We start from the raw sequence: 57,671 nt of genomic DNA, 5'->3' as shown, positions 1-57,671 counted from the left end.
CCAACCGGGCGGTACCGCAACTGATCCGCAGCCCATCACCCGATGGCAAATCCCGCAACCAGGTGGCGCCCCCCGCGTCCCGCCCCTCGACCTTCGCACCAGCCCCGGACAATAGAAGCGCCATCGCCTCCTTTGCCTGTTGCGGATTGACCAATGACCAGCCAGCGGGCGGCGCGTCCAGCGCCACACCAAGCGCCACATCCCCCGCAGTGGTCACGGCCGCGACAGCGTCCAACGCCTCCGCGATCTCTGCCGCCAGCCGGTTCGCCCCGCGATGCCCGCCCAGGAGGGGCACCACGACCGATCCGTCATCCGCCACCGACACCACCGGCGGCTCAGCCGTCTTGTCCGCCAGCAAAGGCGCCATGGCGCGGATCAGGATGCCTGATGCACAGACCCCCACAATCGGCACACCGGCGGCAAAGAGATCACGCGCATGATCCAGCGCATTGGGAAAGAACGCATCCGCCTGATCCACCCGACCCTCCCGGCCGTGGACCCGCGCATCCAAGGCCTCGGCCACACGATGGGCCGTGACCTCCCCCGACCGCGAAAGCGCGAGAACAACCGGTTTCACAGCCATGGGTCAGCCCCTTTCGCAAGCAGGATCATTGAAAAATAGGGGGCGCATTCCGGCGCATCGGCAAGTGGCAAAACCACCTCCTCTGGCAGGCTCGCCCGTTCCACATAGACCGCCGCATCCGTCAGCCCCAGTTCAGAAATTACCCTTCGGATCTTCGGCAAATGCCGCCCCACTTTCATAATCACAACGCTTTCCGCCCCATCAATCCGGGCACGCAGTTCTTCCTCTGGCAGCGGCCCCGGCAAGATCGTCAAACGCTCATTGCGCGCAGCCAGCGGCATCCCCGCACGCGCCGCACAGGCCGTGACCGAGGTCACCCCCGGCACAACCTCAACCCGATAACGCGCTGACAGGCGCGCAAAAAGATACATGAACGAGCCGTAGAAAAATGGGTCTCCTTCGCAGAGACACACGACATCGCAGCCCTGCTCCAAAGCCTCGGCGATCCGTGCTGCACCATCGTCATAGGCCGCCTGCGCCGGGGCGCGCTCTACGGTCATCGGCACATCCATAACGATCTCTTGTGCGTCCTCGGCAATCAAATCCGCCGCAATCGCCCGCGCAAAACTCGCCGCCCCCGCAAGGGTCGGATAGGCCACAACGCCCGCTCCTTCGATCAACCGCGCCGCGCGCAAGGTGATCAGATCCGGTGCACCGGGACCGACGCCCACGCCAAAGAGCGTCCCACGGGATGGTGGGAGGGGCGAATTGGCATCGCCAAGAGCGTCTCCCGTCATCGCTTCACCAGGCTCCATTGGGTGACCGGCATCAAAGGCCGCCACCCAGTCAACCCGCCCACCGGCTCCGCGCGATGCACGGACAGTTTCGCCAGATCGCCGCCATACTCCTTATGCAGCGCAATAAGCTCCGTCTCACTCTCCAGCGTCACAGCGTTCGCCACCAAGCGTCCCAGTGGACGCAGCGCAGACCAGGCCGCTGAAAACGTTTCTTGGCTCAGCCCACCCCCGATGAAAATCGCGTCTGGTGCGTCCATGCCCTGCAGAGCGTGAGGCACCTCACCATCCACCAGTTCCAGCTTCGGCGCGCCCAGCGCCAGCGCGTTGGCCGCCGCCATCGCGCGCCTATCCGCGCGGGGTTCGATCCCTATCGCACGCGCATAGCGGGCCGCGCGCATCCATTCGATGGCAACAGAGCCACTGCCACAACCGACATCCCACAAAAGCGCGCCACGCATCGGCATCAGCTTGGCCAATGTGGCCGCCCGCACCTCGCGCTTGGTCATCGTTCCGTCGGATTGAAAAAGATCGTCAGCCAAGCCCGGTACACGCGGCAGCAGGGCCGCATCCTGTGCCGCGGCACATTCGACAGCAAGCGTGTTGAAGGCTGGCACAACATGGTCCCAGCTTTCGGCCAGCCCATCAAACCGCGCCTCATCCTTGCCACCCATCGCCGCGAGCACCGTCATCCGCGACCCGCCAAATCCCCGTTCTGTCAGAAAACGGGCGATCTGCCCCGGCGTCTCTTCCCCGGTTGTCAGGATCAGTAACCGCGCGTCAGGCTGGATAAAGGCGATCATCTGCTCGACCGGGCGGCCATGCACGGTCAGCGTCTCCACATCCGCAAGTGACCAGCCCATCCGCGCCGCCGCCAATTGAAAAGCGGAGAGTTGCGGGTGATAGATAATCTCGACAGGATCAATTTCCCGACCGATCCGGGCGCCGACGGAATACCAAAGCGGATCACCTGTGGCGAGCACGACAACACGGCGGCCACGCAAGTCCTCAATGGCACCGATCAAGGCATTAAACGGATGCGGCCAAGACAGGCGCTCGGCTGTCAGATTGTCCGCCAACGTATGATGACGTTCCCCGCCAATAACGATCTCCGCCGCTTCAACAACGGCACGGGTCGCAGGCAAAAGACCCGCCATACCGTCCTCGCCGATACCAACAATATGTAGCCAAGGCTCAGACATCTTCCGGCAACCCCGCCGCCAGCGCATTGACTGCCGCTGAGGCTATTGCTGATCCGCCGCGCCGCCCGCGTAAGGCTATGAAGTCGCAGCCGCGCGGGTCGCGGGCGAGTTCCGCCTTGCTCTCTGCTGCGCCCACAAAGCCCACAGGAAACCCCAAAATCACTGCGGGCTTGGGCCATCCCTTTTCCAAGAGCTCCAGCAAATGGAATAGCGCCGTTGGCGCATTGCCAATTGCTACGACAGCGCCTGCAACATGGTCTTTCCACAGTTCCACCGCCGCTGCAGACCGCGTGTTGCCAATCTCGGCGGCGTGTCCCGGCACCGCCGGATCGTTCAGCGTCACGATCACCTCATTGCCTGCGGGGAGATATCGCCGAATGATGCCCGCCCCCACCATCTCGCAATCGCAAAGGATCGGTGCACCGGCCTGCAAAGCGGCTTGGCCAACAGCGGCTGCGTTTGATGAAAAAGCAAGGCGGTCCGCAATTTCAACCATGCCGCAGGCATGGATGAGCCGCGTCATCAGGGGGCGCATCTCGGCAGGGAACCGGTCCAGCCGCGCCTCATGCCGGACAATGGCAAAGCTCTCTGCATAGATCGCATGTGGGTCCGTTTGATAGGGTCGCATCTCACCACCTGCCGCATGCGGCGGGAGAGAATTTTTCGTCGAAAAATTTTGCGAACGAATTATGCAAAAATTCGTTCCTCATGGTTTCGCCCTGCGCGCACTTTCCGGCCCGTGCGGATGATCTGCATGAGGGTAGGGCGCGTGATGGTGGTGATGATGATCATGATCGTGACCATGGTGATGGTGGTGGTGATCAGCCATCTCCAACCGGCAGCGCCCCGTGCAGAAGGTGTCACAGAAGGTGCAATCGGCCACGTTTGAGCCCGGCGCGTTCGCCCCCTGCCCTTCCACATGATGGTGATGACTTTCCTGCACCGCGCCGACCTCGGCCTCGAAACCCAGCACCTGCACGCGGTATTTGCACAGCACACATGTCGGCGGCGGGATGGCGCCAAAGGCTGGATGTTTGCGGTCCGCCGCACTGATATGGCGATGCCCGCCATCCTGCAGCGCAAGAACCTGTTCGCGATATCCGCAGGCCCCACAATTGGGGGGCGGGCTGTCACTATCCTGTTCCAGAATGCGTTCAGCGAAGGTTTCAAGCACCTTCGGGTGATCGCCCAGATAACCCGCCTTCACGAACTGAATGTCCGGATTTTCCGCCGCCACCTGATCGGTGAAGCCATAGATCCGGTCAATCAGAATGCCGGAGAAGAGGAAATAGGGGAAGACAATGACCCGCCTATAGGGCAGCCGCGCCACGTGGCTCAAGCATGGTTCCACCAGCGGGAAGGTCACACCGGAATAGCCGACCTCGCACCAGCCGAATCCCATCCCTTCCTGCAGCATCCGCGCGATCTTGGAGACATTGCCATTCGCGTCGGGGTCAGAGGCGCCGCGACCAATTACCACCAGACAGGTCTCAACCAAAGACATTTCGCCCAGTTCTGCATTCGCACGCGCCACGGCCTCCTGGATACGGCCCGCCGCGGCGGCGATCATCTTGGGGTCCACGCCTAATTCGCGCCCATAGGACACTTCGATACTGTGTTCCGCCGCGTAGGAATTCAGGACCGTAGGAATATCGTTCTTGGCATGCATCGCTGCAAAAAGCATGCCGGGCACGGCCAAAATCCGTTCGCAGCCCGCGGTGCGCAAATTGTCGAGCCCGTCGCGGATCACCGGATTGGCGAATTCCAGATAGCCGTAATCGGTGACCCAATCCGGCGGCAGGTAGTCCGGCAGCTTCTCGGCCAGCACCGCAAATTCATCCACCGCTGACTGGCTGCGCGAGCCATGGCCGCAGATCATCACTCCGGTTTTCATGCGGCCTCCTCTTCCAGCTCTTCTTCGGGCTCAGGCTCTTTCTTCTTGCCCTTCAGCGCCCCCCAAATCGCGGCCAGCCCGGCCAAAGCAATCGCGGCCCCCGCCACCCAATGATCATGGCCTGCCAATTCACCCCAATGGCCCGGATCGGCAACGGCGGCTGACCCGGCAAAAACAAGCAGCACTATGGCAAAAAGGGGCATCTCTTCCTCCGATTTATTGCACGACCAGAGGCCCGGTTTTCCGGGGATGACGATATGGCGCTTTGGCCCCCTGCTTGGGTCGACCGCCGCACCAACAACCGTTCTGGCCACATTGGGCTTCGTCTTTCAGCCTTATACGAGGCGGCCAAGGCGACAGCAAACCCATAAACGACAATTTGCCGACCAATGTCGGCCAGAGCGCGGCGTCGTTACTGTGCATCCACGCACCCTCCCTGCGCCCTGATCGCCCTTGGTTCGCTGGCACGCTTGCTTTAGCTCCTCGTCAAGCGAAGGAGTAAGACAATGGGCCAGCTTGTTGACGGCGTCTGGCAGGACGTCTGGTATGATACAAAATCGACCGGTGGCGCCTTCAAGCGCAGTACCGCAAAGTTCCGAAACTGGATCACCGCAGATGGGTCGGCTGGCCCGTCCGGCGAGGGTGGCTTCAAAGCCGAAAGTGGTCGCTACCACCTTTACGTCTCCTATGCGTGTCCCTGGGCGCATCGCACGCTGATCTTTCGGCAGCTCAAAGGGCTGAAAGACCATATCAGCATTTCGGCGGTGCATCCCGATATGCTCTCTGACGGGTGGACGTTTGAGACTGACGATAAGGGTGCGACGGGCGATATGCTTTTCGGCCTTCCATTCACACGCGACATCTACCTGAAGGCCGATCCGAAAATCTCCGGTCGGGTAACCGTTCCGATCCTGTGGGACAAAGCGCGTGAAACCATCGTCTCAAACGAATCCTCTGAGATCATTCGCATGTTCAACAGCGCCTTTGACACCATCACAGGCAATACGGATGATTACTGGCCCGAAGCACTGCGCGACGCCATTGCGCCCGTGAATGATCGGATTTACGACACGCTCAACAATGGTGTTTACAAATCCGGCTTTGCTACGACGCAAGAGGCTTATGACGCCGCCGTGCATCCGCTGTTTGACACGCTTGACTGGTTGGAAGACCGGTTGAGCCAGAACCGCTACCTGATGGGCGACACACTGACCGAAGCGGACTGGCGGCTATGGACGACCCTTGTCCGGTTCGACCCGGTTTATCACCTGCATTTCAAATGTAACCGCAAGCGTATCGCGGATTACCCCAACCTTTCAGGCTATTTACGCGAGCTTTACCAGATGCCGGGCATTGCTGAGACGGTGAACATGGAGCACATCGTGCGCCACTATCACTACAGCCACGAAAGCATCAATCCGCACCGGATCATCCCGATCAACCCGATACAGGATCTCTGGGCACCTCATGGCCGGAGCTAGGGCTGCCGTAGTAATGCACGATCTCGGCCAGATCGCGCGGTGGCGTCGCGGTCTGGATGAAAGCCCGGGCATTGGCGCTGTGATGAAAGATTGACCCGTCCGAAAAGAAGGTCGTATTCGTCACAAAGACCACATTGGCCTGCGGCTGGCGGAACTGCGCGAAATCAGCCACGGTCAGCGCGCTTCCCTCGGTCAGAACCAGATCCAACACGATCACATCGAACAATGTCGCCTCGATCTGCGTCAGCGCCTGTTCGCCGGTATTGACCAGTGTGACGTCAGCGTCCAAGCGTTCCAGATGCTGCTGCCAGAGCAGACCCAGGTTCTTGTTGCTTTGGACAATCAAAACGCGCATGTCTTCCTCGCTGGTCCACACTTTATTAACTAGGCGTGAACAAATGGTAAATTAACCTCTTGGAAACACAAATCTGTCCAATTTACTAACGAAGTGTTAACGCGCGCGTCAGCCTGTACCAAAAGACACTCACAGCGCCTAAAGTTGACGTGAACGGCAAGAATCCGCCTGCCAAAAATGAAGAAAAGAGCAGAAATTGAACGTATGACAACCTGGATAACTACATGTGACACGTGCAAGCGCGATGGCTGGGACGAGGGCGAGATGACCCAAACAGATGGTGAGTCGCTTGCGGATTTGATTGAAGCGGCGGCAACCGGACTTTCGGGCGTCAAAACCAGACGTGTCTCCTGTCTGATGGGCTGCAAAAACGCCTGCAATGTGACGATTCAGGGACATGGTAAACTCAGTTACACGCTGGGCGCATTCACGCCTGACCCCGAAAGCGCCTCTGGCATCGTGGCCTATGCGATGGCGCATGCGGGGTCGGAAACCGGCCAGGTACCCTATCGTGAATGGCCACAGGCGATCAAAGGGCATTTCGTGACACGTCATCCGCCATTGCCGGAGGATGAGTGACCGCTCCGCGTGATCATGGCGGCGGCATTGACGCGGCCATCGCCACCTTTGGCGGCACGCGGGAGGGGTGGTTGGACCTGTCGACCGGGATCAACCCGGTGCCCTATCCGATGCCGACACTGCCGCGGGATGCGTGGCGGGCTCTACCCGATCAGGCCGCTTTCGCCCAGCTTTATGCTCGAGCGCGCAGTTTCTGGAACGTTCCAGACGGCGCAGCCATTGTCGCGGCACCGGGCGCTTCTGCAATCATTGCTGCGCTGCCAAGGGTGTTGTCGCAGGGCAAGGTCTGCATTCCCGGCCCCACATATAACGAACACGGCGCGGCGTTTCGTGCTGCGGGCTGGACATTGACCCCTGACGCAAGCGATGTGCTTGTTGCGGTCCATCCCAACAACCCCGATGGGCGACATTGGACGGCGACGGAACTGGACGCACCAACAACAATCATCGACGAAAGCTTTTGCGATATCGCACCCGAAGCCTCGTTGATCGGCCTTGCGGCACAACCGGGTAGGGTCATCCTCAAGAGTTTCGGCAAGTTCTGGGGTCTTGCGGGCATGCGGCTGGGCTTTGCGATTGGTGATCCTGATATCATTGCAAATCTCGGCGAAGTGTTGGGCCCCTGGCAGGTCTCTGGCCCCGCCCTGGCCATCGGGGCCGAAGCTTTGGCCGATCCGCAATGGGCGGACGAAACGCGCGAGCGCCTGAAAGATGATGCGACCCGGTTGGATACGTTGCTAACCGGGACTGGCGCGGAACTGGTTGGCGGCACGCCACTATTCCGCCTTTACAAGGTGCAAAACGCAAAAGCCGCGCAAACCCATCTGGCCCGCAGGCACATCTGGTCACGCGTCTTCCCTTATGCCGACGACTGGCTGCGCCTTGGCTTGCCCGCGCCAGAGCGCTGGCCAGAACTCGAAGCCGCGTTTTGACCCTGATTTTAGGCATGGTGCTTGATGCGCTGATAGGAGAGCCGCGGTGGCTCTGGTCACGTCTCCCGCATCCCGCTGTGATCATGGGGCGACTGATCGGCTGGTGCGACAGATCGTTCAACAACGGGCCTCGGAGGCGGCTGATGGGGACACTGACGCTGATGGAGCTTTGTATCTTCGCAGGGGTCGTCGGGTGGTTGCTGCAACGCGTACCCGGAACTGTGATCGACGTTGTAATCCTTGCGGTGCTGCTCGCCCAGAAATCTCTTGTCGACCACGTACAGGCCGTGGGTGACGCACTGCGCCTTTCACTGGGCGACGGGCGACGGGCCGTTGCGATGATCGTAGGGCGCGACACAAAAGAGATGGACCGCCCCGCCGTTGCGCGATCGGCCATCGAAAGCGCTGCCGAAAACCTCTCTGACGGGGTGATCGCGCCCATCTTCTGGTTTGCGGTCGCAGGCCTGCCGGGCCTGTTAATCTACAAGATCACAAACACTGCCGACAGCATGATCGGCTACCGCACGCCCCGCCACGCCGATTTCGGCTGGGCCGCCGCGCGATTTGACGACCTTCTGAACCTCATCCCCGCCCGCCTGACCGCAGTGCTGATCTGGACGGTCACAACGCGCCCTGACCCCAGGCACATCATCAAAGAGGCGCCTCTGCACCGCTCCCCTAATGCTGGCTGGCCAGAGGCCGCAATGGCCCACGGCCTGAGCATCGCGCTGAGCGGCCCGCGCAGCTACGACGGTGCGCTGCGCGACTATCCGTTTGTCAACGGGGCGGGCCGCCATGATCTTGGGCCAGAAGACATAGATCAAACCGTTGGTGTGCTTTGGCGCTGCTGGGGCTTGGCCTTGGTGCTGGCCATGCTGGGATATGCGTTCTTCTGACAACTCAGATCACAGCACAATCGGCATCTATGTCGCCCCGACAGAGCTTGGGCACCTCGAACCCGGTAATACTAACCAATCATCCGGGCTATCGATGTATGACAGGGTACGTCAGACTCCATTACCGTCAGGTTCGCCGGTCAGTCCGCGACGACCCGCCCATTGAACCAGCACTCACACCTTGCACTGCGGCAAACCCTTGCTACGGTCCTCCCGACAACTTGCCGGAGCCCTCTGATGCGTCTTGCCCTTGCCTTCACACTTCTTGCCAGCACCGCAACCGCCCAGACCTGCGGCGGTGACGTCAGTGCCTTCATCGCGGGCGTCAAGTCCGAGGCGCAAAGCGCAGGTCTGCCCGCTGCAACAATTGACCAGTTCTTTCAGGGTGCCCGCATCGATCAATCCGTCTTGCGCGCAGACCGAGCCCAGGGCGTGTTTCAGAAAGATTTCATCAGCTTCTCACGCGCGCTCATCTCACAAAACCGGATCAACAATGGCCGGGTTTTTGGCGACCGTTACGACCAGACCTTCAATGCGATTGAGCAGCGTTTCGGTATTCCGCGCGGCGTGCTACTGGCCTTCTGGGCGTTCGAGACCGATTACGGCCAAGTCCAGGGGTCATTCAACACACGCGACGCGCTTTTGACCTTGGCGCATGATTGTCGTCGGCCAGAGCTTTTCCGCCCGCAACTGATTGCCGCGATTGAGCTTTACCGCCGCGGTGGTATGGACCCAGCACGCACAACGGGCGCCTGGGCGGGCGAGATCGGGCAGTTGCAGAAACTGCCGCGCGAGATCGTGCGCCAAGGGATGGACGGCGACGGCGACGGAATTGTAGATCTGAAAAATTCTGCCCCTGATGCGCTGATGACAGGTGCCAATGTTCTGTCTTCACTGGGATGGCGCGCGAACGAGCCCTGGCTGCAGGAAGTCATCGTGCCATCCAATCTCGACTGGTCTCAGACGGGTCTGAACAACAAGCTGAGCGTGCAGGACTGGGCCGCGCGCGGGGTGACGGCAAGACAGGGGCGTCTTGGCCCCGCCAACCTGCCCGCATCGATCCTCTTGCCAATGGGGCGCGACGGGCCTGCCTTTATCACGTATCCGAATTTCGAGGTCTATTTCGACTGGAACAAAAGCTTTGTCTACGTAACGACAGCAGCCTACTTCGCCACCCGGCTGGGCGGAGCGGCGGTCTATGACGCTGGCAATCCGAGTGCGCCACTCAGCGGGCCGCAAATGCAGCAATTGCAGCAAAAGCTCGTGGCGCGCGGGCATGATGTCGGCGGGATTGACGGGATTCTTGGTGCAAAGACACGTGCAGCTGTCCAGTCAGAACAGGTGCGACTTGGCCTGCCTGCCGATGCCTGGCCCACGATTGATCTGCTGAACCGTCTCTAGGGTCAGGCCTGATTGATTTCCGCTTAGTGGGGTTCTTCACCGCTGTAAAAATGGCGGTGAATATGTCTGATCTTTTCTGGCTGACTGATGCGCAGATGGCGCGTCTTCAGCCCTTCTTTCCCAATTCACACGGCAAACCACGCGTCGATGGTCGGCGTATGTTGAGTGGGACTATCTTCATTAATCGCAATGGCTTAAGGTGGCGGGACGCGCCTGCTGCCTATTGCCCGCACAAGACGCTCTACAATCGTTGGAAGCGGTGGAGCGACAAGGGCATCTTCGCGCAGATGATGATCGGTTTGGCTGCCGAGCATGGTGAAAAAAGACCGTTATGATCGACGCCACCTATCTGAACGCCCACCGAACAGCGACCAGCATGGGCGTCAAAAAAGGGGGCGTGGACGCCTGATCGGTCGCACCAAAGGTGGGATGAACACCAAGCTGCATGCGATCTGTGATAGTCAAGAGCGACCTCTCTACATGTTCGTCACCGCGGGTCAGGTCAGCGACTACATCGGGACACGGGCGTTGCTCAGCAGTCTGCCCGATGTTGACTGGCTCCTCGGGGACCGTGGCTATGATGCCGATTGGTTCAGAGAAGCGTTGAAAGACAAAGGGATACGTCCCTGCATCCCCGGCAGAAAGCAACGCAAGAGGCAAGTGCAATACGACAAGCGCCGATACAAACGGCGCAACCGGATCTAGATCATGTTCGGCAGGCTCAAGGATTGGCGACGTGTGGCAACACGATACGACAGATGCACGAAGGTCTTCCTCTCAGCCATCGCTCTCGCGGCAACCGCCATCTATTGGCAATGAGTCCTGACCCTAGCAGACTAGCGAATTTCACGCACCGGAAAACGCTGACCATCTTCGGTCAGCAGGATCAGCCTGTCACCCGCCTGTACGAACTTGTCACAGCGACCGCGCAAGGTGCGAAAGTCGATGCAAACCGTACCGTCCGCGTCGATGAAATGGGTGCCAAACCAACTTCCCCCACCATTTTCAGCGGAATAGGTCCAGCTATAACTGCCGCCAGGTGAATAGCGCGATTTGCCGCCGTCATAAAACTCCAACTCGCGCCCCAAAATCAGGGCAGAGAGCGCTTTCGCGTCAAGGACGGTATCAGAGGCACGGGTTTCAAAAGGTTGCGAAACGCCGGAACTGGCGGCGACGAGACAAACAAACAGAGAACATAGAAACTTCATAACAATAGCCTAAACGAATTATCGCCTCCGCCAACTCACGAATTGGTGTCGTTAATGCAGTGGGTCAGATCTGTGCTTCGACGGTCGCGTGCCGTCGCACGCCGGTCTTGGCTTCGTGGACGATCAGTAAGCATCATGAATTGGAAGACTGCCCACGGGATGGCGGGCGGGGCGCGTTGCGTCAGCAACAGCGTCGCCCGACATCATGCCACCAGCGCTTCCGCCCGCTTCAGATCCACGGACACCAGCTGCGACACGCCCTGTTCGCCCATCGTCACACCAAAAAGCCGGTCCATCCGGCTCATCGTCACCGCATGGTGCGTGATGATCAAAAACCGCGTATCTGTCCGCCGCGTCATCTCATCCAGAAGGTCACAGAAACGCGTCACATTGGCATCATCAAGCGGCGCGTCGACCTCGTCCAGCACACAGATCGGCGCCGGGTTCGCCAGGAACACCGCGAAAATCAGCGCCAGCGCCGTCAGCGTCTGCTCCCCCCCTGACAAAAGCGACAGGGTGCTCAGCTTCTTGCCGGGCGGCTGGCACATGATCTCTAGCCCTGCCTCAAGCGGATCGTCGGATTCCACCAACACCAGCTTGGCTTCACCGCCACCGAAGAGATGCGTGAAGAGCAATCCGAAATTATCATTCACCTGCTCGAACGCCGTCAAAAGCCGCTCACGCCCTTCCTTGTTCAGGCTCGCGATGCCGGACCGCAGCGCCGCAATCGCCGCCTCCAGATCCGTCTTCTCAGACACCAAAGCGTCATGCTCGACCCGCACCTCCTTGGCGTCTTCCTCGGCCCGCAAGTTGACCGCGCCCAGACTGTCGCGCTGCCGCTTCAGCGCATTGACGTCACCTTCGATCTTCTCTGCTGCAGGCATCTGCTCCACATCGACGGCCAGGCTTTCGAGCAGTTTCTCTGGCGTGACCTCCTGCGCCTCCATGATCCGCTCGGCGGCGTAGGCGACCGTTTCGCGGGCCGCATCGCTGCGGGCTTCGGCACGGGCGCGCGCCTCACGCGCTTCCGAGGCAATGCGCTCTGCCTCACGCTCGGCATGGCCCGCATCCCGCAGCACAGTCTCGGCTTCAGCCAGCTTGTCGGCAGAGGCTTTCCGCCGCCCTTCCGCCTCATCAATCGCATCGGCAAGCTCGGCACGCTTGGCAGCAATCACTTCTGGTGCCGCTGTGGCCTCGGCCAATTCCGCCTCGGACTTTTCCTTGCGTTCGACGAGTTCCGCCGTACGTTTACTCGCCGTTTCCAACCGGTGCTTCCAGCCCGAGATCTCCTTGGTGATCTCCTGAGAGCGTTTCAGCCGCTGCTCACCTTCGCGGCGCACCTCATCAAAGGCCGTGCGGCGGGACATCATTGTGATCCGGGCAGCCTCAACCGTCATTTTGACATCCTCAACCGCCGCCCGCGCTGCATCAAGATCACCCAAATCGGATGCCGCCTTTTCAGCGCTCGCCAACGCCTTGCGCGCTGCCATCGCCTCCTCTTCATGGCGTTTCACCGCGAGGCCCAGACTCTCCAGCTTACCTTCGCTCAGATTGCGTTCTGCCTCGGCGCGGCTTGCGGCACGGTTCGCATCGGTGACCGCCTGATCAGCGTCCCGGCGCGCTTTCCGCGCGGTATGGTCCGCCTCGGTCTGCTCTTTCAGCAAGACCGTCAGCGCCTCATGGGCTTGAGCCGCACCCTGTGCCGTCGCGTTGGCGTCTTCAAGATCGCGCTTGAGCTCAGTCAGCCGGTTCAGCTGCTGCAAGCGTAATGCGGCCGTTGATGGCGCGTCTTCTGCGCCCGCGCGGAAACCGTCCCAGCGCCACAGATCTCCCTCAACCGAGACCAGCCGCTGCCCCGGCTTCAGATCCGCTTGTAAGCGAGGCCCATCGGCCTGATCCACCAGCCCGACCTGCGACATCCGCCGCACCAAGACTTCCGGCACGGCCACATAGTTGGTCAGCGCCTTCACGCCATCGGGCAATGTCTGCGGTGCTGCATAGCCCGGCAACAAAGCCCAGCCCGACTTGGCCTCAGCGCCGACAGCGGGTGCGCGCAAATCGTCGGCCAATGCTGCGCCCAGCGCCTTTTCATAGCCGCCTTCGACGCGCAAAAGGTCAAGGACCTGCCCGCCCTCGGCGGTGTCGCGTTCCACCAGCTTGGCCAATGCGGCCACCTCGGCGCGCAGCGCATTTGCCTCGCCTTCCGCCTCCGATCGCAAAGCGCGCGCTTCGCTTTCGCGTGATTGGGTTTCGGCGCGCGCTGCTTCGGTGGCCACGAGCGCTGTATCGGCGGCCTCAGCGGCCGCGATCGCCGCCTTTTCGGCCTCACCGGCACTTGCAAAATCGGCCTCGGCCTTTGTCAGGTTCGCGCGCGCCTCATCCATGGCTGCCTTGGCACGCGCGGCCTCAGCCTCGCTTTTTTCCAACGTCGTGCGACTATCATCCAGCAAGCGCTGTGCGGATTGATGCCGCGCCGCCAGACGCGCCACATCCTCTGTCATCCGCGCCGTATCAGCCTCGCGTTCCTGCAACACACCCGCCGCCTCGCGTGCTGCCACCTGTGCTGCATCCAGCCGCTTGTCATGGCCCTCTCCGGCCTTCGTGATTTCCCGCGCTTCCCATTCAAGCCGTTCAATCGTCTCGCCCGCATCCTTGTTCAGTCCAGCCTCACGCTCCATATCGCGACCGAGCTGGTCGATGCGGGCGCGCAGCGTCTCGATCATATCAAGCGCACGCTGTTCCTGATCCTTTAGCGTATCCCGTTGCACCTGCAGGCGCTGCAGAACCGCTGCCGCAATCGCCTCTTCCTCACGCAAGGGGGGCAGCGCATCTTCCGCCCCCTGACGCGCTTTGCCGGCCTCGCGCGCCGCTTTTTCAGCCTGCGCTGCCGCGGTTGTCCGCTCGCGCAACTGCTCGGACGCGGCCAAAAGCGCCTCGTCGGCCTCTTTCCAGCGGCGGTAAAGCAACATGCCCTCCGCCTTGCGCAGCTTCTCCCCGATCTCGCGATAGCGCGCGGCCTGTTTGGCCTGCCGGGCCAGTTGCGCAAGCTGTGAGGCCAGTTGTTCGATCACGTCATCAACGCGCGTGAGGTTCGTCTCGGCCCCTTTCAACTTCAGTTCCGCCTCATGACGCCGCTGATAAAGGCCCGAAATCCCGGCTGCCTCTTCCAGAATACGGCGGCGCGCCTTGGGTTTCGCGTTGATCAGTTCCGCGATCTGCCCCTGCCGGACCAAGGCGGGCGAATGCGCCCCGGTGGAGGCATCGGCAAACAGCATCTGCACATCCCGTGCGCGCACGTCCTTTGCTCCAACCTTATAGGCCGAGCCCGCATCGCGCGTGATCCGACGAATGATCTCCAGATTATCGCTGTCGTTGAACGCCGCCGGGGCCAGCCGTTCTCCATTATCGATGATCAGCGACACTTCGGCAAAGTTCCGGGCAGGCCGGGTGGAGGCACCGGCAAAGATCACATCTTCCATGCCCCCGCCGCGCATGGCCTTGGGGCGGTTTTCACCCATGACCCAGCGCAAGGCTTCCAAGAGGTTCGACTTTCCACAACCATTGGGGCCGACCACGCCCGTCAGACCATCCGCGATGATCAGATCGGTTGGATCAACAAAGCTTTTAAAGCCATTCAGTCGGAGCTTGCTAAACCGCACGCGATGTCCTGCTCTTGATTCCCTCAAGTTGACAAATTCTGTCCCTTCGCGATGGCGCGAGTCAACGCGGGTACGCTAGATAAGGCCAAAACCGGCCACTTATCCACAAGATATTGAACCTCACCCCTTCATCATGGTCCAAAAAACCCCCGCCGGAGGCATCCGACCTGTCAAGCAAAGCCGCCCGCTGCCCTGTAAGCGTCGCTTTCCACCTTGACCCTTCTGCCTCCAAAGGCGCACACATAACGCGTATGGTTCCCCGCCGATGCCCAGCATCAGGGGATGAAATGGGAATGTGGACGGGTCGATCTACCTCAGAGACCTCAAGCCACAGCCGCCCCCGCGACTGTATGCGGAGAGCGTTTGCGACAATGCCACTGGGGCAATCCCGGGAAGGCCGCAAAATGCCGAGACCCGCAAGCCAGGAGACCAGCCATGCAAAGTAACGCAACCTGCCGTCGGGGATGACGGTAAAGGAGGATCAACATGTCTATCGCATCAGGTGCCGTTCATCGCACCACGCTTAATCCAGCAAGCCCGGCAGCTCACCGCGCACAGGCGGTGTCTTCATTGGATATCAGGCGGACCACGACCGCTTAGTCCCCAAAGCATGCGGCGTGACTGCATGACATCTGACCAAACGCGATAGGACACAACATGCCCGCAAAGATCCCTGCCACCGTTGTCACCGGCTTTCTTGGCGCCGGAAAGACGACCCTCATCCGCCACATGCTGCAAAACGCCGAAGGCAAGAAGATCGCGCTCATCATCAATGAATTCGGCGATCTCGGCGTCGATGGCGATATCCTGAAAGGCTGCGGTGAGGAAACCTGCACCGAAGACGATATCGTAGAGCTTTCCAATGGCTGCATCTGCTGCACCGTGGCCGATGACTTCATCCCGACCATGGAGCAGCTTCTCAGCCGCGAGGACAAGCCCGATCACATCGTCATCGAAACCTCCGGTCTCGCCCTGCCGCAACCGCTGATCCGCGCGTTCAACTGGCCTGGCATCTCTACCAAAGTGACCGTTGATGGGGTCGTGACAGTTGTGGATGGCCGCGCCGTCCATGATGGCCAGTTCGCACATAATGTGGCTGCGGTCGATGCCCAGCGCGCGCAGGACGACAATCTAGATCACGAAACGCCGCTGTCAGAGCTCTTCGAGGATCAGGTCGCCTGCGCTGACATGATCGTCGTAAACAAGGCCGACCTTCTGAACGAAGATGAGGCTGGTGTCTTGACCGACCGCCTCAAAACCGAGTCCCGTGACGGCGTGCAGGTGGTCAAAGCCGCCATGGGCGCGCTTCCGGTCGACGTACTGCTCGGTCAGGGCATCGGGGCCGAAGCTGACCTCGAAAGCCGCCACGAAATCCACCACCATCATCATCACCACGATGACGATGATCACGATCATGAACACGAGCACGGCCATGATGAATTCGAAAGCTTCATCATCACGCGCGGCGAAGTCGCGGATGCAAACGCCTTCGCCGAACAGGTGGCCGACACAATCCGCGCGCATGGTATTCTGCGCCTGAAAGGCTTCGTCGCGGTCGCCGGCAAACCGATGCGGCTGACGCTGCAGGCCGTAGGTCCGCGCGTCGACACCTATTTCGATCAGCCGTTCGGCGATGCCGCGCGCGACACAAGGTTGGTTGTGATCGGTGAGGCCGGGCTTGATCATGCGGCCATCACAGCAGCGCTCGCCGCATGATTATCGTCGAACGGAATGACCCGCACCATCCCGGCGCCAAGGCTTTGCTCGAGCAAAGCCATGCGCTGATGCGCTCACTCTTTCCACCGGAAGAGAACTTCTTCCTCGATTTCGACGCGCTGGTCGCCCCGGATATCCACTTCTTCACCGCCCTTGAAGACGATGAGATCGTTGGCACGGGCGCGCTCAAGACCTGCGAAGGCTACGGCGAAATCAAATCCATGTTCGTCGCCGAAGAGGCGCGCGGCAAAGGCGTGGCCGACGCCATCCTGCGCCAGATCGAGGACCAGGCCCGCGAAGAAAACCTGCCCGTCCTGAAGCTGGAAACCGGTGATGCGTTGGTCGCTGCCCTGAAGCTCTATGTGCGCAATGGATATAAAACCTGCGAAGCCTTCGGCCCCTACATGACGGCAACCCGGTCAGTCTTCATGGAGAAGACGCTGTGAACTGGACGCAAGGCCGTCCCAGACCCCGATCCGGGGCCTCAACCTGAAATGCACCTGCTCGCCGCCACCCCTGGCGCCATCGCTGACGGCACCGAACCGGTTGATCTGAACCAGACACCCGCAGACGTCGTCATCATTTCGGCAGCGGATACAGAACTCGCCGCCCTCTCGGATGCGCGGGCCGAGATGGAGAAGCCGCCCACCCTGCGGCTGGCCAATATGATGCATCTGACCCATCCAATGTCGGTCGATCTGCACCTCGACAATTGCGCCACGAAATCCCGTCTCGTGATTGCCCGTATTCTGGGTGGCGCGGGCTACTGGAAATACGGATTGACCCAATATGCTGCTCGGCTGCACGAGGCTGGCGTCCCCTTCGTGGCCCTGCCCGGTGACGACAAACCGGACCCGGAATTGCGCGAACTCTCCACAGTCGCGCCGGAGGATTACGATACGCTCTGGTCCTACCTGATCGAAGGTGGCCCGCAAAACAGCAACAACCTCCTGCGCTATGCCCAGGCCCTACTGGATGACGGGGACAAACCCAGCGCACCCGCACCGCTCTTACGCGCGGGCATCTACTGGCCCGGCGCGGGCATCGCCGATCTGGATGCGGCCAAGGCAGGCTGGACCGATGGTGCACCGATCATCCCCATCATCTTCTACCGCGCCCTTGTTCAGGGCGGCGGCCTCAACCCGATCAACAAGCTCACCCGCAGCCTCAGCCGCGCAGGTCTCAATCCACTCCCCATCTTCGTGGCCAGCCTCAAGGACCCCGTCAGCACCGCAACGCTCAAAACCCTGTTTGAGGCCGCCCCGCCTGACGTCATCCTCAACTGCACCTCCTTCGCCACCGGTTCGCCGCATGAGGGCGATGACAGCCCTGAAAACCCGCTCATCACTAACAACGCGCCTATCTTTCAAGTGATCCTATCCGGCGCCGCTGAGGCCACATGGGCAGATGGACAGCAGGGCCTGACCGCCCGCGACATCGCAATGAACGTGGCGCTGCCGGAGGTCGACGGGCGCATCCTCTCCCGCGCAGTAAGCTTCAAGGGTGAGGCATTCTTTGATGAGGCCACCGAATGCCCCATCGCCACCTATCAAGCGCGCGGGGACCGGATCGATTTCGTGAGCCAGCTGACGAAAAACTGGGCCGAGCTGCGACGGACCGCTCCAAGCGACAAGAAAGTAGCCCTGATCCTCGCCAACTACCCGAACAAGGACGGGCGACTCGCCAACGGCGTCGGCCTGGACACGCCTGCAGCCACCGTCCTTGTACTGAACCTGCTACAATCCGAAGGCTACACCGTCAGCCCGCCACCCGACAGCGCCGCGCTGATGCAGCAGATTTTGAACGGCCCGACCAATTGGCTCACCGACCGGGCCGCGAAGGAAGGCGGCGAGGTCTTGCCTCTCGACATCTACAAAGCGCATTTCGAGGAACTGCCCTGGGACGTCAAGGAACAGATCACCAACCGTTGGTGCCAGCCGGACGCCGATCCTTTCCTGACTGAGGACGGCTTCGCCCTCTCGATCCACCGTTTCGGCAATGCGGTCGTCGGCCTGCAACCGGCACGCGGCTACAATATCGACCCGACGGACACTTACCACTCGCCCGACCTAGTCCCGCCACACAACTACCTCGCCTTCTATTTCTGGCTGCGACACCATTGGGGCGCGGACGCCATCGTCCATATGGGCAAGCACGGCAATCTGGAATGGCTGCCCGGCAAGGCCGTCGCCCTGTCCGAGACCTGCTGGCCCGAAGCCGTGTTCGGTCCAACACCCCATATCTACCCGTTCATCGTCAACGATCCCGGTGAGGGTACGCAGGCCAAAAGGCGGACGAGCGCGGTGATCATCGACCACCTGACCCCGCCGCTCACGCGCGCTGAAAGCTACGGGCCGCTACGCGATCTCGAAGCGCTGGTCGACGAATACTACGAGGCCGCCGGGGTCGATCCGCGCCGGATCAACCATCTGCGTCGCGAAATCCTATCCCTGTCTGAGGTCACGGGCCTCTCGAAGGACGCAGGCTTCTCCGGCGATGACGACAGCGACCTCGGCAAACTCGACGCCTATCTCTGCGAATTGAAAGAAGCACAAATCCGTGACGGGCTGCACATATTCGGAAAATCCCCAGCAGGCCAACAAGAGCGAGACCTCGCCATCGCCCTCGCACGTGTTCCACGCGGCGACGGCAAGGGGGCGAACGCTTCGCTGCTCCGGGCGCTCGCTGAGGACTTGGACCTCTCCATCGACCCGCTCGATTGCGACATGGCGGCGCCCGCGCCAGAGCAACCAGACTCTCTGGCTGATGGCACAGTCTGGCGCACAAACGGCGACACTGTGGAGCGTCTCGAAAATCTCAGCCAACGGTTACTGCGGGACGGCGGGTGGGGCGATGTAGGGTTCACCCCACGAGCGTCACAGGCCGTCCTGACCGAAATCCAGGAGCGTATCCTGCCCACGATCAAAGCGTGCGGCGAGTCCGAGGGGTCGGCCCTACTCTCCGCCCTTTCAGGGCACTTCGTCGGCCCGGGCCCGTCCGGCGCCCCGACGCGTGGACGGCTGGACGTCTTACCAACGGGCCGCAACTTCTACTCCGTCGACAGCCGGGCCGTCCCCACACCAACCGCCTGGGCACTGGGCTGGAAATCGGCCAACCTCCTGCTCGACAAGCACCTCCAGGACCACGGCGACTGGCCGCGCACGATGCTGATCACTGCATGGGGTACCGCCAATATGCGCACCGGCGGCGATGACATCGCGCAAGCGTTGGCCCTGATGGGCGTGAAACCCACATGGGACAGCGCAAATCGGCGTGTCACAGGTTTCGACATCCTGCCACAATCAGTGCTTGGACGGCCCCGCGTTGACGTGACATTGCGCATCTCCGGCTTCTTCCGCGACGCCTTCCCGCAACTCATCACACTGGTGGACAGCGCCGCCCGCGCTGTTCAGGCCCTTGATGAACCCGCCGACCTCAACCCTGCCGCCGCCCGCACCAGAGCAGGAGAAGACCAGACCCGCGTCTTCGGCTCCAAGCCTGGCGCTTATGGTGCCGGCCTTCAGGCCCTGATTGATGAGCGCATCTGGTCGGACAAAGCGGATTTTGCCGAAGCCTATCTGGAATGGGGCAGCTACGCCTATGGTGCTGGCGCCGAGGGCCGCAAGGCCCGGAAAGCCATGGAGCAGCGCCTATCACAAACTGAAGCCATCGTGCAAAACCAGGACAACCGCGAACACGACATCCTCGACAGCGACGACTACTACCAATTCGAAGGCGGTGCCGCCGCCGCCATCAGCACGCTACAGGGCCAAGACCGCCCCATCTATCACAACGACCATTCCCGCCCCGAACGGCCCGTCATCCGGACATTGGATGACGAAATCGGGCGCGTCGTCCGCTCCCGCGCCGTGAATCCTAAATGGATCGACGGGGTCAAACGCCACGGCTACAAGGGCGCCTTTGAGATCGCGGCCACGGTCGACTACCTCTTCGCCTTCGCGGCCACTACGGGCGCCGTCCGCAACCATCATTTTGATCTGGTCGAAGAAGCATTCATCAAGGACGAGGACATCCGCGATTTCATCGCTGACGCCAATGCCCCAGCCCTGAAAGAGATTGCAGAACGTCTGCAAGAGGCCATCGACCGCAACCTCTGGACCCCTAAATCCAACTCCGCCCGCGCACGCATTGCGGGGCTATTGACCTAAGATGAAAAATAGCACTGAAACCAACCATCTGCGGTTTGCCGATCAGCCGGGCACGCATCAACGGACCGCGCTGACCGAGATCGTTCGATCTTGCGCCCCGCTTATGACCGCCTTCGAACAGGCTCGCGCGCTTAACCTGCCCGATTGGTGGATCGTTTCGGGCGCGATCTACAACCAAGTCTGGAACAACTTGACAGGCAAGCCCGACCTTTACGGCGTGAAGGACATTGATCTCTTTTACTTTGACCCCGATACCATCTATGCCGCCGAAGATCGGATCATCCGGAAAGGTGCGACGCATTTTGATACTGCCATTCCAGTCGAAATCCGTAATCAGGCCCGCGTGCATCTTTGGTACAAGGACCATTTCGGAGAGGACTACGCACCGCTTTCACAAAGCACCGACGGGATCTACAATTTTGCCTGCAAAACGCACGCGATCGGGATGCGACTGAAACCGGATGATAGCTTCGACATCTATGCACCGTTCGGATTGAATGACATCTTTGGCTTTCGACTAGTGCCCCACACCAAACGCGATAACCGCGCGACCCACGAGGCCAAAGGACACCGACAGATGACGCTGTGGCCGGAACTCAGCTTTGTCCCCTGGCCCGAAAACCCCGATGCCGATGCGAAAGGAGTGCCCAATGACCGAAGAGGATGACCGCCACGCCGCGAAGATGGCGAAGAAAAAAGCCGCGCGCGACAAGATCATGGCGACGAAAACCGACAAAAAGGGGCTCATCATCGTCCATACCGGCAAGGGCAAGGGCAAGTCCTCGGCCGCTTTTGGCATGATCTTCCGCTGCATCGCGCATGACATGAAATGCGCCGTGGTGCAGTTCATCAAGGGGGGCATGTCAACGGGCGAACGGGACCTGATATTGTCGAAATTCAGCGATACCTGCGCGTTCCACACGATGGGTGAAGGCTTTACCTGGGAAACCCAGGACAAATCCCGCGACACCGAAATGGCCCAGGCGGCCTGGGCCAAGGCCAAGGAACTGATCCTAGACGAGACCAACAGGATGGTCTTGCTTGATGAGATCAACATCGCCATCCGTTATGACTATGTCAGTGCCGCCGAAGTCGTAGCCTTCCTGCGTGACCATAAGCCCGACATGACTCATGTTGTTCTCACCGGGCGCAACGCCCACGAAAACCTGATCGAACTGGCCGATCTGGTCACCGAAATGGAGTTGGTTAAGCATCCATTCCGCTCCGGCATCAAGGCCCAGATCGGTGTAGAGTTCTGAGGACGGCATATTTATCGAGACCAATCCGCAACGCTGCATAAATTACCACAAGATCGGCCTACCAAAAAATTGCATTGCTGCAGATGTTGGCTATGAGACGCCTTCATGACACAAGTTCTGATCTTGGAAGAGGTTGACCTCGTCGCCCGCGGAATGCAGCGCGATATCTATCTGCATCCGACGGATACAACCAAACTCGTCAAGGTCTTGCGTAAAAACCCAGATACAGTCGGCCGCTCCGGTTTTGGCAATTTCATGGAAAAGCACTTTCCCATGACCCGGGCCCGCCATATCCGAAAAGAGTACACAGAATACCTGCGGGTGATGCTTTCCAACCGGGAAGCGTCATTTCATATCCCGATCACGCATATGTTCGGCTTTGCCCATACTCAGTTCGGGCTTGGTTGCGTGACAGAGCGCGTAACGACAAGAAGTGGCGCGTTGGCCAAGACACTGGAGACTTTGATACGCCACGAAGGTATCACACCGCGAAATCTGGACCTGCTCAACGATACGACCAAACGCCTTTACCAACTTGACATCCGGGCCAGTGACCTTACCGCAAAAAACCTTGTGTTCGGTCGGCGCAATGGCGGGCCGAAGGAATGCGTTCTCGTTGATGGATTTGGCGACATTCATGCAGTACCGGTACGATCAATGGCAGGTTGGTCTAACCGGATTGGTCTTGATGACAGTTTCAAGCGCCTCGCCCAGCGTACCCATCTTTCATGGAACGGCAAAACACGGCAATTTGCAAAGGCCGCCTGATCGCTGAGAACGATGCCACGGTATCGTCACATGTCCAGAAACCTCGTTACCCTATCGTCATTTTCGTTGACCGTCCACCAGAGGCATTCGCGGTCGTGTCAAAAGATGTGATCGGAACCTGACTTTGCTGTGAACAGATGGCGTTTTTCCGCGTAGCGGGTTGGACAGACATTGAACTACACGGTTCAGTCCACACTTAATGAGGCAATGGCTGTCGCGCTAAACCTTTCTGTCTCAAATCTCGTCGCCAGCGGCGTGCAGCGGGCTGTCTATCTGCATCCAAATGATCGCACGAAACTGATCAAGGTGCTCAAGCCCGACGGACAAATGCCAAATCGCTGGAACTTCAACGGCGTCATGGACAGGGTGATGCCCAGTACGCGGATACGCCAAATCCGCAAGGAATACACCGAATATCTGCGCGTCATGCTGCAACACCCGGAGCCCGATTTTCGCGCGCCGATGTCGCATATGTTTGGCTTTGTCTCGACCAATGTCGGGCTCGGATGCCTTACAGAAAACGTCATGGGACCGGATGGCAGCGTGGGCGAGACGTTGGGGCAAAAGATGAAGCGTGGAACGCTCACCGACTCACAACTCACTCTGCTCAACGATACGATCGACGCACTTTTCGTTCATAGCGTCCGAGCAAGCGATTTGAACCCGAATAACTTTGTGTTTGGGCATCGCAGCTACGGCAATGTATTGGGTCCCGAAGAATGCGTACTTGTCGATGGTTTTGGTGATATTCATGCAATCCCGGTAAGATCCATGGGCCGCTGGCTGAACCGCATCGGGCTGGCCGATAGTTGCAAGCGGTTGGCGCGAAATACAAAACTTCTGTGGGATCCAAAGACGCGTCGGTTCTCGCACTTTTGAAAGCGTTCCGATAGGTTGCGGCAAATCACCCTTGCAAAGGATTTGCCGATGCCAAAGCACCGTGTTCTGACCGAATTTGGGATGGGGACAAGCCTGCGCCGACAGGATTATACCGAAGCTGCGCGGCGGGGCCTGCAGGACGCGCTCTGGCATAACTCGATCAATATGGCGGAGCTTTTCGGATTTCCGAAAGAGGCGATGCTAATCGATGTAGAAATTGGCGTGCAGCAGCCCGATCAGGTCGATACCGAAGACCTGCTGAGCATCTTTCCTTACGGGCAGCCCTCGATCACCGTGCACCACGGCGGCCTTGACGTGCCGCGCCCCGACGGCAAACCGACGGTGATCGCCAATGTGGCGATCAATGTCGCTTTCATGATGGAGAAAGCCTGATGGAGCAGCGTGTTATCATCGAAATGGGCATGGGCAACGACTTGCACGGGATGGATTATCAAAAGGCGGCAGCCCGTGCGATTGAAGATGCGATCCGGCATTCGACATTGCCAATCTTTGAAGGCATCGGGCTGCCACACAAGGAGATGCGCGTGCAGGTTACGGTCGGCGTACAAGAGCCGGACAAGATCGATACGGACGCATTGACGTCGGGCCTGCCGCGTGGCCGCGCCGCGGTAACGGCTGTGAAGGGCGGGCTGAATATCGCAAATCCCGAAACGGGTGAGACAGCGGTGGTTGCAACCGCGGCGGTCGAGGCCTTTCTGCCCACCCAAAAAGGCAAATGGAAAATGCAATAGATGGAAATGACGGCAGCGCACCGCGCCGCCCTTCAGGATATCCTGAAATGGCGGCGAGATGTCCGGCACTTTCGGCCTGACCCGATATCAGACGCCGCGCTGCAACGCCTACGCAATGCGATGGACATGGCGCCATCGGTTGGCAATGCCCGGCCATGGCGGGTTTTGCAGGTAACAACACCTGCCTTGCGCGATGCCGTCATTGCCAACTTTGAGGCTGCCAACAGGACGGCATCCGCAATCTATACGGATGAAAAACGTCAGGATTACAATGAGCTGAAGCTTGCGGGCCTGACCGACGCGCCGGTGCATCTGGCCGTTTTTACCGAGCAAGAACCACAGGAGGGCCACGGGCTCGGCCGACAAAGCATGCCAGAGATGCTGACCTATTCGACCGTGGCCGCTGTACACACATTGTGGCTAGCCGCACGGGCCGAGAATATCGGGGTTGGATGGGTGTCGATCCTTGATCCCGAGGCCGTTACACGTCTCTTGAAAGTGCCGCCGACATGGACTTTGACAGCATATCTCTGCCTTGGCCTGCCCGCATTTGACGATGACACGCCGCTTTTGGATCGCAAGGACTGGCAGGCGAACACGCCAACCCAATGGCGTGAGATCTAGGCGCACCAGATTTTTCGAAAAATCTGGGCAATTTCCTTTGAAGGAAATTGTCAGCGCTGCAAGGCCGCCTCGCGCACTGCGGAGAGGGTGGCACCGGTGGCCAGCGCCTCTTCGTCCACCTTGCATTCAATCACAGCCACTGTCCCGGCCTCCTGCGCCTGGGCAAAAGCATCCGGAAAATCGGCAGTTTTTGTGACCGCCTCCCCGTGCCCACCATAGGCCCGCACAAGCGCTGCAAAGTCCGGATTGATCAGCGCGGTGCCAGATACCCGCCCCGGATAGGTCTTCTCCTGGTGCATGCGGATCGTGCCGTAACGTTGGTTATTCATCACAACGACAATGGGCTTGGCGCCGTGCTGGATCGCCGTTCCCAACTCATTGCAGGTCATCTGAAAGCAGCCATCGCCGGCAAGACAGACCACCGCGCGGTCGGGGTGTTCCAACGAAGCCGAAACCGCGGCGGGTAGCCCATATCCCATTGAACCGGATGTCGGCGCCAATTGGGTACCGTATTGCTTATAAACAAAGTACCGATGCAACCAGGCGGCATAGTTCCCGGCCCCGTTGGTAATAATCGCATCATCCGGCAGATGATCAGAGAGCCATCTGATCACCTCTTCCTGCTTCAATGCACCGGGGCTCTCCTGCGGGTGAATCCATGCCTCGTAATCCGCGCGGGCGGCGGCGGTCCAATCGGGCCACACGCCTGCTGGGGCCGCATCCGCCAATTGGCGCAGCATCGCGGGAGCAGCGGTCACAACACCAATATCAGGTGTGTAGACTCGGCCAATCTCATCCGCATCGCTATGAACATGCACAATGGTTTTTTGCGGATCGGCGGGATCGACCAGCGTGTAGCCTTGCGTTTCTATATCGCCAAACCGGGTACCGAGCAGGATCAGCGTATCCGCCTCCCGCACACGCGCAGCGAGCCTAGGATTGATCCCCACATTCAGATCACCGGCGTAACTGGCGTGGTGATTGTCCATGTAATCCTGCCTGCGAAACCCAACGGCGACAGGTACTTGCTGTCTTTCTGCAAAGGCATGTAGATCGGCTTGGGCCTGCACGCTCCAATGCGGGCCGCCGACGACGATCAGTGGTTTTTCCGCCTGCCCCAGAACATGCATGATCGCCTGCACAGCATCGCCGGGAACGGGCTGCATCATCGCCTGCGGGATACGCTGGTCCGGCACATCCGCCGAGGCGCTGAGCATGTTTTCCGGCAATGCGAGCACCACCGGACCGGGCCGGCCCGACATCGCTATATGGAAGGCACGCGCGATGTATTCAGGCAATCGATCAGTGTGATCCACCTGCGCGACCCACTTCGCCAAGCGACCAAAGAGCGATTTGTAATCGACCTCCTGAAACGTCTCGCGATCCGTATGCCGGTTGTCGATCTGACCGACAAACATGACCATCGGCGTGCTGTCCTGCCGCGCGATGTGGATGCCCGCGCTCGCATTTGTGGCGCCGGGACCGCGCGTGACAAAGCAAACGCCCGGCCGGCCGGTCATCTTGCCATAGGCGTCGGCCATCATGGCCGCCCCGCCCTCTTGCCTGCAAACCACGTTCTGGATGCCACTGTCGTAAAGTCCATCAAGTGCGGCTAGAAAGCTTTCGCCCGGCACCGAAAAAACGCGCCGCACGCCCAGCTTAACCAGTTGATCACTCAGTATTTTTCCGCCGTGTCGCAGCATCGCTGACCTCCCCCGTCGCTTTGGCCCAGATCATGTGCCAAAGCGCCGGGTTGCGCAATCTGCCAATCGCATTAGCTGTCTTGCGACAGGTGAAAAGGACAAGATCATGACAACACTTCTTGGCATTTCGGGATCGTTGCGTAAGGCTTCAACCAACACGATGCTGATGCGCAACGCCGCGGAGATTTTTGGCCCCGACGAATTCATCGAGGCTGATATCAACCTGCCGCTTTACAATGGCGATCTGGAAGCGGCGGAAGGGATCCCGGCAAGTGTCCAGAAGCTCGCCGATGAGATTGCTGCGGCTGACGCTGTGATCATCGCAACGCCAGAATATAACAAGGCAATTTCGGGCTCGCTGAAGAATGCGTTGGATTGGGTCAGCCGCACGAAAGGCGGCCCCTGGAAGGGCAAACCTGTTGCGATCATGTCCGCCACAGCAGGTCGCGCAGGTGGTGAGCGCAGCCAGTTTTCCCTGCGTCTTGCGATGATGGCGTTTCGTCCGCGCATCCTGCAGGGGCCGGAGGTGCTGGTCGCCAATTCCAGCAAGGAATTTGATAAGAACGGCAAGCTGACGGGTGAGCTTTACGTCAAACTTCTGACCGAACTGATGGACGAACTGCGCGGCATGACCTGAGCCATAACCTTTGCTGGCAATCGCTGCCTGCTGGCCATAGATATGAACGGCAACACAAGACGGAGACAACAATGGCACGCGGCGCAGGCGGCAGTGACGGTGGAACGGGCAGCTTTCTGATCGGGCTGATTATGATGATCGGGGGTGGATATCTGCTCCTGAACAATATCGTCGTACGGCCGAATTTTGGATTTGGTGCCGTCGCATTCCGTTTCGGCGGCTTCCCGATCACCAGCGGCATGATACTGATCCCGTTCATGTTTGGCGTGGGGATGATCTTTTACAACTCCAGAAACTGGATCGGATGGCTCTTGGCGGGCGGGTCGATGGTCGGCCTGATCTTCGGCGTGATCGCGAATATGGAACTGCAACTCACGCGGATGAGCGCGTTTGACCTGATCGTAATCCTGGTGCTGCTTGTGGGTGGGATCGGGCTGTTTCTGCGATCATTAAGAGCCGGGTAAGCGCCCCAGACACTACTTATGCCCCGTTGGCATGCGGCTTTTCCACAGGGCGCGCATATCCTCTTGTGACATGCGGTTTTCCATCTGCTCTTGGTCGCGATCATCTACCAGCATCTTTTCCAAATGCCGATATGCCATAACACCGCCAGCGGCCTGCAGGCTGAAAACCCACAGCGTGAAGGTGATAAAGACGCCGACCAGAATCGCAACTTGGGTGCCGGTGACAGGCGGCTGCCCCGCGGCGGAATTGGATAATGTTTCCGGATCAAGACCCATCAATGTCGCCACCTGCCCAATGGCGGGCCATGCGGCGGCGCTCAGCAGGTAGGACAGGACCACAACGACAAAAAGAGAGCCAAAACAGGTACCGAAGCCCATGAAAGGCGTATGACCTTTGTTGCCAGGATCCTTTGAAATCCCGGCTCCGGTCAATGGCACGAGCATTGCGGCGCGGAAGGCCGTCAGCAGCACCGCGACGAGACCAATTATGATCAACGCCAGGAGCTGGTTTTCTTCAATCGCACGAGCAATCAGAACATCGGACCCGTCTTCCGCCAATGCACTGAAATCTGCGAAGCTTAGCGGCGAAATTGCCATGAAAACCAAAAACGCAATTGAAAATGTGAAAATCCCGGTCAACGCCTCAAAAAGCCCATAGCCCAGCCCCGGGAGAACCAGTTTGCCGTAGCCAGTTTTCAGAATGGTTCCTTGGGATTGAATGCCCAGCCGCGCCCCGATCATCAGCGGTACAACCGATGTGGTTGCTACGACGACTGCCATCGTGCCAAAAAAGGCGATCTGCGGAAACTGATACAGAATTGCACCCGCCAATATCAAAAGCGATGGCAGAAACAATGCGGCAGAGGCTAGCCAAACAACCAACATTGCAGAAAAGAGCGCAAGCGCGATGCTGACAAACGGCATAACGATCATCAATCGCCACAAAATGCCAATGGACAAGAAAAGAGATCGCAATATCAACATAACAAGAAATATAAGAGGCCAATATGACTAAAGGTTAACGCACTGATAGCATCATATCGGCGGTGTGTAAGAGCTATTGGCGGCGCAGATGTATCGCCAGCAAAGCTGTGGCGATACTGCAATAGTGCAGCTTGGAAGTGTCTTTCTGCGCTAGTATCCGATCGCACATCCGTCCTTGCGCGGATCGCTTCCACCTTCCAGAACACCGTTCTCATGCAACAGGATCGCCTGTGATCCGCCGATCGCTGTGCCGGGTGTTTGAACATCGTGGCCGAGGTCGCTGAGCTCCGCCTTCACCGCGTCGGAATATCCGTTCTCCACATTCAGGACGTCGCCTTCGGCGAAGCTGCGGGGGGCGTCCATTGCGGCCTGCGGCGATAGGCCGAAATCGGTCACGTTTGTCACGAACCGTGCATGGCCAGTGGACTGGTATTGCCCGCCCATTACGCCGAATGGCATCAGTACTTTGCCCTCTTTCTTCAGCATCGCGGGGATGATCGTGTGCATGGGGCGTTTGCCGGGGCCGACCTCGTTCGGGTGGCCCTTTTCCAGCGTGAAGCCCGCGCCACGGTTCTGGAAAAGGACGCCGAATTTGTCGGACGCGATGCCCGAGCCGAATGAATGGAAGACCGAATAGATCAGCGAGACGCACATGCGGTCCTTGTCGACCACGGTGATATAGATCGTGTCTTTATGCACAGCCTCGGCCCCCGGCACATTGCCCGGCATCGCCTTTTTCGGGTCGATCAGGGCGGCGAGCTTTTCCGCAGTTTCCGGTGCGGTCATATGGTCAAGCCGCGTCATGTGATCAGGATCGGCGAGGAAGCGGTTGCGGGCGTCGTAGGCGAGCTTCGTTGCCTCGGCCTCGATATGCGCGCGCTCCGCGCCCCATGGGTCCATGCCCGCGATGTTGAAATGCTTGAGCATGTTCAAAAGCAGGATCGCCGTCGCCCCCTGCCCGTTAGGTGGATGCTCGTAAAGGTCGAGGCCGCCATAGCTGCCCATGATCGGATCGGTATAGTCGCAGGCGGTGTTCGCGAAATCATCCAGCGTGTGTGTGCCGCCCAGCGCGCGGAGGGAGTTCACCATGTCCTCAGCAATCTCGCCTTCGTAGAAGGCCGCCCGGCCCTCCATGGCGATCTCGCGCAGCACTTTTGCCTGACCCGGCGCGCGGAAAATCTGGCCGGGCGCGGGCGCCGCGCCACCCATCAGGAACAAGTCACGCGCATGGCCAGAGAGGTTGTCCACCGCCTTGCTCCAGTCATCGGCAACGCGTTCGGCGACCGGCACCCCTGCTTCCGCGTAATGGATCGCAGGTGCGAGGATAGATTTCAGCCCGATCTGCCCCCAATCCTTGGAGAGCTTGCAGAAGGCGTCAACCGCGCCGGGGACACTGACCGCATCTGCCGAATAAGGCGCGATTACATCGCCCTTGGCGCGCAACGCCTCCGCATCGATCCCGGCAGGCGCGCGGCCCGATCCGTTCAGCGCCTTGACCTCATCCGATCCAGGCGGCGTGAACAGGACAAAGCAATCGCCGCCAATCCCGGTCATCTGCGGTTCGCAAAAGCCCAACAGGACCGCCCCCGCAATTGCCGCATCCATCGCGTTCCCGCCTGCCTCGAGGATTTGCACCGCTGTCTTAGCGGCAAGCGGGTGCGAGGTCGCGCACATGCCGTTTGTGGCGTAAACGGCAGAGCGACCGGGTTTGTGGAAATCACGCATATTGTGGGCCTTTCATGTTCTTGCCCAGACCCTAGGGCGAAGTGCGGGCTGTGCAACGGGAAATCCTTGCCTTTGCCGGTGGGCGGCGTAGCCTGAGGGCCAGACGAATGGGAGGACATGATGCGAGACGTCTATATCACCGGTGCCGCGCGCACGCCGATGGGTGGGTTTCAGGGTGTGTTTGCCGATGTCGATGCGCCTCACCTAGGCGGCGCGGCGATCAAGGCGGCAATGGATGGCGCGGGCGTCTCGACGGTTGATGAAGTTCTGATGGGATGCGTTCTGCCCGCTGGTCAGGGGCAAGCTCCGGCACGGCAGGCCGGGTTCTTGGCAGGTTTGGGCGAGGAGGTGCCCGCGACAACGCTCAACAAGATGTGCGGGTCGGGGATGAAGACGACGATGATGGCTTTTGATCAGATCGCACTAGGTGGCACCGAAGTGATGGTCGCGGGCGGGATGGAGAGCATGACAAATGCGCCGTATTTGATGCCCAAAATGCGCTCCGGCGCGCGGATCGGGCACCAAGAGGTGCAGGATTCGATGTTTCTCGACGGGTTGGAGGATGCCTATGACAAAGGCCGCCTGATGGGTACCTTTGCTGAGGATTGCGCCGAACAGTTCCAGTTCACCCGCGAGGCGCAGGATCAATATGCGATTGCGTCGCTATCGAATGCTTTGGATTCGGAACGGTCGGGGGCGTTCGATGCAGAGATCACGCCGGTGACCGTGCATGCCCGCACGGGTGAAGAGGTGATCACCCGCGATGAACAACCCAGCAAGGCGCGGCCCGAAAAGATACCCATGCTCAAGCCCGCCTTTCGCAAGGATGGGACGGTGACTGCCGCGAATGCGTCGAGCATTTCGGACGGCGCTGCGGCGCTTGTCTTGTCCTCAGAAGGTGGCCGCGCCCGGATTTTGGGCCACGCAAGCCACGCGCAAGCACCCGGATGGTTCACAACGGCACCCGTGCCTGCAGCGCAAAAGCTACTCGCTAAGGTCGGATGGTCCGTTGAAGACGTCGATCTGTGGGAAGTGAACGAGGCCTTTGCCGTTGTCCCAATGGCCTTCATGCACGAAATGGGCATCCCACGCGACATCGTGAACGTGAATGGCGGGGCCTGTGCCCTAGGCCATCCGATTGGTGCATCGGGCACCCGGATTATCGTGACCTTGCTGCATGCGCTGGAAACGCGCGACCTCAAACGCGGGGTGGCGGCGATTTGCATCGGCGGCGGCGAAGGCACGGCCATTGCGATTGAACGGGTCTGAACGCGCTGCTACTGTTCGCCAAGGGCTGTGGGCCTCGTCGACACGCAGCCACACCATTTAAAGGAACATAACCATGCAAATCGTAAGCGTCCTCGTCGTGGTATCCGAAAGGTGCATGGTCCGATAGGTTTCACCATATCCGCGACCATGTGCCCCCGAACCTTGTTCGGGGGCTTTTTTGTTTGAGCGCCAAAAAGGCTGAAAAAGATGAAACGAAGCACACCGCCGATGCTTATCACGCTGATCCTGCTGACAGGCGTCTCGACCCTGTCGCTGAACATGTTCCTGCCGTCGCTTGCAAACATCGCGCAGGACCTCACCGCGCCTTACGCGGTCGTCAGTCTGTCGGTCGCAGGTTATCTTGGTCTCACGGCGGCAATTCAGTTGATCATCGGCCCGCTGTCAGATCGGATTGGACGAAGCCCGGTGTTGCTAGTGTCACTGGCCGTCTTCACCTTGGCGTCGATCGCCTGTGCGCTGGCAACTCAGATCTGGGTGTTTCTGGCATGTCGCATGCTGCAAGGGGGGATTGTTGCGGGCTATGCACTGTCCCTTGCCATCGTGCGCGACACAAGGCCAGAGCGGGAAGCCGCTGGGCTGATCGGATATATCAGCATGACAATGGCCATTGCCCCGATGCTGGGGCCGATGCTGGGCGGCGTGCTGGATAGCTGGTTTGGGTGGCGGGCCGCGTTCTGGGTCTACGCCATCGCGGGAATGGGACTTTTTGCGCTGTGCTGGATTGATCTGGGTGAGACCAGATCACTCGCATCGCAGCGGATTGACACGGATCGCCCTCGCCTGTGCGCGCTTCTGCGCGAACGATTGTTCTGGCTATACGCCCTCTGCAGCGCCTTTTCGACGGGCGCCTTCTATGTCTTCCTGACCGGAGCGCCGCTGGTCGCCCAGGTTCAGTTTGGTGTGAGCACTGCCGAAATCGGGTTCTGGCTTGGCAGCATTACCGCAGGTTTCGTCTTTGGCAGTTTCCTCTCCAGCCGCTTTGCGCCCCGCAATGCGCCTCTGACGATGATGATCACCGGGCGCATCGTGGCCTGCCTTGGGCTGCTGGCCGGTATTGCTGTGATGCTCTTTGGCACAATCACACCCGCGCTTTTCTTTGGCAGCACAGTTTTTGTCGGAATCGGCAACGGGATCACGATGCCGAGCAGCAATACTGCCGCAATGTCGGTGCGGCCTAACATGGCGGGGAGTGCAGCAGGACTGAACGGCGCATTGGTGGTCGCGACAGGTGCGCTTTTGACAACTTTCGCGGGCATCGCCTTACCCGCCGAAGCCCCAGGTTTGACCCTGCTATGGCTGATGTTCGGTTCATCAGCGGCGGGGCTTTTCGCGGTGCTCATCGCTATGAAATTGCGGCGAAAACGGCCTGACATGACGGAACGTCACTAGGCTTCTTGCCGCCCGGCATAACCCTGAGCGCCTTGCATCCCGAAGAAGAACAGGATGACATACACCTGTTGCATAGCGTCACTAGTGCCTCGTTTCATCAAAATCTGCGTTTTGTCGCGCCTCCAAATGGGGTGCGTTTTTCAACTGGGAAGGGGACTTTATGTCTGATCTTATGATTACGGGCGTCATTGATGGCGGCCTGAGTGGCGGGCTGCCGAAAGCCATTCAACTTTTTGCTGTGAACGATATTGCTGATTTGTCAGTTTACGGCGTCGGCTCGGCCAATAACGGCAATGGCGGCGGAGCGGTGGAGTTCGACTTTCCCGCCGTATCTCTTGCCGCTGGTGAGACGATTTATATCGCCAGTGAAACAGATGCTTTCACCGCCTTCTTTGGATTTGCCCCCGATTACACCGGCGGCGTGGCCAGCATCAACGGCGACGACGCGATTGAGCTTTTTGAGAACGGCGTGCCGGTCGATGTCTTTGGCGACATCAATGTAGATGGCACCGGCGAGGTGTGGGAATACATGGATGGCTGGGCCTCGCGTGATCCTTCCGTAGGCCCCAACCCCGTTTTCGACCCCGCGACATGGACATTTAGCGGGCCCAACGCACTGGACGGTGTGACGTCAAATGGGACCGCGCCCAATCCGTTCCCTGTGCCAGATGGCAGCACGGCTGATCCGCAGATTGCGATCAACGAATATCGCATCTCGTCATCCGGCGCCTCGGACGACACGTCGAACTTTGTCGAACTCTTCACCGAACCGGGCACGTCGCTTGACGGGAAAACCCTGCTGGTTCTGTCGGGTGAGTTTGCGCCGGGCCAAGTGGATTTCGCCATTGATCTGACCGGTGCTGTCGCTGACGAGAATGGCTTTGTTCTGATCGCCAATGACCAGAACCCGAACCTTGGCGCGGGTGATGTTGGTGTTGCGGGCCTTGATTTCTTTGGCTCACCGCAGACTTTCCTGCTGGTGGACAACTTCACGGGTGCTGTTGGCGATGATCTGGATGCCAATGATGATGGCACGTTTGATGTCACCCCTTGGGACAGCATCATCGATGGGGTTAGCGGTGTGGATGGCGACGGCACGCCTGATCTGAGCTATGCCGACACTGTTGTCCCCGCCGATGGCAATTTCTCCGCTGCCGGTGCCGCGCGTACCGACGATGGCACTGGCGATTTTGTCGGCCTTGCCTTTGGCGACACTTCTGGTGACACGCCCGGTTCGACCAATGACCCTGAAGTGCCGGTCGAGCGTGTCACCATCATGGAAATCCAAGGCGCGGGGCATGTCTCTGGCCTTATCAGTGACAACCCGCTTGATCCGACGACAGGCGACGGCAGCGGTCCGCGCGTGATCACCACCGGCATCGTGACGGCGGTCGATTCCAATGGTTTTTACATGCAGGATGCGGAAGGTGATGGCGACATTGCCACGTCTGACGCGATCTTTGTCTTCACCGGCAGCGTTCCCGGCGTGACCATTGGTGACGAGGTCGATGTGACCGGCAATGTCAGCGAGTTCTATCCCGGCGGCCAGGATACCGACAATCTGAGCACTACGCAGCTTGGTAGCAATCCTGAAATCACCGTCCTGTCGTCAGGTAACGACCTGCCAGAGGCCGTTATCCTCGGTGCAAATGGCCGCCCCCTGCCATCTGAGAACATCGAAGACGACAACTTCACCTCATTCGATCCTGAAACCGATGGGATCGATTTCTGGGAAAGCCTGGAAGGAATGCTGGTCACCGCGCCACAACCTGTCGCGATTTCGGGCACGAGCCGGTTTGGTGAGATCTTTGTCGCCGTCGATGGCGGTGCGGATGCGACCGGCATCTCGGATCGCGGCACGCTGAATATCTCGCCAGACGACTTCAACCCTGAGAAGGTGCAGATCGATTGGGATTTCGGGCTTGATGCGATTGAAGCGAATGTGGGTACCACGTTTGAGGATATCACCGGCGTCGTGTCTTATGATTTCGGAAACTTCCAGATCAATCCGATCGAGCAGCTTGTCGTGGTCGAAGATTCCATGCTCGAACCGGAGGTGACCGAACTCACCGGATCTGAAAACCAGCTGACGATCGCCACCTACAACGTCCTGAACCTTGATCCGGTGGTCGAGCGTCAGGAACTGACCAACAACGGTGAGGCGCGCAATGTTGATGACGATGTCGGCGACGGCCGCTTTGACGCGATTGCAGAGCAGATCGTGAACAATCTCGGCAGCCCTGACATCATCGGCCTGCAGGAAATCCAGGACAACACCGGCGGTGAAACGGGCGACGGTGTTGTGTCAGCGTCCGAGACGTTTGAGACCCTGATCGATGCAATTGATATGGCTGATGACGGGCTGATGAATGACAGCTCTGGCTATACCTATATCGACAATACGTTCATCACCGATCTGTCCAGCGGCGGTCAGCCGGGCGGCAATATCCGTACAGGGTTCCTGTATAAAGAGGATCGGGTGTCGCTGGTTGAAGGCTCGGTCCAGACCATCGGCACGCAAGACGCCGGCGGCGCATTCGAAGGCGCGCGCCTGCCGCTGGTCGCCACGTTTGAGTTCAACGGTGAAGAGGTGACAGTCGTTAACAACCACTTCTCATCCAAGGGCGGCAGCGCCCCGATCCTAGGCGTGGAGCAGGACTTTGCCGACCGCCAGGAAGACGTGAACGTGAACGGCTCGCTTGATGAACGTCAGGCGCAATCGGCGGCTGTCAGCGAGTTTGTCGCCGACGCGTTGGCCGAAGACCCTGACGCCAATGTCGTCGTTGTGGGTGATTTCAACGAGTTCGAATTCGTCTCGCCCCTCACCCAGTTGGAAGATGCGGGACTGACCAATCTGACGAACACGCTGCCAGAGGACGAACGCTATACGTTCAACTTCCAGGGCAACTCACAGGCGCTGGATCATATCCTTGTGTCAGACGCACTGGTCGACGATGCCGTTTACGATGTCGTGCATGTCAATTCGGAGTTTGCGGAGACCGAAAACCGCGCCAGCGACCACGATCCGGGCCTCGTGCAACTGACCATCGGTGATGTCGCGCCAGAGACGGTAGATGTAGCCGTGGCCTTTGACCCGCGCGGCTTCTTTGGCAGCAAAGCGACGGAGTTCATTGATGGCGAAGCGGTCGATGTCGACCGATTGCCGTTCATCAAGAACGCAGCGAACTTCAACGATATCGACGTGAAGATCAAAGCCGAGGCACCGGGCCGCGAAAAGATCACATTCGTTGATGGTGAGCTGGGTATCTGGTCGCGTGGCGACAACTTCTTCAGAGGCGAAACCAACCTCGTCAACGATGACGAGCAATTGGCGCTGACCTTGAAAGATGGTGATTTCGGCGACGCAGTTGAGGTGGAGTTCGAATTTGCCGACCTGCGTGGGAGCGGCGAGGTTGAGGTCGAATTCTTCGATGACGGCGTATTGATCGGCTCCGAGATTTACGATGCTACCAGCGGCGCGATCACCGCCGATTTGGATGGCGAAAGCTTTGATCAGGTGAAGATCGGCGCGGTTGGTGATACCGCATTTGCACTCGATGGCTTTGGGTTCGAGCGGCTGGTCGGCAGCGACAGCTTCGACTTCGTCTAAGACAGTTCGCCCGGCACAGCTAGCCTGTGCCGGGCGATCAGATCGCAAGAAAACTCATACTTGTGCGGCACATACTTCGGTTGCACTGCGCCGACCCGCCAGCAGGAGGTGTTCGTCTTTCTTATCCGGTTTCGGATCGTCCATCGAAATGCACCGAAAAATCGACCTTGTTAACCAAATGTTAAGCTGGAAGTGTAAGCTGCCTACGACGATTTAGCACCTGCAGCATCCAGAACAGACTTCGGTGCCAGTTTCTGCAGCAATTGGGACGAAGCGGCGCGCATAGCGCCACTTTTTTTGGCAAACCGGTCAAGAGGCGCGGGATTTGGTCGGAATTGTTTGCATTTGCAGCAATATCTTTTGCGTAACGTCACCCAGTGTTGAGTGGCCAAATAACAACATTCTATGCTAAAGCCAGTTGTAAAACGTGATGCGAGCCTTCACAGGTCACGTCTTCACTCCAACTCGAAGCAAAGAATCCGGGTCCTCTGTCATGAACCTTTTCCGAAACCTCCCATTCGCCGGCACAGCATATGCCGCGGCTGCAATTTGCATCGCAGCATCCTCTGTTGACGCGCAAGCCGTTGACATTGCGGCTCCTGAACGCACCGTGACTATTCGTTTCGAATATGGCGGCGATGGAATCACGGGGCAGCTTATCAGCTTTGAGGAGAATAGGCTACGCATCGAAACAACCGTAGGCACAATTACCATTCCTGCTGAGGATGTGTCGTGTATCGGGTCCGCATGCCCCGAATCGCTTCGCCTAGCCGTTGATGCATCGCCCATCGTTCTCACCTCACTTGATGGGCAGATCACATTGTCCGGTGACCTGATCGAAATTGCTGGCAATGAATATGTGGTTGCGACTGCTGCCGGCGAATTGCGTATCGAGACCGACAAGGTCACATGTCAGGGTGAGGGTTGCGTGGTTGAAGTTTCTGCACCTGTCTTCGGTGGTCCGGTTGTACTGACAAACGGCGCGACGGAAATCTCGGGTAATCTGGTTGGTGTCGATGAGACCTCTTACCTGGTCGAAGTTGAAAACCTGGGCGCGATCCGCGTGCAACTTGACACCTTCACCTGCACCGGCGAAGGCTGCCCCGCCGGATAAGGGTCCGGGCAAACCTGCCCGATCCGCGCTGCAACTGATTGACCAAACTCAGTTTCGGTGATCCAGATGCCTCAGTTGCACACAAGCCTGAGGATAACTGAAATGCGCGTGGATTACGAAAGCCTCGCAAAAACAATCGCGTCGCTGACAGAGGGCGAAACGGATCAGATCGCCCTGATGGCGACTATCGCGTGCGAAGTTCATCACAGTGATGACCGCTTTGACTGGACCGGTTTCTACCGCGTCGTGGCACCTGAACTTCTCAAGATCGGTCCTTACCAAGGTGGGCATGGCTGCCTTGTGATTCCCTTCAGTAGGGGTGTTTGCGGGGCCGCTGCCCGCACCGGGCAAGTACAGCTTGTCCCGGATGTTGATGCATTTGATGGCCACATAGCCTGCGCAAGCTCGACCAGGTCAGAGCTCGTCCTGCCCGTTTTCGACCAATCAGATCAACTGATTGCCGTTTTCGATATCGATAGCGATCAGCCTGATGCCTTCGACGAGGATGACGCGACCGCATTGTCTCAACTCTTGGATCAGGTCTTTGTAAAATAGACCAAAACTATGGGTTTCCTGAAGCCTAGTGAAAGAATAACGTTGATCTTCAGAATTGAAATGAGCAGTATGAAATTTGACGGGATTTTTTCATGGCTGAGACGATGCTCGACGCAGTCGCCAAACAACGCACGCTGGGGGCCGATATACGCGCGCTCCGCAAAGCACGGGGGATGACCCTGACCGACCTGGCCTCCGCAATGGGCCGGTCGGTTGGATGGCTTAGCCAAGTTGAACGCGACTTATCCAATCCGGCAATTGTCGATCTCGGAAAGATGGCCGAGATCCTGGATGTCTCGGTGTCCAGCCTGGTGCAGACCGGGGCGGAACCCGGAGAGGAAGGCATTGTCGTCCGTGCCGATGCGCGGCGGCCAATGGGCAGCCGCACGGCAGGTCTGACCGAAGGATTGCTGTCACCGGATCTGACCGACGACTTTGAGATGGTGCATTCGCATTATGCACCGGGCGCAAGCCTGGCCTCGCCCCTAAGCCGTCCAACCCAAGAGGTGGGATATGTGATCAAGGGGCGCATCGATTTCATGATGAATGGCCAAACCTTCCGCCTCCGGGCGGGCGACAGCATACGCCTGCGCGGTCAGGAATTCCTGTGGGCGAACAACTCTGGCAAGGAATGTGAGATGATCTGGGCCATCTCACCTCCGGTATATTAAATGACATGCATGGCAGCCGATCACGACGACGCTTTCGCTGACGATGCATGTCCGGCACGAGGATAGGTGAAACGTGATGGCTGACTTTCCAACAACGGCAAGAGTTGTAATCATTGGTGGTGGAGTTGTGGGGGTGTCGACCCTCTATCATCTGGCCAAGAAAGGCTGGACCGACTGTGTTCTTCTGGAAAAGAACGAATTGACAGCGGGCTCTACATGGCATGCTGCAGGCAACTGCCCGAACTTTGCGCCCAACTGGGCGGTCATGAACATGCAGCGTTACTCGCTCGATATGTATCGGACGCTCGCTGACGATGTGGATTACCCGATGAACTACCACGTCACCGGCGCGCTGCGATTGGGACATAGCAAGGAACGCAGGCAAGAGTTTCAGCGTGTCACAGGACAGGCGCAGGCCATGGGTTTGCCGCTTGAGATGATCAGCCCGAGCGAGGTGAAAAACTACAACCCGTTTGTCGAAACTCACGACCTTGAAGGCGTGCTTTGGGACCCGCTTGATGGCGATATCGACCCCGCGCAGTTGACCCAGGCCCTTGCAAAGGGCGCGCGCGATCTTGGCGCGCGGATCGAACGGTTCTGTCCCGCCACCGGCGTGTCGCAAAGCGATACTGGGGAGTGGATCGTTCACACCGACAAGGGCGATATCAAATGTGAAAAAGTGGTCAATGCCGCTGGTTACTATGCCGCGCGCGTCGGTGAATGGTTCAAACCCTATGGCGGCCGCGATGTCCCGATGGTGGTCATGTCACACCAGTATTTCCTGACCGAGGAAATCCCGGAGATCGAAGCCTGGACCAAGGAAAACGGCAAGAAGACACCGATGATCCGGGATGTCGACAGCAGCTATTACCTGCGGCAAGACAAGAACGGTCTGAACCTTGGCCCGTATGAACGGAACTGCAAGGCGCATTGGGTCACCGCCGACGACCCGATGCCGGAGGATTTCAGCTTCCAGCTTTATCCGGACGATCTGGACCGATTGGAATGGTATATTGAAGATGCGATGGCACGGGTCCCCATCCTGGCCACAGGTGGCGTTGGACGCAACATCAACGGCCCGATCCCCTACGCCCCGGATGGGCTGCCCATGATCGGCCCCATGCCGGGTGTGCGCAACGCCTACGAGGCGCATTCCTTTACCTTTGGCATTGTCCAGGGCGGTGGCGCCGGCAAGGTAATGGCCGAGTGGCTGATCGAAGGCGAAACGGAACTCGACATGTGGTCTGTCGATCCGCGTCGCTACACCGATTACGTCGACCATGATTACTGCCAACAGAAGGCGCTTGAGACCTACGGCCATGAATACGGGATGCACTTCCCGCACAAGTCGTGGCCTGCTGGTCGGAACAAGAAACTCTCACCCAATCACGACAGGCTGATCGCGGACGGGGCTGAAATGGACGCTTTCAACGGGTGGGAGCGGGCAACATGGTTCGCCCAACAAGGTGAGGATACCTCGGTTGAAAGCACCGAAACGTGGGAGCGTGATGGCCCATGGAAGGCTGGCATCGCACGCGAGGTTGAGGCCGCGACAAACGATGTTGCCGTTCTCGATATGCCGGGCTTTTCCCGTTACAAGCTGACCGGCGATGGAGCTGCGGAATGGTTGCGCGGCCAGATCGCCGGTGCACTGCCCAAGGCGGGCCGCATGAACCTTGGCTATTTCACGGATAATCGCGGAAGGATCATCACTGAAGTCACCATTATCCGCTGGGGTGAGGATGATTTCTGGCTGATGACCGCAGCCGTCGCGCAGTGGCACGATTTCGAACACCTGCGGGATCGTCTGGCGGATGGGCTGGAACTGACCGACATCACGACGGAATGGTCCACGCAGCTGGTCAGCGGTGCCAAATCCCGTGATCTTCTGGCAGGCCTGACAGATGCTGATCTGACCACCGGCTGGCTGACCATTCAGGAGGCCACTTTTGCAGGCAAACCGGCCAAGCTTTTCCGCATCAACTTCTGCGGTGAGTTGGGGTGGGAGGTGCATACATCCATGGACGACAGCGCCGCGGCTTATACAGCGATCCGCGATGCGGGCGCCAAACCTTTCGGCATGTTTGCCCTCAACGCGATGCGTATCGAAAAAGGCTACCGCACGTGGAAAGGTGATCTGTCCTCAGACTACACCTTGCTGGAAGGCGGGCTGGAGCGCTTTGTCCGGTTCAACAAGCCGCAGGAATTCCCCGGCAAGACGGCACTGCTGAACGAAAAGCAACAAGGGCGCAAAAAGGGTTTTGCTACGATGACGCTCGACAATCCGGGCCCTGCGGACGCGCCTTACATGTCGCCCATCTGGTCAAACGGAGAGGTTGTGGGCGAGACGACGTCGGGCGATTGGGGCTTCCGTGTGAACAAGTCGGTCGCCCTTGGCATGGTGCGGTCGGATGCAAATATTGTCGGCGGGAAGGTCGAGATCGAGATCTATGGCGAGAAATACGCGGCGACGATCCACGAAGATCAACCGCTTTGGGACCCTGATAATGCCCGTATCCGCGCCTAAGAGGGGCCGGGAATGACCGCGATAACGCTGCTTGACGGCGGCATGGGGCAAGAACTGATCCACCGGGCAGGCGACAAGCCAACGCCGCTTTGGTCGACGCAAGTCATGGTGGATCACCCCGGTCTTGTCGCCGAAGTGCATGCCGCCTATCGCGCGGCGGGTGCCACGGTTCACACCACCAATACCTATGCCATTCACCGGGATCGGCTGGTGGACACACCGCTGGCCGACAAGTTTGCGGACTTACATGAGGCAGCCTTGGTCGAGGCGCAGGGCAGCGGGCGGATCGCAGGAGCCATCGGACCGCTCGTGGCGTCTTATCGGCCCGACATCCACCCCGATCACGAGGTGGCTGTGCCGCTCTATGCCGAAGTGGCGCAGACGTTGGCCCCGGGCGTTGATCTCATCATCTGCGAAACCGTTGCATCGGTCGCGCATGCTCGCGCAATCCTCGAAGGCGCAAAGGCTGCAGGTAAACCGATTTGGCTGGCGCTCACGGTAGATGATGAAGATGGGACCAAGCTTCGCTCGGGTGAGCCGTTGGCCGAGGCCCTGCCCCTTGCTGAAGCGGATGCGGCGGCCATTCTCGTCAATTGCGCAGCGCCCGAGGCGATACCAGCGGCAATGGATGTGCTCGCACATGGCGCATTGCCCTTTGGCGCCTATGCCAACGCCTTTACCCAGATCACTAAGGAGTTTCTGCAAGACAAGCCAACCGTCGCAGCCCTGAGCGCGCGCCGCGATATCGGGCCAGAGAGCTATGCGCAGTCTGCATTGGGATGGATCAACCAAGGCGCAACAATCGTCGGTGGGTGTTGCGAGGTCGGCCCTGCGCACATCGCCGCCTTGGCAAACGCCATCAAAGCGGCAGGGCACACAATTGAGTAGTCATGCAGTCCCCTACCCATTTTGACGTATTCGTCGCTGACGGCTTTGTCCTGACAGAGCTGGCCGGCGTGGTTGATGTCTTGCGACTGGTCAATCGGATCAGCGCAAAGCCAATCTTCGAATGGCATTTCAGGTCGCTAAGGGGTGGCACGATCAACAGCAGCAGTGGCGCGATGGTGCCCACCACACCGTTGCCCGCACGCCCCAATGCAGATTACTTCGTCGCGTTGGGCAACAGCGACGCCAACACCCGCGACCTGTCCCTTGGTGCCACCATCGCCACCTACAAAAGCCGCCAAGCCCGCGTTGTCTTATTGGCCGAGGCGGCAAGCCGTTACATCGCCGAAACAGGTGACGAGGCGGGGCTACACACCACCCATTGGGAGAACCGCACGGTCCTGTCCGAACGCTATGGCTTGTTTGAGACGCAATCTGCCCTCGCCGCTGATGTAGGACCGATCATCACAGGCGCAGGTATGGGCGCGACCGTTGATTTGATGCTGTCGCTGGCGGGTCACCATGTGCCCTCAAGTGTTTTGATGACCGTATCGGATGTCCTGTTGCACGAGCGCATTCGCCACCACAGCACGTTGCAACCTTTTTCCGGCCAGTCAGTGCTGGCCACCGGCGATGCGGCCTTGGACACGGCAATTGCGCTGATGCAGAACAACATCGAATTTCCCATCCCAATTAGCCTGATCGCCGACGAAACAGGGCTCTCCAAACGCTCGCTGGAGCGGAAGTTCAACCGCCTTTTGGACACCACACCGAATGGCTATTACCGCGCCTTGCGGCTGAACAAGGCAAACAACCTTCTTCTCAATACCGACATGCGGATTCACGAAATTGGCCTCGCCTGCGGATTTCCCAGCGGGTTCACAACGATCTATCGTGAGACCTTCGGCGTGACCCCGAATGCGGCGCGCAGGAAAGGCCGCACCCCATAGTGGATTTGCGTCACACCTGACGTTTTTTGCGCAGACGGATGGGCCGTTTTACGACACATTTTCACAAACGCAAAGCTGCCGAGGAGTTTCTGAAATGGTGTCGGTTCCGTCTCATGCGCGGGTTGTGATCATTGGCGGCGGAGTCATCGGCTGCTCGGTCGCCTATCACCTGGCCAAGCTGGGCTGGGAAGATGTTGTGCTGTTGGAACGCAAGCAGCTAACTTCCGGCACAACATGGCACGCGGCGGGGCTGATCGCGCAATTGCGTGCGTCGTCCAACATGACGAAGCTCGCGAAATACAGTCAGGAACTCTATGGAAGTCTGGAGGCAGAAACGGGCGTCGCCACCGGGTTTAAAAGATGCGGGTCGATCACCGTTGCGCTGACCGAAGAACGCAAGGAAGAGATCTTTCGGCAAGCGGCCATGGCGCGGGCCTTTGGGGTGGATGTGGAGGAGATCACGCCGGATGAGGTCAAGACACGTTACGAACATCTCAACATCGGTGGGGTCACCGCTGGTGTCTATCTGCCGCTTGATGGCCAGGGTGACCCGGCGAATATCGCGCTGGCACTGGCCAAGGGTGCCCGTCAGAACGGCGCAAAGGTGATCGAAAAGACGCTTGTGACCGGTGTCAAACGTGATGGTCGCCGGATCACCGGTGTCGATTGGGCGCAAGGTGAAGAAACCGGTCATATCGCTTGCGACATGGTCGTCAATTGCGGCGGCATGTGGAGCCATCAGGTGGGTCGGATGCTGGGCGTCAACGTGCCGCTTCATGCCTGCGAGCATTTCTACATCGTCACCGAGGCGATCAGCGGGCTGACCCAAATGCCCGTTTTGCGCGTGCCGGATGAATGCGCCTATTACAAGGAAGATGCGGGCAAGATGCTGCTTGGCGCATTTGAGCCGAATGCCAAGCCCTGGGCCATGGACGGCATCCCCGCCGATTTTGAATTCGACCAACTGCCCGAAGACTTCGACCATTTCGAACCGATCCTCGCGGCTGCGATTGAACGCATGCCGATGCTGGAACACGCAGGCATTCACACCTTCTTCAACGGCCCCGAAAGCTTTACACCCGACGACGCCTATCACTTGGGCCTCGCGCCCGAGATGGACAACGTCTGGGTCGCGGCGGGCTTTAACTCGATTGGCATTCAATCTGCTGGCGGGGCGGGCATGGCGCTAAGCCAATGGATGGATACCGGCGAAAAGCCCTTTGATCTGGGTGACGTGGATATCGCCCGCATGCAACCCTTTCAGGGCAACAAGACCTATCTCTTTGAGCGCTCCAAAGAAACGCTGGGCCTTCTTTACGCCGATCACTTCCCCTTCCGGCAGAAAGCCACCGCGCGCGGCATCCGGCGTACGCCGTTTCATGCGCATCTCCTGGAGCAGGGTGCTGTCATGGGCGAGCTTGCCGGGTGGGAGCGTGCCAACTGGTTCGCGCGCGGAACGCAGGAAGCGAAGTATGAATACTCTTGGTCGCGCCAGAACTTCTTTGACAATGTCCGCGAAGAGCACATGGCGATCCGCCAGAATGTCGGCATGTATGACATGTCATCGTTCGGCAAAATCCGGGTCGAGGGGCCGGATGCGATCGCGTTCATGAACTATGTTGGTGGCGGCAATTACGACGTGCCGGTGGGCAAGATCGTCTACACGCAGCTCCTCAATCAGAGCGGTGGGATCGAGGCTGACGTGACTGTCACCCGGATCGAACCCGACTGCTTCCTCGTCGTCACACCTGCCGCAACGCGCCTTGCGGACCAGACTTGGCTACGCCGCCACAAGGGCGATTTCAACGTGGTCATCACCGATGTAACAGCGGGCGAAGGCGTGCTGGCGATCATGGGACCAAGGTCCCGCGAAGTATTGCAGACCGTCTCACCCAATGATTTCTCGAACGAGGCGAACCCGTTCGGGACCGCGCAAGAGGTCGAGATCGGCATGGCGCTCGCCCGCGTGCACCGCGTCACTTACGTGGGTGAACTGGGATGGGAGGTCTACGTGCCCTCCGATATGTGCGGGCATGTGTTTGAGACACTGGCAGCGGCCGGCGCTGATTTTGACCTGCGGCTTTGCGGGATGCATATGATGGATACCTGCAGGATGGAGAAAGGGTTCCGTCATTTCGGGCATGACATCACTTCGGAAGATCACGTGCTTGAGGCCGGGCTCGGTTTCGCGGTGAAGACCGACAAGCCCGGCTTCATCGGGCGGGACGCAGTCCTGCGCAAGCGTGAGACCGGTCTGGAACAGCGGCTGATGCAGTTCAAGCTGACCGATCCGGAGCCTCTGCTCTACCATAACGAACCGGTCCTGCGGGATGGTGAGGTTGTGGGATATCTCTCATCGGGTGGCTACGGTCACCATCTGGGTGCCGCGATTGGCATGGGCTATGTGCCCTGCGCCCAGCCTGGTGAGAAAGTGGCCGATATGCTGGCTAGCAGCTTTGAAATCGACGTGATGGGGACGCGGGTCAAGGCGGAAGCGCAACTCAAGCCTTTCTACGATCCGACAAGCGAGCGTGTGAAGGTGTAAGCGAAGGGTCATTGGCTGGCTGATTGCTGTGTTGAGGCGCATTGAGGCGCCAGATCGCGGAGAAAACGGTCCACAGAACATGCGATCCGATGCGACCGAAGTAGTCGAAAGCGAGGGTCTGGCCAAATCAAGTGGCATTGCGAACGTCACCCAAATTGGCGCTTTCGCCCATCAACGCGGCGATCCCGGCAATCTCATCCTCTGACAGATGGCTATCGTCTGGGAAAGGCATCATTAGCCGCCCGATAGCTGCCCAATAGAGCAATTTGGCACGCGGGACAGCGTCGCGGGGCGCGACACCGCAGGCGCGGAGCAACTCTTCGGCATAGGCAATGCGCGTGTCGTCCACATCTTTCACTCCGGCGGCGACTTGCGCATTGACCGTCGCCCAAGATCGCATTGCGCGCTCAAGCTGTTCGCCTGATTTCAGGGTGATCGACAAAAGCGCGCGCAGTGTTTCTTGCGGGGTCGCATGCGCAGCAAGATCGGCGATCAATGGAGAGGTTGTTTTCGCACTCCAGTGCCTGATGACGGCTGCATGAAAGTCAACAAGGCTTTCAAAGTGATAATAGAAGCTGCCCCGTGTCACGTTCAGCTTTTTTGCAAGCGGCTGCGCCTTCAGAGCGCCATAGCCCTGCGTCGTCAGTTCCTGCAGCGCGCAGTCAAGCCAATCGGTCGGGGTCAGCTTATCGGTACTCATAGCGTTGACATACACATATGTATGCCGTAAGTCGAATACACATGTGTATGTTACCAGAAAGACCGATACGATATGAACCGCGCTTTCACCAATATCCTCTGCGACAACGTCGAAACGAATGCGCGTTTCTACGAGGATATTCTCGACATGCACCGCCGCAATGATTTCGGCTGGTTCATCATCATGGGCTCTGACGATCTACCCGGTCTTGAGCTGGGCTTGCTCGACAAGGCCCACGAAACCGTGCCGCCTGTCGTGGCCCAACCTCCCGCGGGCTTGATCCTGACCTTCGTCGTTGAGGATGTCGCGGTCTGCCACAGGAAAGCAGTTGCGGAAAAGGCCGAAATCGTTGAGGAGCCAACAGATCTGCCTTACGGGCAGACCCGTCTCCTGTTGCGAGACCCTGCGGGTACCATTGTCGATATCAGTTCCCCGACACCTTAGGCGCGGCACCCCCAGTTCCGCTTAAGGGTTCAGCAGTGCCGTTGGGCCCAGCGCGTTCAATCCTTTGAGGATGTCGATGGCATAGGCCAACTGGTAATCCTCCTCACGCAATTGGGCGGCAGTTTCGGCCCGTGCACGTTCTTCCTCGATCTGGCGGATTTCATCCTCGGTCAGGCTGTCATTGTCGAGCGAACCGCGCAAATCAGCCTCTGTCCGGCGGGCTGGCGCGTCTTCATCCTCTTCGAGATCAGCGCGAGGGCGTGGCTGCTCCACGATAATATCAGGCGAAATCCCTAAGGACTGGATCGACCGCCCCGACGGCGTGTAGTAGCGCGACGTCGTCAGGCGCATCGCGCCGTCGCCTCGCAGCGGAACCACCGTCTGCACAGACCCTTTGCCAAATGAGTTTGTGCCAATCACAATCGCACGCCTGTGATCCTGCAGGGCACCCGCCACGATCTCGGACGCAGAGGCAGAGCCGCCGTTGATCAGCACGACGATAGGCTTTCCTTCGGCCAAATCGCCGGGTGAGGCGTTGAAACGATCTCCATCGCTGGGGTCGCGGCCGCGGGTCGAGACAATCTCACCGGCGTCAAGAAACGCGTCCGAGACATAAATCGCTTGGTTCAAAAGACCGCCCGGATTGTTGCGCAGGTCAATCACGATCCCGTCGATATTGTCGATGCCGCCCGCAGCCTCGATCTGTTCTTCCATCCCGTCCTTGAGGTTTGGGAAGGTCTGATCGTTAAAGGTTGTCACACGCAAGACAACGGCGTTGCCTTCCGTACGGCTGCGCACAGCGGTCAGCTTGATCGTGTCGCGAATGATGGAGACGTCAAAGGGCTCAATCTCGCCTTCACGCACCACGGTGATAATAATCTCGGACCCAACCGGCCCCCGCATCATCGACACAGCATCATCAAGCGTCAGGCCTAACACGCTTTCCCCGTCAACGGCGGTAATGAAATCACCGGCAAGGATGCCCGCCGCATCGGCAGGCGTGCCATCCATGGGTGCCACGACTTTCACAAAGCCTTCTTCCTGCGTGACCTCAATGCCGAGGCCACCAAATTCGCCCGATGTCTGAACGCGCATGGCGGCGGCATCTTCGGCAGAAAGATAACTGGAATGCGGATCAAGTGAGGTCAGCATGCCGTTAATCGCTGCCTCGATCAGCTCCTTGTCATCGACATCCTCAACATATTCGGCGCGGATACGTTCGAAGATGTCACCAAATAGATCAAGCTGCTCATAGACGTTGGTGCGATCAGATTCTTGCGCCAGAAGCGGCCCTGCTATTTGGCTCGTCGCCAGTAACCCCAGTGCTGCGCCGCCAAATGCGGCCATCATCGCCTTTTTCATTCCGTATCCTTGCTTACTCTAACGCAAACCACGCGTCCGGGCTGACGGCAGATTGCCTATCTCGCACCTCAAGATAAAGCACTTGCTGCGCTTGACCCGCATTTGATGCATCGTTTTCGGTCAAAATACCGTCAACATCGGAGGCGGCGCCACCCAAAAGCCCGATCGGCGCGTCTGCCGACACGATTTCGCCGGGTTGCACGAATACTGTGCCGAGCCCCGCGAAGATGAACAAGACACCGGCGGTGGGCTCAAGGATCACGACGGTACCGTAGTTCAAGAGCGGCCCTTCAAACAGGATCGTCGCATCGACCGGTGTGCTGACCAATGCTTGTGGCGCCGCACCAACATGGATGCCGGGCAGGTTCGGGTCCTGATCGGGCAGCACAATGCCCGCAACAGGCAGTGGCAGATCGCCGGACGCGGTCAGCGTGTTTTCTGGTGACGGGGTGGCGGATGTGAGTTCCGCCGCAAAATCCGCGAGCGTCTGCGCGCTTGCCACAAGCAGGGCTGTTTGGACCGGGTCCTGCTCAAACCGACGCGGCAGCGTAACACGATCAGAGACGGCCTGACCCAGCGCCACCCGCGCCTCTTGCGCCCCAACCAAACCCTCTTGCAACATGTTGGTTGCATCCGCTCGGGCGGCCCGCAAACTTTGCGCCATCCGCAATTGTTCGCGCAACGCGTCCACTTGTTCCTCAAGGGCGAGCGTCATGTCCGTGGTTAACATGCCTGCACGCGCGGCATTTCTGGCACCCTGCGGATGACTGAGGATCACCGGGTCCGGCGTTTTGCTGATCGATGAGAGCACGCCAAGCAGGCGCGCAAGATCCTCGCGATCCTCAGCCAGCTTGTCGGAAATCTCGGTCTCTTGCACGGTGATCTGGCGCAAACCGTCACGCATCGCGATCAGCCCTGCCTCATAGGCCTGCACTGTTTCGGTCAGAGCCCTGATGCGATCACGTGCAGTGTCAGCGGCTTCTAGACGCGCATTTGCCGCCTGCAACTGCCGCGCGGCCTCCTGCGCCTGTTCCTGCGCGGCAAGCGGGCTTGCCAGACACCATAAAAGCGCGACCCATCTCATGTGATCAGCGATTTGCCCGTCATTTCCGGCGGCAGCTCCAGCCCCATCAGGTGCAGGATCGTGGGCGCAAGGTCCGCCAGCCGTCCCTCATGCAACTGTGCACCCTCCGGCCCACCCACCAATGCAACGGGCACCGGATTGGTCGTATGCGCCGTATGTGGCCCACCCGTTTCCAGGTCGACCATGGTTTCGCAATTGCCGTGATCGGCAGTGACAATCATCGCACCTCCCGCCACTTCCAGTGCCTGCAGAACAGCGCCAAACCCCGCATCAACCGCTTCACAAGCCTTGATCGCGGCGTCCAGATCACCAGTATGACCGACCATGTCAGGATTGGCATAGTTGGTGACAATCAGGTCATAGCCGTCTGCGATGGCTTTGACGAAATGTTCCGTCACCTCGCCCGCCGACATTTCGGGCTGCAGATCATAGGTCGCGACCTTGGGCGATGGCGCCATGTAGCGATCCTCCCCCTGCTCAGGGGTCTCAATCCCGCCATTGAGAAAGAAGGTCACGTGCGGGTACTTCTCGGTCTCGGCCAGCCGGAATTGCCGCAGGCCCTTCTTGGCAACCCATGCGCCAAGTGTGTTGACGATCTTCTGCTTGGGGAAAACGGTCGTCATGAAGGCGTTGTGAGCCTCGGAATAATCCACCATACCCAGCACGGCGGCAAGTTTCGGGCGCGCTCCCACATCAAAGGCATCAAAGTCAGGCTGGCCAATCGCCAAGAGGATTTCGCGCGCCCGGTCTGCCCGGAAGTTCACGAAAAACACGCCGTCCCTATCCTGCATGCCAGCATAGTTTTCCGCACGGAAGGGGACGATGAACTCATCTGTCTGATCCAGATCGTAACAGGTCGCGATCCCATCAACGGCATCGCTCAGCGCGTCGGCATCACCCAGAACCATGGCGCGATAGGCCTTTTCGACACGCTCCCACCGATTGTCACGATCCATCGCATAGTAGCGGCCAGAGACCGTGACAATCTCAACCCCTTCGGGCAGATCATCATACATCTGCGCAACCTGCTCTACCGCCGATGTTGGGGCCACGTCGCGCCCATCGGTAATCGCGTGCACGACCACAGGGATGTCACGATCAACCAGCGCGCGGACCGCAGCGACAATGTGATCCTGATGCGAATGCACCCCGCCGGGAGAGGCCAACCCGATCACATGCGCGGTGCCGCCAGATTTCGCGAGTGTATCCGCAAAATCGACCAGCGCGGATTTTTCAAAGAACGACCCATCCTCGATCGCCAGATCAATCTGACCCAAATCCATCGCCACAACCCGACCCGCCCCGATATTGGTATGACCGACCTCAGAATTGCCCATCTGGCCCTTGGGTAAGCCCACATCGTTGCCATGGGTGATCAGTTGCGCATGCGGACCCTGCATCACCCTGTCAAAGTTCGGCGTTCGTGCGAGCGCAGGCGCATTGGCCGCGCTGTCCTCGCGCAGCCCCCAACCGTCAAGAATGCATAAGACAACGGGTTTTGGCACGGACATCACAACCTCCAATTCAAGTCGTCGTATCCATAGCGTGAGACGCGGGGTAACAAAATCCTCTTATCATCTCGCCAAAAATACTCCCGCCGGAGGCGGCCCTACGCCCGATGATAAGGACCACCCGCCAGAATTGAGGCGGCACGGTAAAGCTGCTCCGCCAGCATGACCCGCACGAGCATGTGCGGCCAAACCATCTTACCGAAGCTCAGCGATGCGTCAGCCCGCGCGTGCAAGGCGGGGTCAAGCCCGTCTGCGCCGCCGATGAGAAAGGCCACATCCTGCCGCCCCTGATCGCGCCACGCGGCGAGTTGTGCCGCAAAATCGGGGGAGGACATCATTTTTCCGCGTTCGTCCAAGCTGCACAGCAACGCACCATCAGGCGCTGCGCGCGATAGAAGGGCAGCCTCAGCAGCCATGCCGCCACCCTTCTTGTCTTCGACTTCAATCAGCTCTGCCGGGCCGAGACTAAGGTTGCGCCCGGTGCGTTCAAACCGGGTCAGATAATCCTCGTAAAGCACACGTTCCGGCCCCTGACGCAGGCGACCGACGGCGCAGACCTGCACGCGCATCAGCTGGCCGCGGCTGCCCCTGGCTGCCACATCTTTTCAAGCTGATAGAATTCGCGCACTTCGGGGCGGAAGATGTGAACGATCACATCGCCGGTATCGATGAGAACCCAATCGCCAGCATCCTTGCCTTCCACCTTGCAGATGACCCGAAATTCCTGCTTGAGCCGATCCGTCAGCTTTTCGGCCATCGCCGTGACCTGACGTGTGGACCGCCCCGACGCGATGACCATATAGTCACCCATCTCGGACTTTCCGCGCAGATTGATCTGCACGATGTCTTCGCCTTTGTCATCTTCGAGGGATTTCAGAACAGCCGCCAACAAGCTTTCGCTGGTGGCCTGGCGTGGGGCGCTCATCGCGTGAGCCCCGATATTGGCTGCAGGTGCAGCCGCAGAGTTAAGAGACAGTGCATTGTCCTCCTTAAAACGCGCCGTCATGACCCCGGCGCCGGGCATGGGCTCAAAATAGCAAGTGACCCCTGTTTTTTCAACAACCGGGATCACAGCCGCCTTGTTTTGCGGCGGCGACCCTAGTCAGGACGCCGCGTCACACTGAGGAATATCGCCCAGTTGCTCCACCGAAGTGACTGCGGAAAGATGTCCGTTGCGGACAAGCGGCAGGAAATCCCCGTCCTGCGCCAAGCGGATCCCAACGTTCACGCGCGCATCATCCGACGGCCCCGCACCCTGCAGACACGGAGCAAGCGTGATGGCGAGCGACCCTTCGGTCGCATTCGCATTCTCCGCATCCCACTGCCGGGCAGTGGCCTGCAAGGCGCGCAAAGTGGCATGGTCTGATGGCGAAATCGCGTAGATGTCCCCTTCGCGCACCAGTGTGAAGGTGCCTTCGGCAGTTTGGTCAAGATCGCTGCGGGTAACCGCAAAAGCCAGTATCGCCGAGCCCGGCTGCACATCGATGCCCTCCGGCAGCGTGAGCGCCACAGCCACATCCGCCGGATCAGCGGTAGTTGGTGACAGGTTGTTCAAACGCATCGCGGTTGTCGGCACGACGCTCGTGCACCCGGCCAGCAGGATCAGCAGAACAAAGAAACAACGCATAAGAATCTCCTTTGACATGTATTTTTTATTGTTTTACATTAATTTTTAAAATCAGAAAGGTGAAAAATGCCGAAGCTAGAACGTGTCGCGCGCTTGTCGCGTATTTTGCAGGTCCTGACCGTGTCGGCGATGATTGTCTTGCCGCTCGCAATCATTGTCGGCATGCGTGTCGGCGTTTTTTGGGAGGCGCCCTATCCTGCAGATCTCATTGTCGAGTCTGAAATCTCGCGCACCCAAGTCACGATGGTTTTCATCCTTGCGCTAATCAAACCCATCATTCTGTTGTGGATACTTAATGAAATGCGAAAGCTGTTTGTTGCCTACAGCAAGGGGGCAATCCTCACGAACCGCAGTGCCCGTCTCATCCAACGCATTGGCCAAGGCTTTGTCGCGATGGCGGTGGCCGATTTTTTGTTCCAGCCGCTATTTGTCCTCATCCTGACCATGGCGAACCCTCCGGGGTCGCGGAGCCTGGCCATTAGCGTCAACAGCGACATGATGTTTTTCGCACTCGCGGGTGGCCTGATCATCGTTGTCGGTTGGGCCATGCGTGAAGCAGCCGCAGCCGCGGCAGAAAACCGGTCTTTCGTATGAAAGACATGGAAATCATTGTGCGGCTTGATGTCGTGCTGGCCCTACGTAAGATGAAATCGCGGGATCTTGCGCAAGCCATCGGTATCACTGAGCAAAACATCAGCCTGCTGAAATCCGGCAAGGTCAAAGGCATCCGGTTTGAGACGCTGGCAAAAATCTGCACCATTCTGGAATGCCAGCCCGGCGACCTGCTAGAAGCGATCGAGGTGCCTGCTGAAACAAAGTGACGCAGCGTCAAAGAATCTCCATATTCATATAGTGTTATGTATGCGTTGCTGCTGTATCGGAGTAGTGAGTTGTTGTTTATGTTGCGTTCTACCCGCTCGCCTGGCCAGCTTTTTGGGGCCAAAGTCTCGAGTTTCATATGGCTTGGATTGCTGTGTACACCACTGCAAGCGGAGCAGGTACCGGAGGCCCCGCCCTCTGAGATTGTAAACTACGAAATCGAATCTGATGGTGCGGACCGCATTTTGCTGGCAGGCAAGCTTCGCACCTTAACGCAGCAAGTCGCGGCCTCATCCTGCGCTGTGACGTCAGGCGTCGACGTCGAAGAAGCGCATGATGTACTCGCGCAGGCGACTGCCGATTTTGACCGCTATATCGCGGCCCTGCGCGACGGCGACGATGCGCTGCATATCCTTGGCCCAGAAAAAAATGCGCGCATCGTGCGCGATCTGGACCATGTGCTTGCCGAATGGAGCGCCATTCATGGTGCCGTCGATAAGGTCATTGCTGACGACGATGATGTCGAAAGCGCGCATATCATTGACGATCACAATCTCAAACTTCTTGAGCTGACGACGATCCTGTCATCTGACATTGTTGGCCGCTACGCACACCCTTACGAGATGACAAGCGCTGATGCGATGATGATTGAGATCGCAGGTCGGCAATTGATGCTGACGCAGAAAATGGCCAAGGATTCCTGTGAAGTCTGGACAGGTTATCACGCGGAAGCCGCCAAGGAGGATTTGGCGGCCACCATGCAGATTTTTGAGACCTCGCTCAACGCTCTACGCTTTGGCATGCCGGAGGCTGGTCTGCAGGCGGCACCCAACGATATCATCCGACAGGATCTTGATATCCTCTTGGCCCGTTGGGATATCATCAAGGTCAACCAGCAAACGCTCGTCGATGGTGGCGAATTGACCGAGGATCAGAAATACGAGATCTTCCATGATCTGCAGGTAGAGTTGGCCGATCTGGAGCATCTTCTGGAAGACTATCGCGATCACTCTGAGAGAGCGCACTAACCGCAGAAAGTCATAGAACGTAAGGTCTAAAGTCTCGGATCGATGAATGCCTTGCCGTCGCGCTGGGCGAGGACCCGTGGCAATTGGATCATCGCATCGGACAACGGCACGATCCCGGCAACATCGGTAGACCATTTACCCGAGACGAAACGCTCCTGGATTTCAGCGAATGCCGCGGGAATGCGGGCTGGATCAACCTTCTGCATCCAGCGCGTCAGCCAGAACCCTTCGATCCGCTTGTTTTGAAAGATCATCTGCCCCAACTGGGTCAACTTGGGCGCCTCGGTCGCCAGTTTGCCGTAGTTCACCCAAACCGCATGCGAGGGCATGGCAAAGAACAAATCCGCCGTGACCTGATCGCCCACCGCATCCAATAGGATACGCGGTTTGCGCGCTTTGAAGATACTTCGCGCTTTAGAAACCGGATCATCGTCACCGGTCACGATCACCTCGACCGCGCCTAAATCACGCAGCATGTCGGCCTGTGCTGGACGCCGCACAACCGCAATGGGTGCTATACCTTGATCGCGGCCCAACGCGATCAGGAGCTTGCCCAGTTGTGACCCCGCGGCATTCAAGACAAAGCTTTCAGCGCCGCTCTCTTTGACCAGATCGAACATCGCAATGGCCGTCAGCGGGTTCACCAATTGCCCCGCCGCATCAACCTCGGCCAGATCGGGGCGGCACGGCACCAACCGTGCGGCATCCGTCATCGCATATTCCGCCCATGCGCCAGAGGCACTCGCAAAGAAGCTGACCCTTTGCTCGATGAGTGGAGTGTCTCCGGCAATAACCTCACCAACCGCTTCGAACCCGGCGGGCATTCCTTGCACGCGAGGCTGACCATATTCACCCTTTATGAAGTGGATGTCAGACGGGTTCACAGCGGCCAAATGCACTTTGATCAGCGCCTGACCGTCACCGGGTGTCGGCACTGGCACATCCCGTAACGCAACGAAGGGGGTCAGGTCATCGATATTGGGACCGGTCTGCGTGTTTGAGTACCCATCATGCAGCTGAGTCAGCGCTTTCATCATCTGGGTCATAGGGACGCCTTAAAGATCAAAGGTCGCAAAAACCGGCGCATGGTCGCTCGGTTTTTCCCATCCACGCGCCTCGCGCAGGACGCGGCTGGAATGTGCCGCCTGCCGGATATCCGGTGTCGCCCAGATATGATCAAGCCTGCGACCCTTATCGGATACATCCCAATTGGGTGAGCGATATGACCACCAGCTATAAAGCTGGCCTTCGGGAATATCCGTCCGGGTCACATCGCTCCATTCGCCCGCGTCCATCACCTGCGCCAGATGATCAACCTCAATCGGTGTATGGCTAACGACTTTCAAAAGCTGCTTGTGGCTCCAAACGTCGTCCTCGCGCGGTGCAATATTCAGATCACCAACGAGAATGGATTTTTGCGGCTTCTCAGCATGGAAGGCGTCGCGCATATCTGTCAGATAATCGAGCTTCTGGCCAAACTTCTCATTCTTGTCCCGATCAGGGACGTCGCCGCCTGCAGGCACATAATGATTATGAATTGTGACGCCATTCTGCAGCTGGGCCGCTACATGGCGAGCATGACCGAGCCCCGCATAGTCTTCGGCCCCGACCTCTTCCAATGGCAGTTTTGACAGGATCGCAACGCCATTGTAGCCTTTCTGGCCGCGCGCCACCATGTGCGTATAGCCAAGTGCCTGGAACTGCGTCAGCGGGATTTTCTCGACCGGGCTTTTGCATTCCTGCAGACAAAGCACATCCGGCATCTCATCACGCATCAAGCGCAAAACAAGCTCTTCGCGCAGGCGGACCGAATTGATGTTCCAAGTGGCAAGTGTGAATGGCATGTGACCAGCTTTCGTTTGAGGCAAGCCCGCCATATGTGCCTTGCTCGGCAGTTTTGATCAACTGTCGCAAGATGGACACATCTCCTTAGGTCACGTTTGTGAAATCAACGGTTTATTCGGAAGAAAAGTGCTACTAGTTTGCGCGGACAAACACGATCAACAGACGGTTCTTTTCATGGTTCTGCGCACTTTCTTCGCCATTGACAGTGACAGCCTTGTTGTCACCTCAAGCAGCAGTGCAGGGCTCGTCGGAAACGGGATCATCAACAATTCCGACACACCGGACGGGACAGTTTTTGTCTATTCCGCCGGCGGTGGCACAACTGTGACCATCGACGATGCTGGTTTTTTCTCCGATAACATTCCCGAAGATAACAACCTGTTCTTCAACGATGATGAGCCAACGGATCACGTGGTCACCGATGGTGGCGGGATCGTGGCCAACGGCCAGAATGTTGAAGCGGAATCGACAATCCTGATCCGCGCACTTGATGCGATGGGCAATCAGACCGGCCCCACCATTGAACTGACGGTCTTTTCTCAGGGCGGTGTCACACAGGATGTGTGGGGCTTTTCGTCAAGCCAGGAACTTGTTGACGGCGTGTCCTACGTCAAGATCGGCGGCGACAATGATGGCACCTCGCCCTATACCGACTTTATTCCCTGTTTTGAGGCCGCAACACTGATTGAGACGCGATCAGGACCTGTTGCAGCCAAGGATATCTCTCCGGGTGACTTGATCCGAACACGTGATGCGGGCTTTCAACCCGTTCGCTGGGTGGGCAGCGCGCATGTCGCCGCCACAGGGGACCATGCGCCGGTGACCTTTGAACCGGGTTTGGTCGGAAACGCCACCCAATTGACCCTTTCGCCCGAACACCGCTTATTTCTCCAGGATGCGCGTGCGGAGCTCCTGTTCGGCTCGGCCGAGGTGTTAGTCGCCGCAAAGCACTTTGCCGGCTTGCCCGGCGTGACACGGCGCGCGGGCGGGCGCATGCATTATGTGCATATCATGTGCGACACGCACCAGATCATCTATGCAAACGGTGCGATGTGCGAGAGCTTCTTTCTGTCTCAGAACGCCGTTTCCGCAATTGACGCCGCACATCGCA

At 58.9% G+C, this 57,671-nt stretch carries 53 protein-coding genes, 1 pseudogene and 1 riboswitch (2 of these 55 cut by a window edge); of the genes and pseudogenes, 33 read left to right on the top strand and 21 right to left on the bottom strand.

Going from position 1 to position 57,671, the window contains the following annotated elements; translation table 11 throughout:
- From cobJ to SLH49_RS02145, 6 genes are all read right to left on the bottom strand, one after another.
- A protein-coding gene (cobJ, locus tag SLH49_RS02170) for a precorrin-3B C(17)-methyltransferase (protein WP_320267529.1) crosses the window boundary here: on the bottom strand, positions 1-583 show its 5' portion. It extends 1,238 nt beyond the left edge of the window; 583 of the gene's 1,821 nt are visible here — the first part of the coding sequence; it begins with the start codon at positions 581-583; its stop codon lies beyond the left edge, outside the window.
- Positions 574-1,320, bottom strand: coding sequence for a precorrin-2 C(20)-methyltransferase (gene cobI, locus SLH49_RS02165; RefSeq protein WP_320267528.1), 747 nt, complete (start codon positions 1,318-1,320; stop codon positions 574-576). Before cobI ends, cobJ begins: the two co-directional genes overlap by 10 nt.
- Positions 1,317-2,519: a precorrin-6y C5,15-methyltransferase (decarboxylating) subunit CbiE gene (gene cbiE, locus SLH49_RS02160; RefSeq protein ID WP_320267527.1), complete on the bottom strand. Its 1,203-nt coding sequence runs from the start codon at positions 2,517-2,519 to the stop codon at positions 1,317-1,319. Before cbiE ends, cobI begins: the two co-directional genes overlap by 4 nt.
- Positions 2,512-3,147 (bottom strand): precorrin-8X methylmutase, encoded by a 636-nt coding sequence (locus SLH49_RS02155; RefSeq protein WP_320267526.1) that lies wholly within the window; start codon positions 3,145-3,147, stop codon positions 2,512-2,514. The genes cbiE and SLH49_RS02155 overlap by 8 nt, the downstream gene beginning before the upstream one ends.
- Before the next feature lie 78 nt (positions 3,148-3,225).
- Entirely contained in the window at positions 3,226-4,413 is a 1,188-nt protein-coding gene (locus tag SLH49_RS02150; RefSeq protein WP_320267525.1) for a sirohydrochlorin chelatase, read from the bottom strand.
- Positions 4,410-4,727 (bottom strand): DUF6732 family protein, encoded by a 318-nt coding sequence (locus tag SLH49_RS02145; RefSeq protein ID WP_320267524.1) that lies wholly within the window; start codon positions 4,725-4,727, stop codon positions 4,410-4,412. The genes SLH49_RS02150 and SLH49_RS02145 overlap by 4 nt, the downstream gene beginning before the upstream one ends.
- Positions 4,728-4,919: 192 nt before the next feature.
- Here SLH49_RS02145 and SLH49_RS02140 point away from each other — a divergent pair, with 192 nt between their 5' ends.
- Complete coding sequence (locus SLH49_RS02140; RefSeq protein ID WP_320267523.1) at positions 4,920-5,894, top strand: glutathione S-transferase family protein; 975 nt, start codon at positions 4,920-4,922, stop codon at positions 5,892-5,894.
- Here the strand turns inward: SLH49_RS02140 and SLH49_RS02135 are convergent.
- Positions 5,851-6,249, bottom strand: coding sequence for a response regulator (locus SLH49_RS02135; RefSeq protein ID WP_320267522.1), 399 nt, complete (start codon positions 6,247-6,249; stop codon positions 5,851-5,853). The two genes, SLH49_RS02140 and SLH49_RS02135, sit on opposite strands and share 44 nt — an antisense overlap.
- 204 nt (positions 6,250-6,453) lie before the next feature.
- On the opposite strand from SLH49_RS02135, the gene SLH49_RS02130 reads away from it, so the two are divergent.
- The 5 genes and pseudogenes from SLH49_RS02130 to SLH49_RS02110 all read left to right on the top strand — a co-directional run bounded on the left by SLH49_RS02130 (position 6,454) and on the right by SLH49_RS02110 (position 10,876).
- The gene (locus SLH49_RS02130; protein ID WP_320267521.1) at positions 6,454-6,828 is read left to right on the top strand and encodes a DUF1636 domain-containing protein; all 375 of its coding nucleotides are present in this window, start codon (positions 6,454-6,456) and stop codon (positions 6,826-6,828) included.
- Positions 6,825-7,760 (top strand): threonine-phosphate decarboxylase, encoded by a 936-nt coding sequence (locus SLH49_RS02125; protein ID WP_320267520.1) that lies wholly within the window; start codon positions 6,825-6,827, stop codon positions 7,758-7,760. Before SLH49_RS02130 ends, SLH49_RS02125 begins: the two co-directional genes overlap by 4 nt.
- Positions 7,757-8,656, top strand: coding sequence for an adenosylcobinamide-phosphate synthase CbiB (cbiB, locus tag SLH49_RS02120; protein WP_320267519.1), 900 nt, complete (start codon positions 7,757-7,759; stop codon positions 8,654-8,656). The genes SLH49_RS02125 and cbiB overlap by 4 nt, the downstream gene beginning before the upstream one ends.
- Positions 8,657-8,893: 237 nt before the next feature.
- Positions 8,894-10,057 carry a lytic murein transglycosylase gene (locus tag SLH49_RS02115; RefSeq protein WP_320267518.1) on the top strand — a complete coding sequence of 388 codons (1,164 nt, stop codon included), beginning with the start codon at positions 8,894-8,896 and terminating at the stop codon, positions 10,055-10,057.
- A gap of 62 nt (positions 10,058-10,119) precedes the next feature.
- Positions 10,120-10,876, top strand: a pseudogene (locus SLH49_RS02110) (IS5 family transposase).
- 17 nt (positions 10,877-10,893) lie between these two features.
- On the opposite strand, the gene SLH49_RS02105 reads toward SLH49_RS02110, so the two are convergent.
- Both SLH49_RS02105 and smc read right to left on the bottom strand, forming a co-directional pair.
- Entirely contained in the window at positions 10,894-11,265 is a 372-nt protein-coding gene (locus SLH49_RS02105) for a hypothetical protein (RefSeq protein ID WP_320267517.1), read from the bottom strand.
- Positions 11,266-11,468: 203 nt separating this feature from the next.
- Positions 11,469-14,924, bottom strand: coding sequence for a chromosome segregation protein SMC (smc, locus tag SLH49_RS02100; protein ID WP_320267516.1), 3,456 nt, complete (start codon positions 14,922-14,924; stop codon positions 11,469-11,471).
- A gap of 235 nt (positions 14,925-15,159) precedes the next feature.
- A riboswitch (cobalamin riboswitch) is annotated at positions 15,160-15,377 on the top strand.
- Between the two features lie 204 nt (positions 15,378-15,581).
- Between smc and cobW the strand changes: the two genes are divergently transcribed.
- The 10 genes from cobW (at position 15,582) to bluB (ending at position 25,091) form a co-directional block, all read left to right on the top strand.
- Entirely contained in the window at positions 15,582-16,640 is a 1,059-nt protein-coding gene (gene cobW / locus SLH49_RS02095) for a cobalamin biosynthesis protein CobW (protein WP_320267515.1), read from the top strand.
- Positions 16,637-17,086: a GNAT family N-acetyltransferase gene (locus SLH49_RS02090; RefSeq protein ID WP_320267514.1), complete on the top strand. Its 450-nt coding sequence runs from the start codon at positions 16,637-16,639 to the stop codon at positions 17,084-17,086. The genes cobW and SLH49_RS02090 overlap by 4 nt, the downstream gene beginning before the upstream one ends.
- 48 nt (positions 17,087-17,134) lie before the next feature.
- Positions 17,135-20,809: a cobaltochelatase subunit CobN gene (gene cobN / locus SLH49_RS02085; RefSeq protein WP_320267513.1), complete on the top strand. Its 3,675-nt coding sequence runs from the start codon at positions 17,135-17,137 to the stop codon at positions 20,807-20,809.
- 1 nt (position 20,810) lies between these two features.
- Positions 20,811-21,476 (top strand): nucleotidyltransferase family protein, encoded by a 666-nt coding sequence (locus SLH49_RS02080; protein ID WP_320267512.1) that lies wholly within the window; start codon positions 20,811-20,813, stop codon positions 21,474-21,476.
- Positions 21,460-22,068, top strand: coding sequence for a cob(I)yrinic acid a,c-diamide adenosyltransferase (gene cobO / locus SLH49_RS02075; RefSeq protein WP_320267511.1), 609 nt, complete (start codon positions 21,460-21,462; stop codon positions 22,066-22,068). Before SLH49_RS02080 ends, cobO begins: the two co-directional genes overlap by 17 nt.
- A 105-nt stretch (positions 22,069-22,173) precedes the next feature.
- Positions 22,174-22,836 (top strand): YrbL family protein, encoded by a 663-nt coding sequence (locus SLH49_RS02070; protein ID WP_320267510.1) that lies wholly within the window; start codon positions 22,174-22,176, stop codon positions 22,834-22,836.
- 207 nt (positions 22,837-23,043) lie between these two features.
- Positions 23,044-23,715, top strand: coding sequence for a YrbL family protein (locus SLH49_RS02065; protein ID WP_320267509.1), 672 nt, complete (start codon positions 23,044-23,046; stop codon positions 23,713-23,715).
- Positions 23,716-23,763: 48 nt separating this feature from the next.
- Complete coding sequence (locus SLH49_RS02060; RefSeq protein WP_320267508.1) at positions 23,764-24,108, top strand: Lin0512 family protein; 345 nt, start codon at positions 23,764-23,766, stop codon at positions 24,106-24,108.
- Complete coding sequence (locus SLH49_RS02055; protein WP_320267507.1) at positions 24,108-24,467, top strand: Lin0512 family protein; 360 nt, start codon at positions 24,108-24,110, stop codon at positions 24,465-24,467. The genes SLH49_RS02060 and SLH49_RS02055 overlap by 1 nt, the downstream gene beginning before the upstream one ends.
- Positions 24,468-25,091 (top strand): 5,6-dimethylbenzimidazole synthase, encoded by a 624-nt coding sequence (gene bluB / locus SLH49_RS02050; RefSeq protein WP_320267506.1) that lies wholly within the window; start codon positions 24,468-24,470, stop codon positions 25,089-25,091.
- Positions 25,092-25,141: 50 nt separating this feature from the next.
- Here the strand turns inward: bluB and SLH49_RS02045 are convergent, their stop codons facing one another.
- Entirely contained in the window at positions 25,142-26,794 is a 1,653-nt protein-coding gene (locus tag SLH49_RS02045) for a thiamine pyrophosphate-binding protein (protein ID WP_320267505.1), read from the bottom strand.
- Between the two features lie 106 nt (positions 26,795-26,900).
- Here SLH49_RS02045 and SLH49_RS02040 point away from each other — a divergent pair, with 106 nt between their 5' ends.
- Positions 26,901-27,431, top strand: coding sequence for an NAD(P)H-dependent oxidoreductase (locus SLH49_RS02040; protein ID WP_320267504.1), 531 nt, complete (start codon positions 26,901-26,903; stop codon positions 27,429-27,431).
- A gap of 71 nt (positions 27,432-27,502) precedes the next feature.
- Positions 27,503-27,895, top strand: a complete 393-nt coding sequence (locus tag SLH49_RS02035) for a hypothetical protein (RefSeq protein WP_320267503.1) — start codon at positions 27,503-27,505, stop codon at positions 27,893-27,895.
- A gap of 12 nt (positions 27,896-27,907) precedes the next feature.
- On the opposite strand, the gene SLH49_RS02030 is transcribed toward SLH49_RS02035, so the two are convergent.
- Entirely contained in the window at positions 27,908-28,819 is a 912-nt protein-coding gene (locus SLH49_RS02030) for a hypothetical protein (protein WP_320267502.1), read from the bottom strand.
- 210 nt (positions 28,820-29,029) lie between these two features.
- Positions 29,030-30,604: a gamma-glutamyltransferase family protein gene (locus SLH49_RS02025; protein ID WP_320267501.1), complete on the bottom strand. Its 1,575-nt coding sequence runs from the start codon at positions 30,602-30,604 to the stop codon at positions 29,030-29,032.
- Between the two features lie 120 nt (positions 30,605-30,724).
- Between SLH49_RS02025 and SLH49_RS02020 the strand changes: the two genes are divergently transcribed.
- From SLH49_RS02020 to SLH49_RS01975, 10 genes are all read left to right on the top strand, one after another.
- Positions 30,725-31,873: an acetyl-CoA C-acyltransferase gene (locus SLH49_RS02020; protein WP_320268501.1), complete on the top strand. Its 1,149-nt coding sequence runs from the start codon at positions 30,725-30,727 to the stop codon at positions 31,871-31,873.
- Positions 31,874-32,080: 207 nt separating this feature from the next.
- Complete coding sequence (locus SLH49_RS02015) at positions 32,081-33,283, top strand: multidrug effflux MFS transporter (RefSeq protein ID WP_320267500.1); 1,203 nt, start codon at positions 32,081-32,083, stop codon at positions 33,281-33,283.
- A gap of 160 nt (positions 33,284-33,443) precedes the next feature.
- Positions 33,444-36,893: an endonuclease/exonuclease/phosphatase family protein gene (locus SLH49_RS02010; protein WP_320267499.1), complete on the top strand. Its 3,450-nt coding sequence runs from the start codon at positions 33,444-33,446 to the stop codon at positions 36,891-36,893.
- 493 nt (positions 36,894-37,386) lie between these two features.
- Positions 37,387-38,007: a hypothetical protein gene (locus SLH49_RS02005; protein WP_320267498.1), complete on the top strand. Its 621-nt coding sequence runs from the start codon at positions 37,387-37,389 to the stop codon at positions 38,005-38,007.
- A 102-nt stretch (positions 38,008-38,109) separates the two neighbouring features.
- Positions 38,110-38,562 carry a GAF domain-containing protein gene (locus SLH49_RS02000; RefSeq protein WP_320267497.1) on the top strand — a complete coding sequence of 151 codons (453 nt, stop codon included), beginning with the start codon at positions 38,110-38,112 and terminating at the stop codon, positions 38,560-38,562.
- Between the two features lie 92 nt (positions 38,563-38,654).
- Positions 38,655-39,233 carry a cupin domain-containing protein gene (locus SLH49_RS01995; RefSeq protein WP_320267496.1) on the top strand — a complete coding sequence of 193 codons (579 nt, stop codon included), beginning with the start codon at positions 38,655-38,657 and terminating at the stop codon, positions 39,231-39,233.
- Positions 39,234-39,309: 76 nt separating this feature from the next.
- The gene (locus SLH49_RS01990; protein ID WP_320267495.1) at positions 39,310-41,760 is read left to right on the top strand and encodes an FAD-dependent oxidoreductase; all 2,451 of its coding nucleotides are present in this window, start codon (positions 39,310-39,312) and stop codon (positions 41,758-41,760) included.
- 12 nt (positions 41,761-41,772) lie between these two features.
- Complete coding sequence (locus SLH49_RS01985) at positions 41,773-42,648, top strand: homocysteine S-methyltransferase family protein (protein ID WP_320267494.1); 876 nt, start codon at positions 41,773-41,775, stop codon at positions 42,646-42,648.
- A gap of 2 nt (positions 42,649-42,650) precedes the next feature.
- A complete protein-coding gene (locus SLH49_RS01980) occupies positions 42,651-43,595 on the top strand; it encodes a GlxA family transcriptional regulator (RefSeq protein WP_320267493.1) in 945 nt (314 codons plus the stop codon).
- A gap of 94 nt (positions 43,596-43,689) precedes the next feature.
- Positions 43,690-46,140, top strand: a complete 2,451-nt coding sequence (locus tag SLH49_RS01975) for an FAD-dependent oxidoreductase (RefSeq protein WP_320267492.1) — start codon at positions 43,690-43,692, stop codon at positions 46,138-46,140.
- A gap of 127 nt (positions 46,141-46,267) precedes the next feature.
- Here SLH49_RS01975 and SLH49_RS01970 read toward each other — a convergent pair whose 3' ends face one another.
- Positions 46,268-46,840 (bottom strand): TetR/AcrR family transcriptional regulator, encoded by a 573-nt coding sequence (locus SLH49_RS01970; protein ID WP_320267491.1) that lies wholly within the window; start codon positions 46,838-46,840, stop codon positions 46,268-46,270.
- Positions 46,841-46,912: 72 nt separating this feature from the next.
- Here SLH49_RS01970 and SLH49_RS01965 point away from each other — a divergent pair, with 72 nt between their 5' ends.
- Positions 46,913-47,284, top strand: a complete 372-nt coding sequence (locus SLH49_RS01965; protein WP_320267490.1) for a VOC family protein — start codon at positions 46,913-46,915, stop codon at positions 47,282-47,284.
- A 21-nt stretch (positions 47,285-47,305) separates the two neighbouring features.
- Here SLH49_RS01965 and SLH49_RS01960 read toward each other — a convergent pair whose 3' ends face one another.
- The 6 genes from SLH49_RS01960 to SLH49_RS01935 form a co-directional block, all read right to left on the bottom strand.
- Positions 47,306-48,646 (bottom strand): S41 family peptidase, encoded by a 1,341-nt coding sequence (locus SLH49_RS01960; protein ID WP_320267489.1) that lies wholly within the window; start codon positions 48,644-48,646, stop codon positions 47,306-47,308.
- 13 nt (positions 48,647-48,659) lie between these two features.
- Positions 48,660-49,730, bottom strand: a complete 1,071-nt coding sequence (locus SLH49_RS01955; RefSeq protein WP_320267488.1) for a murein hydrolase activator EnvC family protein — start codon at positions 49,728-49,730, stop codon at positions 48,660-48,662.
- The gene (gpmI, locus tag SLH49_RS01950; protein WP_320267487.1) at positions 49,727-51,241 is read right to left on the bottom strand and encodes a 2,3-bisphosphoglycerate-independent phosphoglycerate mutase; all 1,515 of its coding nucleotides are present in this window, start codon (positions 51,239-51,241) and stop codon (positions 49,727-49,729) included. The genes SLH49_RS01955 and gpmI overlap by 4 nt, the downstream gene beginning before the upstream one ends.
- Before the next feature lie 98 nt (positions 51,242-51,339).
- Positions 51,340-51,810 (bottom strand): 23S rRNA (pseudouridine(1915)-N(3))-methyltransferase RlmH, encoded by a 471-nt coding sequence (gene rlmH, locus SLH49_RS01945; RefSeq protein ID WP_320267486.1) that lies wholly within the window; start codon positions 51,808-51,810, stop codon positions 51,340-51,342.
- Positions 51,810-52,265, bottom strand: a complete 456-nt coding sequence (rsfS, locus tag SLH49_RS01940) for a ribosome silencing factor (protein WP_320267485.1) — start codon at positions 52,263-52,265, stop codon at positions 51,810-51,812. The genes rlmH and rsfS overlap by 1 nt, the downstream gene beginning before the upstream one ends.
- Positions 52,266-52,343: 78 nt before the next feature.
- Positions 52,344-52,868: a hypothetical protein gene (locus SLH49_RS01935; RefSeq protein ID WP_320267484.1), complete on the bottom strand. Its 525-nt coding sequence runs from the start codon at positions 52,866-52,868 to the stop codon at positions 52,344-52,346.
- A 66-nt stretch (positions 52,869-52,934) separates the two neighbouring features.
- Between SLH49_RS01935 and SLH49_RS01930 the strand changes: the two genes are divergently transcribed.
- The 3 genes from SLH49_RS01930 to SLH49_RS01920 all read left to right on the top strand — a co-directional run bounded on the left by SLH49_RS01930 (position 52,935) and on the right by SLH49_RS01920 (position 54,715).
- Entirely contained in the window at positions 52,935-53,462 is a 528-nt protein-coding gene (locus SLH49_RS01930) for a DUF2975 domain-containing protein (protein WP_320267483.1), read from the top strand.
- A complete protein-coding gene (locus SLH49_RS01925; protein ID WP_413785261.1) occupies positions 53,459-53,689 on the top strand; it encodes a helix-turn-helix domain-containing protein in 231 nt (76 codons plus the stop codon). Before SLH49_RS01930 ends, SLH49_RS01925 begins: the two co-directional genes overlap by 4 nt.
- Before the next feature lie 78 nt (positions 53,690-53,767).
- Complete coding sequence (locus SLH49_RS01920) at positions 53,768-54,715, top strand: type IV pili methyl-accepting chemotaxis transducer N-terminal domain-containing protein (protein ID WP_320267482.1); 948 nt, start codon at positions 53,768-53,770, stop codon at positions 54,713-54,715.
- Positions 54,716-54,741: 26 nt separating this feature from the next.
- Here the strand turns inward: SLH49_RS01920 and SLH49_RS01915 are convergent, their stop codons facing one another.
- Positions 54,742-55,761: a zinc-binding dehydrogenase gene (locus SLH49_RS01915; protein WP_320267481.1), complete on the bottom strand. Its 1,020-nt coding sequence runs from the start codon at positions 55,759-55,761 to the stop codon at positions 54,742-54,744.
- A 9-nt stretch (positions 55,762-55,770) separates the two neighbouring features.
- Complete coding sequence (locus SLH49_RS01910; RefSeq protein WP_320267480.1) at positions 55,771-56,559, bottom strand: exodeoxyribonuclease III; 789 nt, start codon at positions 56,557-56,559, stop codon at positions 55,771-55,773.
- Between the two features lie 175 nt (positions 56,560-56,734).
- On the opposite strand from SLH49_RS01910, the gene SLH49_RS01905 reads away from it, so the two are divergent.
- Positions 56,735-57,671, top strand: the 5' portion of a protein-coding gene (locus tag SLH49_RS01905; protein ID WP_320267479.1) for a Hint domain-containing protein. It continues 137 nt past the right edge of the window; only the first 937 of its 1,074 coding nucleotides appear in the window; it begins with the start codon at positions 56,735-56,737; its stop codon lies beyond the right edge, outside the window.

This window comes from Cognatiyoonia sp. IB215446 (assembly GCF_033963825.1).
Taxonomy (GTDB): domain Bacteria; phylum Pseudomonadota; class Alphaproteobacteria; order Rhodobacterales; family Rhodobacteraceae; genus Yoonia.
This window is presented reverse-complemented; position numbering and strand designations above follow the sequence as displayed.

Bases quoted from the DNA above. Each gene is read 5' to 3' on its own strand.
- cobI (WP_320267528.1), bottom strand. From the start codon at position 1,320: ATGACGGGAGACGCTCTTGGCGATGCCAATTCGCCCCTCCCACCATCC.
- cbiE (WP_320267527.1), bottom strand. From the start codon at position 2,519: ATGTCTGAGCCTTGGCTACATATTGTTGGTATCGGCGAGGACGGTATG.
- SLH49_RS02155 (WP_320267526.1), bottom strand. From the start codon at position 3,147: ATGCGACCCTATCAAACGGACCCACATGCGATCTATGCAGAGAGCTTT.
- SLH49_RS02150 (WP_320267525.1), bottom strand. From the start codon at position 4,413: ATGAAAACCGGAGTGATGATCTGCGGCCATGGCTCGCGCAGCCAGTCA.
- SLH49_RS02140 (WP_320267523.1), top strand. From the start codon at position 4,920: ATGGGCCAGCTTGTTGACGGCGTCTGGCAGGACGTCTGGTATGATACA.
- SLH49_RS02135 (WP_320267522.1), bottom strand. From the start codon at position 6,249: ATGCGCGTTTTGATTGTCCAAAGCAACAAGAACCTGGGTCTGCTCTGG.
- SLH49_RS02130 (WP_320267521.1), top strand. From the start codon at position 6,454: ATGACAACCTGGATAACTACATGTGACACGTGCAAGCGCGATGGCTGG.
- SLH49_RS02115 (WP_320267518.1), top strand. From the start codon at position 8,894: ATGCGTCTTGCCCTTGCCTTCACACTTCTTGCCAGCACCGCAACCGCC.
- SLH49_RS02105 (WP_320267517.1), bottom strand. From the start codon at position 11,265: ATGAAGTTTCTATGTTCTCTGTTTGTTTGTCTCGTCGCCGCCAGTTCC.
- cobW (WP_320267515.1), top strand. From the start codon at position 15,582: ATGCCCGCAAAGATCCCTGCCACCGTTGTCACCGGCTTTCTTGGCGCC.
- SLH49_RS02090 (WP_320267514.1), top strand. From the start codon at position 16,637: ATGATTATCGTCGAACGGAATGACCCGCACCATCCCGGCGCCAAGGCT.
- cobN (WP_320267513.1), top strand. From the start codon at position 17,135: ATGCACCTGCTCGCCGCCACCCCTGGCGCCATCGCTGACGGCACCGAA.
- SLH49_RS02080 (WP_320267512.1), top strand. From the start codon at position 20,811: ATGAAAAATAGCACTGAAACCAACCATCTGCGGTTTGCCGATCAGCCG.
- cobO (WP_320267511.1), top strand. From the start codon at position 21,460: ATGACCGAAGAGGATGACCGCCACGCCGCGAAGATGGCGAAGAAAAAA.
- SLH49_RS02070 (WP_320267510.1), top strand. From the start codon at position 22,174: ATGACACAAGTTCTGATCTTGGAAGAGGTTGACCTCGTCGCCCGCGGA.
- SLH49_RS02065 (WP_320267509.1), top strand. From the start codon at position 23,044: ATGGCTGTCGCGCTAAACCTTTCTGTCTCAAATCTCGTCGCCAGCGGC.
- SLH49_RS02060 (WP_320267508.1), top strand. From the start codon at position 23,764: ATGCCAAAGCACCGTGTTCTGACCGAATTTGGGATGGGGACAAGCCTG.
- SLH49_RS02055 (WP_320267507.1), top strand. From the start codon at position 24,108: ATGGAGCAGCGTGTTATCATCGAAATGGGCATGGGCAACGACTTGCAC.
- bluB (WP_320267506.1), top strand. From the start codon at position 24,468: ATGGAAATGACGGCAGCGCACCGCGCCGCCCTTCAGGATATCCTGAAA.
- SLH49_RS02045 (WP_320267505.1), bottom strand. From the start codon at position 26,794: ATGCTGCGACACGGCGGAAAAATACTGAGTGATCAACTGGTTAAGCTG.
- SLH49_RS02040 (WP_320267504.1), top strand. From the start codon at position 26,901: ATGACAACACTTCTTGGCATTTCGGGATCGTTGCGTAAGGCTTCAACC.
- SLH49_RS02035 (WP_320267503.1), top strand. From the start codon at position 27,503: ATGGCACGCGGCGCAGGCGGCAGTGACGGTGGAACGGGCAGCTTTCTG.
- SLH49_RS02030 (WP_320267502.1), bottom strand. From the start codon at position 28,819: ATGCCGTTTGTCAGCATCGCGCTTGCGCTCTTTTCTGCAATGTTGGTT.
- SLH49_RS02025 (WP_320267501.1), bottom strand. From the start codon at position 30,604: ATGCGTGATTTCCACAAACCCGGTCGCTCTGCCGTTTACGCCACAAAC.
- SLH49_RS02020 (WP_320268501.1), top strand. From the start codon at position 30,725: ATGCGAGACGTCTATATCACCGGTGCCGCGCGCACGCCGATGGGTGGG.
- SLH49_RS02015 (WP_320267500.1), top strand. From the start codon at position 32,081: ATGAAACGAAGCACACCGCCGATGCTTATCACGCTGATCCTGCTGACA.
- SLH49_RS02010 (WP_320267499.1), top strand. From the start codon at position 33,444: ATGTCTGATCTTATGATTACGGGCGTCATTGATGGCGGCCTGAGTGGC.
- SLH49_RS02005 (WP_320267498.1), top strand. From the start codon at position 37,387: ATGAACCTTTTCCGAAACCTCCCATTCGCCGGCACAGCATATGCCGCG.
- SLH49_RS02000 (WP_320267497.1), top strand. From the start codon at position 38,110: ATGCGCGTGGATTACGAAAGCCTCGCAAAAACAATCGCGTCGCTGACA.
- SLH49_RS01995 (WP_320267496.1), top strand. From the start codon at position 38,655: ATGGCTGAGACGATGCTCGACGCAGTCGCCAAACAACGCACGCTGGGG.
- SLH49_RS01990 (WP_320267495.1), top strand. From the start codon at position 39,310: ATGGCTGACTTTCCAACAACGGCAAGAGTTGTAATCATTGGTGGTGGA.
- SLH49_RS01985 (WP_320267494.1), top strand. From the start codon at position 41,773: ATGACCGCGATAACGCTGCTTGACGGCGGCATGGGGCAAGAACTGATC.
- SLH49_RS01980 (WP_320267493.1), top strand. From the start codon at position 42,651: ATGCAGTCCCCTACCCATTTTGACGTATTCGTCGCTGACGGCTTTGTC.
- SLH49_RS01975 (WP_320267492.1), top strand. From the start codon at position 43,690: ATGGTGTCGGTTCCGTCTCATGCGCGGGTTGTGATCATTGGCGGCGGA.
- SLH49_RS01970 (WP_320267491.1), bottom strand. From the start codon at position 46,840: ATGAGTACCGATAAGCTGACCCCGACCGATTGGCTTGACTGCGCGCTG.
- SLH49_RS01965 (WP_320267490.1), top strand. From the start codon at position 46,913: ATGAACCGCGCTTTCACCAATATCCTCTGCGACAACGTCGAAACGAAT.
- SLH49_RS01960 (WP_320267489.1), bottom strand. From the start codon at position 48,646: ATGAAAAAGGCGATGATGGCCGCATTTGGCGGCGCAGCACTGGGGTTA.
- SLH49_RS01955 (WP_320267488.1), bottom strand. From the start codon at position 49,730: ATGAGATGGGTCGCGCTTTTATGGTGTCTGGCAAGCCCGCTTGCCGCG.
- gpmI (WP_320267487.1), bottom strand. From the start codon at position 51,241: ATGTCCGTGCCAAAACCCGTTGTCTTATGCATTCTTGACGGTTGGGGG.
- rlmH (WP_320267486.1), bottom strand. From the start codon at position 51,810: ATGCGCGTGCAGGTCTGCGCCGTCGGTCGCCTGCGTCAGGGGCCGGAA.
- rsfS (WP_320267485.1), bottom strand. From the start codon at position 52,265: ATGCCCGGCGCCGGGGTCATGACGGCGCGTTTTAAGGAGGACAATGCA.
- SLH49_RS01935 (WP_320267484.1), bottom strand. From the start codon at position 52,868: ATGCGTTGTTTCTTTGTTCTGCTGATCCTGCTGGCCGGGTGCACGAGC.
- SLH49_RS01930 (WP_320267483.1), top strand. From the start codon at position 52,935: ATGCCGAAGCTAGAACGTGTCGCGCGCTTGTCGCGTATTTTGCAGGTC.
- SLH49_RS01925 (WP_413785261.1), top strand. From the start codon at position 53,459: ATGAAAGACATGGAAATCATTGTGCGGCTTGATGTCGTGCTGGCCCTA.
- SLH49_RS01920 (WP_320267482.1), top strand. From the start codon at position 53,768: ATGTTGCGTTCTACCCGCTCGCCTGGCCAGCTTTTTGGGGCCAAAGTC.
- SLH49_RS01915 (WP_320267481.1), bottom strand. From the start codon at position 55,761: ATGACCCAGATGATGAAAGCGCTGACTCAGCTGCATGATGGGTACTCA.
- SLH49_RS01910 (WP_320267480.1), bottom strand. From the start codon at position 56,559: ATGCCATTCACACTTGCCACTTGGAACATCAATTCGGTCCGCCTGCGC.